Origin of the sequence: Pseudomonas fluorescens (genome assembly GCF_902497995.1) — a bacterium.
Taxonomy (GTDB): Bacteria; Pseudomonadota; Gammaproteobacteria; order Pseudomonadales; family Pseudomonadaceae; genus Aquipseudomonas; species Aquipseudomonas fluorescens_BK.
The window spans coordinates 171,993-229,663 of the sequence record NZ_CABVII010000001.1 but is presented as its reverse complement, the minus strand read 5'-3'; the positions used below and the strand labels follow the sequence as shown (position 1 = coordinate 229,663).

At 59.7% G+C, this 57,671-nt stretch carries 46 protein-coding genes, 1 tRNA gene, 5 pseudogenes and 2 riboswitches (2 of these 54 cut by a window edge); of the genes and pseudogenes, 21 read left to right on the top strand and 31 right to left on the bottom strand.

Annotation, left to right across the window (positions count from 1 at the left end; all coding sequences use genetic code 11):
* On the bottom strand, positions 1–2,143 hold the 5' portion of the coding sequence (gene metH / locus F8N80_RS01010) for a methionine synthase (RefSeq protein WP_150745000.1). 1,568 nt of this gene lie to the left of the window's left edge; only the first 2,143 of its 3,711 coding nucleotides appear in the window; its start codon is at positions 2,141–2,143; its stop codon lies beyond the left edge, outside the window.
* Positions 2,144–2,488: 345 nt separating this feature from the next.
* Between metH and nfuA the strand changes: the two genes are divergently transcribed.
* Positions 2,489–3,073 carry a Fe-S biogenesis protein NfuA gene (nfuA, locus tag F8N80_RS01005; RefSeq protein WP_150744999.1) on the top strand — a complete coding sequence of 195 codons (585 nt, stop codon included), beginning with the start codon at positions 2,489–2,491 and terminating at the stop codon, positions 3,071–3,073.
* Between the two features lie 141 nt (positions 3,074–3,214).
* On the opposite strand, the gene cobM is transcribed toward nfuA, so the two are convergent.
* The 4 genes from cobM to F8N80_RS00985 form a co-directional block, all read right to left on the bottom strand.
* On the bottom strand, positions 3,215–3,961 hold the full coding sequence (gene cobM, locus F8N80_RS01000) for a precorrin-4 C(11)-methyltransferase (protein WP_150782996.1): 747 nt from the start codon (positions 3,959–3,961) through the stop codon (positions 3,215–3,217).
* An 82-nt stretch (positions 3,962–4,043) separates the two neighbouring features.
* On the bottom strand, positions 4,044–4,457 hold the full coding sequence (locus F8N80_RS00995; protein ID WP_150744997.1) for a cobalamin biosynthesis protein: 414 nt from the start codon (positions 4,455–4,457) through the stop codon (positions 4,044–4,046).
* The gene (locus tag F8N80_RS00990; protein WP_150782995.1) at positions 4,454–5,161 is read right to left on the bottom strand and encodes a CbtA family protein; all 708 of its coding nucleotides are present in this window, start codon (positions 5,159–5,161) and stop codon (positions 4,454–4,456) included. Before F8N80_RS00990 ends, F8N80_RS00995 begins: the two co-directional genes overlap by 4 nt.
* An 11-nt stretch (positions 5,162–5,172) precedes the next feature.
* Positions 5,173–5,376, bottom strand: coding sequence for a CbtB domain-containing protein (locus F8N80_RS00985; protein ID WP_150744995.1), 204 nt, complete (start codon positions 5,374–5,376; stop codon positions 5,173–5,175).
* Positions 5,377–5,496: 120 nt separating this feature from the next.
* Positions 5,497–5,724, bottom strand: a riboswitch (cobalamin riboswitch).
* Positions 5,725–5,921: 197 nt separating this feature from the next.
* Positions 5,922–6,135: riboswitch (cobalamin riboswitch) on the top strand.
* 102 nt (positions 6,136–6,237) lie between these two features.
* On the opposite strand from F8N80_RS00985, the gene cobW reads away from it, so the two are divergent.
* The 11 genes and pseudogenes from cobW (at position 6,238) to F8N80_RS00935 (ending at position 18,092) form a co-directional block, all read left to right on the top strand.
* A complete protein-coding gene (gene cobW / locus F8N80_RS00980) occupies positions 6,238–7,299 on the top strand; it encodes a cobalamin biosynthesis protein CobW (protein WP_150744994.1) in 1,062 nt (353 codons plus the stop codon).
* 3 nt (positions 7,300–7,302) lie between these two features.
* Positions 7,303–11,274, top strand: a complete 3,972-nt coding sequence (cobN, locus tag F8N80_RS00975) for a cobaltochelatase subunit CobN (RefSeq protein WP_150782994.1) — start codon at positions 7,303–7,305, stop codon at positions 11,272–11,274.
* Between the two features lie 153 nt (positions 11,275–11,427).
* Complete coding sequence (locus F8N80_RS00970; protein WP_150744992.1) at positions 11,428–12,426, top strand: ATP-binding protein; 999 nt, start codon at positions 11,428–11,430, stop codon at positions 12,424–12,426.
* The gene (locus tag F8N80_RS00965; RefSeq protein ID WP_150744991.1) at positions 12,351–13,091 is read left to right on the top strand and encodes a vWA domain-containing protein; all 741 of its coding nucleotides are present in this window, start codon (positions 12,351–12,353) and stop codon (positions 13,089–13,091) included. The genes F8N80_RS00970 and F8N80_RS00965 overlap by 76 nt, the downstream gene beginning before the upstream one ends.
* Positions 13,092–13,498: 407 nt before the next feature.
* Positions 13,499–15,058 (top strand): TerC family protein, encoded by a 1,560-nt coding sequence (locus F8N80_RS00960; protein WP_150782993.1) that lies wholly within the window; start codon positions 13,499–13,501, stop codon positions 15,056–15,058.
* A gap of 134 nt (positions 15,059–15,192) precedes the next feature.
* Positions 15,193–15,441, top strand: a complete 249-nt coding sequence (locus tag F8N80_RS00955) for a type II toxin-antitoxin system Phd/YefM family antitoxin (RefSeq protein WP_138967231.1) — start codon at positions 15,193–15,195, stop codon at positions 15,439–15,441.
* Entirely contained in the window at positions 15,431–15,712 is a 282-nt protein-coding gene (locus F8N80_RS00950; protein WP_150782992.1) for a type II toxin-antitoxin system RelE family toxin, read from the top strand. Before F8N80_RS00955 ends, F8N80_RS00950 begins: the two co-directional genes overlap by 11 nt.
* A gap of 207 nt (positions 15,713–15,919) precedes the next feature.
* Positions 15,920–16,047 (top strand): annotated as a pseudogene (locus tag F8N80_RS32065) (amino acid ABC transporter ATP-binding protein); the annotation flags it as partial.
* 43 nt (positions 16,048–16,090) lie between these two features.
* Complete coding sequence (locus tag F8N80_RS00945) at positions 16,091–16,480, top strand: RidA family protein (RefSeq protein WP_150782991.1); 390 nt, start codon at positions 16,091–16,093, stop codon at positions 16,478–16,480.
* A gap of 81 nt (positions 16,481–16,561) precedes the next feature.
* Positions 16,562–16,750 (top strand): annotated as a pseudogene (locus tag F8N80_RS00940) (helix-turn-helix domain-containing protein); the annotation flags it as partial.
* Between the two features lie 124 nt (positions 16,751–16,874).
* The gene (locus tag F8N80_RS00935) at positions 16,875–18,092 is read left to right on the top strand and encodes an amino acid deaminase (protein WP_150744987.1); all 1,218 of its coding nucleotides are present in this window, start codon (positions 16,875–16,877) and stop codon (positions 18,090–18,092) included.
* 133 nt (positions 18,093–18,225) lie between these two features.
* Here F8N80_RS00935 and F8N80_RS00930 read toward each other — a convergent pair whose 3' ends face one another.
* Both F8N80_RS00930 and F8N80_RS00925 read right to left on the bottom strand, forming a co-directional pair.
* Entirely contained in the window at positions 18,226–18,501 is a 276-nt protein-coding gene (locus F8N80_RS00930) for a peptidylprolyl isomerase (protein ID WP_028622750.1), read from the bottom strand.
* Positions 18,502–18,575: 74 nt separating this feature from the next.
* The gene (locus F8N80_RS00925) at positions 18,576–21,113 is read right to left on the bottom strand and encodes a PAS domain-containing hybrid sensor histidine kinase/response regulator (protein WP_150782990.1); all 2,538 of its coding nucleotides are present in this window, start codon (positions 21,111–21,113) and stop codon (positions 18,576–18,578) included.
* Between the two features lie 120 nt (positions 21,114–21,233).
* On the opposite strand from F8N80_RS00925, the gene F8N80_RS00920 reads away from it, so the two are divergent.
* On the top strand, positions 21,234–22,343 hold the full coding sequence (locus F8N80_RS00920; protein WP_150744985.1) for a PilT/PilU family type 4a pilus ATPase: 1,110 nt from the start codon (positions 21,234–21,236) through the stop codon (positions 22,341–22,343).
* 137 nt (positions 22,344–22,480) lie between these two features.
* Here F8N80_RS00920 and F8N80_RS00915 read toward each other — a convergent pair whose 3' ends face one another.
* The 11 genes from F8N80_RS00915 to F8N80_RS00865 form a co-directional block, all read right to left on the bottom strand.
* The gene (locus F8N80_RS00915; protein WP_150782989.1) at positions 22,481–24,436 is read right to left on the bottom strand and encodes an acetoacetate--CoA ligase; all 1,956 of its coding nucleotides are present in this window, start codon (positions 24,434–24,436) and stop codon (positions 22,481–22,483) included.
* A 154-nt stretch (positions 24,437–24,590) separates the two neighbouring features.
* Positions 24,591–25,364 carry a 3-hydroxybutyrate dehydrogenase gene (locus tag F8N80_RS00910; RefSeq protein ID WP_150744983.1) on the bottom strand — a complete coding sequence of 258 codons (774 nt, stop codon included), beginning with the start codon at positions 25,362–25,364 and terminating at the stop codon, positions 24,591–24,593.
* An 8-nt stretch (positions 25,365–25,372) separates the two neighbouring features.
* Positions 25,373–26,764 carry a GntP family permease gene (locus F8N80_RS00905; protein ID WP_150744982.1) on the bottom strand — a complete coding sequence of 464 codons (1,392 nt, stop codon included), beginning with the start codon at positions 26,762–26,764 and terminating at the stop codon, positions 25,373–25,375.
* A gap of 302 nt (positions 26,765–27,066) precedes the next feature.
* Entirely contained in the window at positions 27,067–28,473 is a 1,407-nt protein-coding gene (locus F8N80_RS00900) for a sigma-54 interaction domain-containing protein (protein ID WP_150782988.1), read from the bottom strand.
* Between the two features lie 154 nt (positions 28,474–28,627).
* Positions 28,628–30,208, bottom strand: a complete 1,581-nt coding sequence (locus tag F8N80_RS00895; RefSeq protein WP_150744980.1) for an ABC transporter ATP-binding protein — start codon at positions 30,206–30,208, stop codon at positions 28,628–28,630.
* A gap of 12 nt (positions 30,209–30,220) precedes the next feature.
* A complete protein-coding gene (locus F8N80_RS00890; protein WP_150782987.1) occupies positions 30,221–31,243 on the bottom strand; it encodes an ABC transporter permease in 1,023 nt (340 codons plus the stop codon).
* Positions 31,243–32,307, bottom strand: a complete 1,065-nt coding sequence (locus F8N80_RS00885) for a microcin C ABC transporter permease YejB (protein ID WP_150744978.1) — start codon at positions 32,305–32,307, stop codon at positions 31,243–31,245. The genes F8N80_RS00890 and F8N80_RS00885 overlap by 1 nt, the downstream gene beginning before the upstream one ends.
* Entirely contained in the window at positions 32,307–34,175 is a 1,869-nt protein-coding gene (locus F8N80_RS00880; protein ID WP_150782986.1) for an extracellular solute-binding protein, read from the bottom strand. The genes F8N80_RS00885 and F8N80_RS00880 overlap by 1 nt, the downstream gene beginning before the upstream one ends.
* 136 nt (positions 34,176–34,311) lie before the next feature.
* The gene (locus tag F8N80_RS00875) at positions 34,312–34,593 is read right to left on the bottom strand and encodes a peptidylprolyl isomerase (RefSeq protein ID WP_008150918.1); all 282 of its coding nucleotides are present in this window, start codon (positions 34,591–34,593) and stop codon (positions 34,312–34,314) included.
* Between the two features lie 106 nt (positions 34,594–34,699).
* Positions 34,700–35,581 carry a lipase family alpha/beta hydrolase gene (locus tag F8N80_RS00870; protein ID WP_150782985.1) on the bottom strand — a complete coding sequence of 294 codons (882 nt, stop codon included), beginning with the start codon at positions 35,579–35,581 and terminating at the stop codon, positions 34,700–34,702.
* 226 nt (positions 35,582–35,807) lie between these two features.
* On the bottom strand, positions 35,808–36,881 hold the full coding sequence (locus F8N80_RS00865) for a 3-deoxy-7-phosphoheptulonate synthase (RefSeq protein ID WP_150782984.1): 1,074 nt from the start codon (positions 36,879–36,881) through the stop codon (positions 35,808–35,810).
* Positions 36,882–37,598: 717 nt separating this feature from the next.
* On the opposite strand from F8N80_RS00865, the gene F8N80_RS00860 reads away from it, so the two are divergent.
* The 5 genes from F8N80_RS00860 (at position 37,599) to F8N80_RS00840 (ending at position 41,369) form a co-directional block, all read left to right on the top strand.
* Entirely contained in the window at positions 37,599–38,042 is a 444-nt protein-coding gene (locus F8N80_RS00860; RefSeq protein WP_150744974.1) for a GNAT family N-acetyltransferase, read from the top strand.
* Between the two features lie 127 nt (positions 38,043–38,169).
* The gene (gacA, locus tag F8N80_RS00855; protein WP_008015884.1) at positions 38,170–38,811 is read left to right on the top strand and encodes a response regulator transcription factor GacA; all 642 of its coding nucleotides are present in this window, start codon (positions 38,170–38,172) and stop codon (positions 38,809–38,811) included.
* 2 nt (positions 38,812–38,813) lie between these two features.
* Positions 38,814–40,637 (top strand): excinuclease ABC subunit UvrC, encoded by a 1,824-nt coding sequence (gene uvrC, locus F8N80_RS00850; RefSeq protein WP_150782983.1) that lies wholly within the window; start codon positions 38,814–38,816, stop codon positions 40,635–40,637.
* Positions 40,638–40,669: 32 nt separating this feature from the next.
* Positions 40,670–41,230, top strand: coding sequence for a CDP-diacylglycerol--glycerol-3-phosphate 3-phosphatidyltransferase (gene pgsA, locus F8N80_RS00845; RefSeq protein ID WP_128872701.1), 561 nt, complete (start codon positions 40,670–40,672; stop codon positions 41,228–41,230).
* 63 nt (positions 41,231–41,293) lie between these two features.
* Positions 41,294–41,369 (top strand) — tRNA-Gly (locus F8N80_RS00840).
* Positions 41,370–41,495: 126 nt separating this feature from the next.
* Here the strand turns inward: F8N80_RS00840 and F8N80_RS00835 are convergent.
* Together F8N80_RS00835 and F8N80_RS00830 are read right to left on the bottom strand one after the other, a co-directional pair.
* Positions 41,496–42,269: pseudogene (locus F8N80_RS00835) on the bottom strand (SDR family NAD(P)-dependent oxidoreductase); the annotation flags it as partial.
* A 41-nt stretch (positions 42,270–42,310) separates the two neighbouring features.
* Positions 42,311–42,688, bottom strand: a pseudogene (locus F8N80_RS00830) (fumarylacetoacetate hydrolase family protein); the annotation flags it as partial.
* On the opposite strand from F8N80_RS00830, the pseudogene F8N80_RS00825 reads away from it, so the two are divergent.
* Positions 42,682–43,251: pseudogene (locus tag F8N80_RS00825) on the top strand (helix-turn-helix transcriptional regulator); the annotation flags it as partial. The pseudogenes F8N80_RS00830 and F8N80_RS00825 sit on opposite strands and share 7 nt — an antisense overlap.
* Before the next feature lie 86 nt (positions 43,252–43,337).
* On the opposite strand, the gene F8N80_RS00820 reads toward F8N80_RS00825, so the two are convergent.
* The 5 genes from F8N80_RS00820 to F8N80_RS00800 all read right to left on the bottom strand — a co-directional run bounded on the left by F8N80_RS00820 (position 43,338) and on the right by F8N80_RS00800 (position 49,800).
* Positions 43,338–44,600: an OprD family porin gene (locus F8N80_RS00820; protein ID WP_150782982.1), complete on the bottom strand. Its 1,263-nt coding sequence runs from the start codon at positions 44,598–44,600 to the stop codon at positions 43,338–43,340.
* 146 nt (positions 44,601–44,746) lie between these two features.
* Positions 44,747–46,399 (bottom strand): AMP-binding protein, encoded by a 1,653-nt coding sequence (locus F8N80_RS00815; RefSeq protein ID WP_150782981.1) that lies wholly within the window; start codon positions 46,397–46,399, stop codon positions 44,747–44,749.
* Positions 46,396–47,142 (bottom strand): nitroreductase, encoded by a 747-nt coding sequence (locus F8N80_RS00810; RefSeq protein ID WP_191632834.1) that lies wholly within the window; start codon positions 47,140–47,142, stop codon positions 46,396–46,398. The genes F8N80_RS00815 and F8N80_RS00810 overlap by 4 nt, the downstream gene beginning before the upstream one ends.
* Before the next feature lie 53 nt (positions 47,143–47,195).
* Entirely contained in the window at positions 47,196–48,542 is a 1,347-nt protein-coding gene (locus tag F8N80_RS00805) for an MFS transporter (RefSeq protein WP_150744968.1), read from the bottom strand.
* 241 nt (positions 48,543–48,783) lie between these two features.
* On the bottom strand, positions 48,784–49,800 hold the full coding sequence (locus tag F8N80_RS00800; RefSeq protein ID WP_150782980.1) for an AraC family transcriptional regulator: 1,017 nt from the start codon (positions 49,798–49,800) through the stop codon (positions 48,784–48,786).
* On the opposite strand from F8N80_RS00800, the gene F8N80_RS31060 reads away from it, so the two are divergent.
* Positions 49,799–49,972 carry a hypothetical protein gene (locus F8N80_RS31060; RefSeq protein WP_191632833.1) on the top strand — a complete coding sequence of 58 codons (174 nt, stop codon included), beginning with the start codon at positions 49,799–49,801 and terminating at the stop codon, positions 49,970–49,972. The two genes, F8N80_RS00800 and F8N80_RS31060, sit on opposite strands and share 2 nt — an antisense overlap.
* Here F8N80_RS31060 and F8N80_RS00795 read toward each other — a convergent pair.
* The 6 genes from F8N80_RS00795 to F8N80_RS00770 all read right to left on the bottom strand — a co-directional run bounded on the left by F8N80_RS00795 (position 49,958) and on the right by F8N80_RS00770 (position 56,890).
* A complete protein-coding gene (locus F8N80_RS00795) occupies positions 49,958–51,109 on the bottom strand; it encodes an MFS transporter (protein ID WP_150744966.1) in 1,152 nt (383 codons plus the stop codon). The genes F8N80_RS31060 and F8N80_RS00795 overlap by 15 nt on opposite strands.
* Before the next feature lie 98 nt (positions 51,110–51,207).
* Positions 51,208–52,242, bottom strand: coding sequence for a GlxA family transcriptional regulator (locus F8N80_RS00790; protein ID WP_150782979.1), 1,035 nt, complete (start codon positions 52,240–52,242; stop codon positions 51,208–51,210).
* A 48-nt stretch (positions 52,243–52,290) separates the two neighbouring features.
* A complete protein-coding gene (locus F8N80_RS00785) occupies positions 52,291–53,640 on the bottom strand; it encodes an MmgE/PrpD family protein (RefSeq protein ID WP_150782978.1) in 1,350 nt (449 codons plus the stop codon).
* Between the two features lie 86 nt (positions 53,641–53,726).
* On the bottom strand, positions 53,727–54,770 hold the full coding sequence (proX, locus tag F8N80_RS00780) for a glycine betaine/L-proline ABC transporter substrate-binding protein ProX (RefSeq protein ID WP_150782977.1): 1,044 nt from the start codon (positions 54,768–54,770) through the stop codon (positions 53,727–53,729).
* 68 nt (positions 54,771–54,838) lie between these two features.
* The gene (gene proW, locus F8N80_RS00775) at positions 54,839–55,804 is read right to left on the bottom strand and encodes a glycine betaine/L-proline ABC transporter permease ProW (protein WP_150744962.1); all 966 of its coding nucleotides are present in this window, start codon (positions 55,802–55,804) and stop codon (positions 54,839–54,841) included.
* A gap of 48 nt (positions 55,805–55,852) precedes the next feature.
* Positions 55,853–56,890: a quaternary amine ABC transporter ATP-binding protein gene (locus F8N80_RS00770; protein WP_046056305.1), complete on the bottom strand. Its 1,038-nt coding sequence runs from the start codon at positions 56,888–56,890 to the stop codon at positions 55,853–55,855.
* A gap of 448 nt (positions 56,891–57,338) precedes the next feature.
* Here F8N80_RS00770 and F8N80_RS00765 point away from each other — a divergent pair, with 448 nt between their 5' ends.
* Positions 57,339–57,671 carry the 5' end (the start) of a LysR family transcriptional regulator gene (locus tag F8N80_RS00765; protein WP_191632832.1) on the top strand. The gene runs 621 nt beyond the window's last position, so the window shows 333 of its 954 coding nt (coding positions 1–333); its start codon is at positions 57,339–57,341; its stop codon lies beyond the right edge, outside the window.

Genomic DNA, 57,671 nt, shown 5'->3' with positions numbered 1-57,671 from the left:
ACATTTTGCCAGCGCCGAACAGGTCGCCGACGATATTCATGCCGGACATCAGCGGGCCTTCGATCACTTCGATCGGTCGGGCGAACGACTGGCGCGATTCTTCGGTGTCTTCGACGATGTGGGTGGTGATGCCCTTGACCAGCGCATGCTCCAGGCGCTTGTTGACGTCCCAGCCACGCCACTCTTCGGTCTCGGCTTCCTTGACGCTGCCGTCGCCCTTGTACTTGTCGGCAATGGCGAGGAGGGCGTCAGTGCCTTCCGGGGTGCGGTTGAGCACTACGTCTTCAACGGCGTCACGCAGTTCGGCCGGGATCTGGTCGTAGATCTCCAGCTGACCGGCGTTGACGATACCCATGGTCAGGCCGTTGCGGATCGCATACAGCAGGAACACCGAGTGAATCGCCTCGCGCACCGGGTTGTTGCCGCGGAAGGAGAACGACACGTTGGACACGCCCCCCGAGGTCAGGGCATACGGCAGTTCGTCGCGGATGTAGGCGCAGGCATTGATGAAGTCCACAGCGTAGTTGTTGTGCTCTTCGATGCCGGTGGCCACGGCGAAGATGTTCGGGTCGAAGATGATGTCTTCCGGCGGGAAGCCGACTTCGTTGACCAGGATGTCGTAGGAGCGTTTGCAGATTTCTTTCTTGCGCGCTTCGGTGTCGGCCTGGCCGGCTTCGTCGAACGCCATTACGACCACTGCGGCGCCGTAGCGCTTACACAGTTTGGCGTGATGAATGAACTGCTCGACGCCTTCCTTCATGCTGATCGAGTTGACAATGCCCTTGCCCTGGATGCATTTGAGGCCGGCTTCGATCACTTCCCACTTGGAGGAGTCGATCATGATCGGCACGCGGGAGATATCCGGCTCGCCGGCAATCAGATTGAGGAAGGTCACCATGGCCTTCTTCGAATCGAGCATCCCCTCGTCCATGTTGATGTCGATCACCTGGGCGCCGGCTTCGACCTGCTGCAGGGCGACTTCCAGGGCTTCGGTGTAGTTGTCGTCACGAATCAGCCGGGCGAACTTGGCGGAACCGGTGATGTTGGTGCGTTCGCCGACGTTGACGAACAGCGAGCTGCGATCGATGGTGAAGGGTTCCAGGCCCGAGAGGCGGCAGGCCTTGGGAATCTCCGGAATTTCCCGCGGCGCGTAACCGGCCACGGCCTTGGCGATGGCTTCGATATGGCCTGGCGTGGTGCCGCAGCAGCCGCCGACAATGTTGAGAAAGCCGCTTTGGGCGAATTCTTCGATGACTTTGGCGGTTTCCGACGGCAGTTCGTCGTACTCGCCGAATTCGTTCGGCAGGCCGGCGTTCGGGTGCGCGGAGACGTAGGTGCCGGCCTTGTTCGACAGCTCTTCCAGGTACGGGCGCAATTCGCTGGCACCGAGGGCGCAGTTCAGGCCGACCGAAATCGGCTTGGCGTGGGCCACGGAGTTCCAGAAGGCTTCGGTGGTCTGCCCGGACAGGGTGCGACCGGAGGCGTCGGTGATGGTGCCGGAAATCATGATTGGCAACTCGACGCCCAGCTCTTCGTAAACCCCTTGCACGGCGAAGATCGCGGCCTTGGCGTTCAGGGTGTCGAAGATGGTTTCGATCAGGATCAGGTCGGCGCCGCCTTCGATCAGGCCCTTGGTGGCCTCGGTGTAGTTTTCCACCAGTTCATCGAAGGTCACGTTGCGATAGCCGGGGTTGTTCACGTCCGGGGACAGCGAGCAGGTACGGCTGGTAGGCCCGAGCACGCCGGCGACGAAGCGCGGCCGGTCCGGGGTTTCCAGGGTCTTGGCGTCCGCCACCTTGCGTGCCAGGCGGGCGCCTTCTACGTTTAGCTCGTACGCCAGGTCCTGCATGCCGTAGTCGGCCTGGGACACCTGGGTGGCGTTGAAGGTGTTGGTTTCCAGAATGTCGGCGCCGGCATCCAGGTAGGCCTTTTCGATCGAGCCGATCACGTCCGGGCGCGTCAGCACCAGCAGGTCGTTGTTACCCTTGACGTCGCTCGGCCAGTCGGCAAAGCGTTTGCCGCGGTAATCCTGCTCCTCGAGCTTGTAGCTCTGGATCATCGTGCCCATGCCGCCATCGAGTATCAGGATGCGCTCTTTGAGGGCGTGCTTGAGAGCTTGAAGGCGAACACTGCGATCGGACATTGGGACTACTCGGAAAGACCATGACGAAGGGCCGGGATGATAGCAAACCTGTGCGGTTTTAGAGCATGTTGCGGTTTTGCATGAATCTGGCTCATGTTGACACGCCACCAACCCGCAGTACTGTAGGAGCGAGGCTTGCCCGCGAAGAACGATAACGCGGTATGGCAGATACACCGCGGCGCCTGGTTCGCCGGCAAGCCTGGCTCCTACGGGCGGTTCGTGCAGTGCTGCGGGTTGGGGCGTTTGGAGGTCATTGCCACGCCTTCACTTTCCCGACAAAAATACTGGGACTTTGTCCGGCGCGTTGATTGGCGTAAACTGCGCCCAAGCCTGCGAGGAGTTTCCATGACCGCTATTACCATTACCGACGCCGCCCACGACTATCTGGCCGATCTGCTTTCCAAGCAGAACACGCCGGGTATCGGCATCCGCGTCTTTATCACCCAGCCCGGCACCCAGTACGCCGAAACCTGCATTGCCTACTGCAAGCCGGGCGAAGAAAAAGCTGAAGACACGGCGCTGGGGTTGAAAAGCTTCACCGCCTACATCGATTCGTTCAGCGAAGCTTTCCTGGACGACGCGGTAGTCGACTACGCCACCGACCGCATGGGCGGCCAGCTGACCATCAAGGCGCCAAACGCCAAAGTACCGATGGTCAACGCCGACAGCCCGATCAACGAGCGTATCAACTATTATCTGCAGACCGAGATCAACCCGGGGCTCGCAAGCCACGGCGGTCAGGTCAGCCTGATCGATGTGGTCGACGACGGCATCGCCGTGCTGAAGTTCGGCGGCGGCTGCCAGGGCTGCGGCCAGGCAGATGTCACCCTGCGCGAAGGCATCGAGCGTACTCTGCTTGAGCGAGTTCCCGAGCTCAAGGGCGTTCGCGACGTGACTGACCACACGCAGAAAGAAAACGCCTATTACTAAGGTGTTCGCTGCGAAATGAAAAACGGCGCCCCGTGAGCGCCGTTTTTTTATGGGTGAAGTTCACTGGCGCCTTCGCGAGCAAGCCCGCTCCCACATTGGAATGCGATCAACTGTGGGAGCGGGCTTGCTCGCGAAGGCGCCCTATGGCCGATACAAATGCGCATGCCCGGCGCGATACAGCGATGACTCACTGAACTGATCGCTCCCCAACACCCGGCCCACCAGAATCAACGCCGTGCGCCGAAACCCCTTCGCTTCAACCTTCCCGGCAATATCCGCCAACGTACCCACCACCCAATCCTGATCCGGCCAGGTCGCCCGGTGAATCACCGCGATCGGGCAGTCCGCGCCGTAATGCGGCAGCAATTCGACCAGGATCTTCTCTAGATGATTGACCCCCAGATGGATCGCCATGGTCGCCCCATGCTGCGCCAGGCTGCCGAGTTCTTCGCCGGCTGGCATGACTGTCTTGTCGGCGTAGCGGGTCAGAATCACGCTCTGCGACACGTCCGGCAAGGTCAACTCCGCACCCAGAAGCGCCGCGCAAGCCGCCGTCGCGGTCACGCCGGGAATGATTTCAAAGGCAATGTCGAGTTCACGCAGGTAGCGAATCTGCTCGCCGATGGCCCCATACAGGCTCGGATCGCCGGAATGCACCCGCGCCACATCCTGGCCCTTGGCATGGGCTGTCTTGATCAAATCGATGATCTGTTCCAGGTGCAGTTCGGCGCTGTTAACCAGCTGTTCGGCCTGATGGCCTTCGAGCACCGCGGCGGGCACCAGGGAGCCGGCATAGATGATCACCGGGCAACTGCGAATCAGCCGCTGGCCTTTGACGGTGATCAGTTCCGGGTCGCCGGGACCTGCGCCAATGAAGTAGACAGTCATCGTCGATTCCTGTGAAAAAAGGGCCTGGGCAAGGCTTCAGATGAAGATTGCTCATGATCGAAAGGGGGGATTATCGGGGATTTTATGCAGCGCCAGCCAATGCGAGAGTGGCCTGGGCATATTTCTGTCGCGAAATCAGCAGTTTTGCCGGCGCCTGGGCCAGTTGTTCGGCAAGGGCCAGGGCGGCACTTTCCGCGACACCGTAACAGCCGGTGCGTTCGAATGCGATGTCCGAGCGGTGGCTGAGTTGCGGCTGATAACCGGCCAATTGTTCGCTGCTGAAATACATCAGCGGCAGCGCAAGCTGTGCGGCCAGTTCGATGAGGCCAGGTTCTTCGCGTTTCAGGTCGATGCTGGCCAGGGCCTTGATCTCGCGCAGTTCGATTCGATGAGCCTGTAACGCCTGGTCGAGCAATGCCCGCAACGTGCTGACGGGGCAGCCGCGCTGGCAGCCCAGGCCGACCACCAGGGTCGGCACGGTGCTGATATCCGTCATGCGTCGTATTGGCCATCGCTTTTGCGGCGGAACAACCAGGCGCTGATCAGGCCCAGGGCCAGCCAGAACGCGACGTTGGTCAGCTGCGAAGCGATTTTGAACTGCGATTCGAGGGCTTGCGGAGCGAGCATCGAATGCACTTCCGGTTGTGGCGCGCCAATCACGTGCGGAACGGCAAGGATCGCGACACCGAGGATCTTCATCAGCCAGTGACGGCTGAACACGATCAGGGCGATGCCGGTCGCGGTGGAGGCAGCGGTGCCGATCCACCAGATCTGCCGTTGCGCCAGATCGGCCGCGGCAGTCCCAGGCAGTTCAGGCGGCAGGCCGAGGGTCGGCGCGAGCACGAAGGTCGCATAGCCGGCCAGGCCCCAGAGCAGGCCTTGAGAGGTTTTGGTCGGGGCGCGCAAGGTATAGAGACCGGCGAGCATCAGGGCGAAACCGACCGCTACCACCAGGTTGCCGCCGGTGGTCGACAGCACGCGCTGCCAGCCGTCTTCCGGCTCCCACGCTTGCGCATCATGGGTGTGAGCGGCGACAGCGCCCGCGGCGTGCTCATGAACTTCAACAGTCGCCGGCTCGGATTTTTCGTAGGTCTCGGCCTGCAGAATCAGCGGCGAAACCCAGAAACTTTGCAGCAGGGTCAGCAGCAGGGCGGCCAGCAGCCCGGTGAAGCCTGCGGTTTGCGCGATACGCTTGATCATGTCGACAGGTCTCAATGGCACGGGAACGCGGAGCTGTGACGGGTATCGTGCGCGGCATTGTGCACCGCTTCGATGTGCGAGAAGCCGGCGAAATACACCAGGCTTGCGCCAAGGATCGACGCACACGCGGCGGCGGTCAGGCGTTGGGTCAGGGTCGTGGTGCTGCTGGCGGTGCTCTTGTCTGTATTGCTGCCGGTGCTGCTGATGATCGACATGGCGCTTCCCTCTGGTCTGTCAGCGGGTGAATAGAGCGCATGGAAGATCCCTGCGCATCAGGCGCGCAGAGGCTCGAACAGCGCCCGCCCACCGCGGGTTTGTTATTCAGTGATCACAATGGTCACTTTGTGTTGCGGGCCGGTCTCCGGGCTCACGAGGGGCTTTGGCTTTCGCCGTGACCTGCAAGCATCACCTTCCCATGCCGAACTGCTGGCACAGTGGATCTGACGCTTCGCTCGCTTACCGTTGCGGGGGCAGCACCGGACTGACATGGCTTTGAGTAAAGCACATGATTCACCGGTTTCCCGTTTCACCCTGTGAAGGGCACCCGTAACAAGGCGTGTAGGAGAGCATGGGTGGGGGTTGGGCGTCAATTGGCAGGGGGGCTCGGGATCGCGGTGAATTCTTCGCGGGCAAGCCTCGCTCCTACAGGATCGCGGTGCTCTTGTAGGAGCGAGCGGTGCGGCGATCCGACTTGCCCGCGAAGGCGTCCTGTCTGTCTCACAGATATCTGCGCGGACATTGACCCGCCCCCACACCATGCGTAGCCTTGCGCATTCGAGGTTCTTCGGCGTCTGCCGAAGCTAAGAAGGGAACGCGGTCGATGCCGCGGCTGCCCCCGCAACTGTGAACGGTGATGTTTCGCTGCCACGCCACTGCAAACCCTGTGCAACGGGTTCGCGGGAAGGCGCAGCGAACGCCAGTCCAACGACTGGCACACCGTCAGCCAGGAGACCTGCCTCGACACAGATTCTCACTTTCAACCGGGCGGGGTGATCCGGTGGCGAACTCTTCAGGCACGCGCGTCCGCGTTGCCGGTTGTCGTCCCGTATGCCCGCCACCTTGCCAAAGGGCATCCGATGAAAACACTGGCCAAACTCCCCGTCACCATCGTTACCGGCTTCCTCGGCTCGGGCAAGACCACCTTGCTGCGGCACATGCTCGACAACGCCCAGGGCCGTCGCATCGCGGTGATCGTCAACGAGTTTGGCGAGCTGGGCATCGACGGTGAAATCCTCAAGCAGTGCTCCATCGGCTGTACGGAGGAAGAAGCCAATGGCCGCGTCTACGAACTGGCCAATGGCTGCCTGTGCTGCACCGTCCAGGAAGAATTCTTCCCGGTGATGCGCGAACTGGTGGCCCGTCGTGGCGACCTCGATCACATCCTGATCGAAACCTCGGGCCTGGCCCTGCCCAAACCGTTGGTGCAAGCCTTCCAGTGGCCGGAAATCCGCAGCGCCTGCACCGTCGATGCGGTGATCACCGTGGTCGACAGCCCGGCCGTCGCCGCCGGCACCTTCGCCGCCTTCCCGGACCAGGTCGACGCCCAGCGCAAACTCGACCCGAACCTGGACCACGAATCGCCGCTGCACGAACTGTTCGCCGACCAACTGGCCAGCGCCGACCTGGTGATCCTCAACAAGGCCGACCTGATCAGCCCTGAAGACCTGGCCCGGGTGCGCCTGGAAGTCGCCGAAGAACTGCCGCCAGCGGTGAAAGTCATCGAAGCCAGCAGCGGTCGTCTGCCACTGGACGTACTGATCGGCCTCGGCGCCGGTTCCGAAGAGCATATCGACAGCCGTCACAGCCACCACGACCATCATCATGAAGGCGAGGACGACCACGACCACGACGCCTTCGATTCGATCTCCATCGAACTGCCGCAAGCTGACGAAAGCCTGCTGCTGGATGCCTTGACCCAACTGGTGGTCCAGCACGGCATCCTGCGCGTCAAAGGTTTCGCCGCGATCCCGAACAAGCCGATGCGCCTGCTGATCCAGGGCGTGGGCACGCGCTTCGACAAGCATTTCGACCGTCAGTGGAGTGCCGATGAAACGCGCACCACGCGCCTGGTGTTGATTGGCCAGGCACTGGATGCCGCGCTGCTCGAAGCGCAATTGCGCGCCGCGCTCAGCGTTTAAGCCATGCACCTGCTCAGGACCCAGCCCGGCGGTTTCGTGTCGGATGACAATATCGCCGACCTTGGACAGACCCCCGCCGAGCTGGTGATCCTGTGCAGCGGCGACTCCAGCCTGGCGCTGCTCGCCGAAGCGGCGCAGCAGTTGCCCGACGATTACCCGAGCGTGCGCCTGGCCAACCCGATGCAGGTGCAGAATCACGCCTCGGTCGACCTGTATGTCGACGAAGTGTTGCGTCACGCCAAGGTCATTTTGATTTCGTTGCACGGCGGTATCGCCTATTGGCGCTACGGCGTCGAGCGGCTGGTGGAGTTGTCCGGGCGCGGTGTGCAGCTGATTCTGGTGCCGGGCGATGATCGTCCGGACCCGGAACTCAGCGACCTGAGCACTGTGATTGCGCAAGACCGCGACCGACTCTGGCATTACCTGCGTCAAGGTGGAATGGCCAATGCACTCGACCTGTTTCGCTGTCTCGCCAGTCGATGGCTGGGTCGTGACTACGGGTGGGCCGAGCCGCAAACCTTGCCGCGCACGGCGATTCATCATCCGCAAAAAAGCCCCGCCGCACTGCAGGATTGGCAAGCCGACTGGCAGATCGATCAACCGGTAGCGGCCGTGTTGTTTTACCGCTCGCATCTGCAGGCGGCGAACACCGCTTTCATCGATGTTTTCTGTCAGCGTTTGCAGGCGGCGGGGCTCAACCCGCTGCCGATTGCCGTGGCCAGTTTGAAAGAACCCGGTTGCCTGGCAGTGGTCGAGGACTGGCTGGATGAAGTGGGCGCCAGCGTGATTCTCAATACCACCGGTTTCGCCCAGTCCAGCCCCGAAGCGCCGCATCTGCGACCGTTTCGCCGCAACATCGTGGTGATCCAGGCGATCTGTGCCCAGGACAACCAACCCGGTTGGCGCGCCAGCGAGCAGGGCCTCGGTCCGCGGGACCTGGCGATGCACATCGCACTGCCGGAACTGGACGGGCGAATCATCAGCCGGCCGATCAGTTTCAAGGACCTGGCCTGGCACAGTGAGCGCAGTCAGTCCGATGTGGTCTGCTATCGACCTGCTCCAGAACGCATGGATTTCGTCGCCGAACTGGCCCGGCGCTGGATTGATCTGGCGCGGGTGCCGAATGCTGAGAAACGCATCGCCCTGATCCTCGCCAACTACCCGACCCGTGACGGGCGTATCGGCAACGGTGTCGGCCTCGACACACCCGCCGCCGCGCTGAACATCCTGCGGGCGCTGCATAAAGAAGGTTATCCGCTACCGTCCCGATTGCCCGACAGCGGCACCGGGTTGATCCAGCAATTGCTCGGCGGCGTCAGCAACGATCTCGACAGCCTCGACCAGCGTCCGTGCCAGCAGAGCCTGGCGCTGGACGACTATTGGCTGATGTTCAACGCGTTACCCGAAGACAACCGCCGGGCCGTGCTGGAACGCTGGGGCAGCCCCGAAAACGATCCGATGTGCCGTGGCGGACGGATGATGATTGCCGGGCTGCGTTTGGGCCTGACCTTTGTCGGCATCCAGCCGGCCCGGGGTTATCAGGTCGATCCGAGCGCGGTCTACCATGACCCGGACCTGGTACCCCCGCACGGCTATCTGGCGTTCTATTTCTGGCTGCGCAACACCTACGGCGCCCACGGCGTGATTCATGTCGGCAAGCACGGCAACCTGGAATGGCTGCCGGGCAAGGGCGTCGGTCTGTCGGAAAATTGCTGGCCGGATGCACTGCTCGGGCCGCTGCCGAACATTTATCCGTTTATCGTCAACGACCCGGGCGAGGGCGCCCAGGCCAAACGCCGTACTCAGGCGGTGATCATCGATCACCTGATGCCGCCGCTGACCCGCGCCGAAACGTACGGGCCGCTGCGCAACCTCGAGTCGCTGGCCGACGAATATTACGAAGCGCAATTGCTCGATCCGCGCCGCGCCCGGGAATTGCAGCGCGACATCCTGCAACTGGTGCGCGACACCCATATCGACCGCGAACTGCAGCTGGATGAAAAACTCGACAGCGATGCCGACGCGGCGATCTGGCTGCCACGTCTGGACACCTACTTGTGCGACTTGAAAGAGTCACAGATCCGCGATGGCCTGCATGTGTTTGGCGAGTCGCCGACCGGGCGTTTGCGCATTGACACCCTGCTGGCCCTGCTGCGGATTCCCCGTGGCGACGGGCGAGGGGCGCAATCGAGTTTGCTGCGAGCGTTGGCCAAGGCCTTCGAGCTGGGTTTCGATCCGCTGGATTGTGCGCTGGCCGAGCCTTGGGCCGGGCCACGTCCGGATCAATTGCAAGCGCTGAGCGATGATGCCTGGCGCACGGTCGGCGATACCCGCGAACGCCTGGAACTGTTCGCCGCTCAACTGATCTCGCAGGCTGTGGGTGCTGAGGTCGAACCACCAAACCCTCCTCCAGCCAACCCCGTACCCTGTGGGAGCGGGCTTGCTCGCGAAAGCGGAGTGTCAGTCGACATTGATTTGCCTGACACACCGCTTTCGCGAGCAAGCCCGCTCCCACAGGAGGCAGGCTCAATCCCACAGGAGGCAGGCTCAATCCCACAGGAGGCCGGCTCAATCCCACAGGAAGCAGGCTCACTCCCACAGGAGGCAGGCTGGTCCGAGGTACAAGCCATCATCGACCACCTGCGCGAAGTCGTCGCGCCGCGCCTGGATGCCTGCGGCCCCGCGGAGATGCGCGGCCTTCTCGATGCCTTGAGCGGCCGTTTCGTCCCGGCCGGCCCCAGCGGTGCACCCAGCCGCGGGCGTCTGGACGTACTGCCCACCGGGCGCAACTTCTATTCGGTGGACGTGCGCAACCTGCCGACCACCACCGCGTGGCGCATTGGTTTCCAGTCGGCGAACCTGATTCTTGAGCGACACCTGCAGGATCACGGCGATCACCTGCGCCAGCTCGGCCTGTCGGTCTGGGGCACCGCGACCATGCGCACCGGCGGTGACGACATCGCCCAGGCCATGGCGCTGATGGGCGTGCGCCCGGTCTGGGCTACCGGCAGTCAGCGGGTCGATGATTTCGAGATTCTGCCGCTGAGCTTGCTCGACCGTCCGCGGGTCGACGTGACCCTGCGCGTGTCCGGCTTCTTCCGCGATGCCTTTGCCAACCTGATCCGCCTGTTCGACGCGGCCGTGCAAGCGGTCGCCGCCCTCGACGAGCCGGATGACCTCAACCCGTTGGCAGCCAAGGTTCGCGCCGAGCGTGAAACGCTGCTGCAATCGGGTCTCGATGAAGAGGCGGCCCGCCGCCAGGCCGGTTGGCGCATTTTTGGTGCCAAACCCGGTGCTTACGGTGCGGGCGTGCAGGGCGCGATTGACGGACGACTGTGGCAAAGCCGGCAGGACCTGGCCGAGGTTTACCTGAACTGGGGCGGTTACGCCTACGGCGGTTCTGACGAAGGCACCGCCGCCCGTGAACAGTTCGCCCAGCGCTTGAGTCAAGTGCAAGCGGTGCTGCAAAACCAGGATAATCGTGAGCACGACCTGCTCGATTCCAACGACTATTACCAATTCCAGGGCGGTATGCTCGCCGCCGTGGAAAGCCTCAGCGGCGAAGCGGCGGCCAGTTACCATGGCGATCACAGTCAGCCGGACCTGCCGAAGATCCGCACCCTCAAGGAAGAGCTGAACCGGGTGATCCGGTCCAGGGCGGCCAACCCGAAGTGGATCGACGGCGTGAAGCGCCACGGCTATAAAGGCGCGTTCGAACTGGCTGCCACCGTCGACAACCTGTTTGCCTTCGACGCAACGACGCAGTTGATTGACGATCACCAGTACGCACTGCTGGCGGACGCTTATCTGCTGGACCCGGCGACCCGGGATTTTGTTCGCGAGCACAATCCTCATGCACTGCGCGACATGACCGAACGCCTGCTGGAAGCGCAGCAGCGGGGGATGTGGCAAGAGCCGGGTGAGTACCGCGAGGCGCTGGAAAATTTGTTGCTGGACATAGAAGAAGATAGCTGATGCGCCGCAGAACCCTGTGGGAGCGAGCTTGCTCGCGATAGCGGCGGATCATTCAATATTAATTTTGGCTGACACGCCGCCATCGCGAGCAAGCTCGCTCCCACAGGGATTAAGGTGCTGCTGATGGATCACCGACCATGACCGAGATTTGATATGACCGACACCCCCCATTTCCCCCTCTCCGCCGTGGTCGGCGCCGACGATTTGAAACTCGCCCTCTACCTCACCGCCATCGACCCGAAAATCGGCGGTGTGCTGATCGAAGGCCCGCGCGGCATGGCCAAATCAACCCTGGCCAGAGGCCTGGCGGACCTGCTCGCCAGCGGTCAATTCGTCACCTTGCCCCTGGGTGCTACCGAAGAACGCCTGGTCGGCACCCTCGATCTCGACGCCGCGCTGAGCGAAGGTCGCGCGCAATTCTCCCCTGGCGTGCTGGCCAAGGCGGACGGCGGCGTGCTCTACGTCGACGAGGTCAACCTGTTACCCGATCACCTGGTGGACCTGTTGCTCGACGTGGCCGCCAGCGGCACCAACCTGATCGAACGCGATGGCATTTCCCATCGGCATTCGGCGAAGTTCGTGCTGATCGGCACCATGAACCCGGAGGAGGGCGAACTGCGTCCGCAATTGCTCGACCGCTTTGGTTTGAACGTCGCCCTCAGCGGTCACACACTGCCGGCGGAACGTGGTCAGATCATTCGCCGGCGACTGGATTTCGACAACGATCCCCAAAATTTCTGCACCGAGTGGGAAAACCGGCAGCAGTCACTGCGTGAGCGTTGCCAGAAAGCGCGCAGCACACTGGCGAGCATCCCCCTCGACGATCAGGCACTGGCGCAGATTACCGAGCGCTGTTTTGCCGCGGGTGTCGATGGCTTGCGCGCCGATCTGGTGTGGTTGCGCGCGGCCCGTGCCCACGCTGCCTGGCGTGGTGCGAGCGCCATTGCCGAGGAAGATATCGATGCGGTGGCCGAGTTCGCCTTGCGTCATCGTCGGCGCGAACAGGCGCCGCCTGCACCGCAGCAAGCCCGGCAGTCCTCTGCACAACATTCCAATCCAGGCGAAGGCCAGGGCCAATGGGGCGAAATGCCCGCCCAGGCACTGCCGGTCGGCGCCCGACGAGAAGTGCCGAGCTGGCCAAAAAAGCCTTAGGCATTCGCCCTCGATCTGACGCGGGGGCGAATGCCAGACCCCGCGCCGGACGGCTTGATCACGGCAAGCAAGGCCGGTGTCATGCCGCGCGCGACGGCTCGATCAATTGGCCCGGCACCTTGCTGGGTGGCCGCCCGCGTCAGCGCGACGATGTACTGTTCCACCTGCGTACCCGTTCCCCCCATGAACTGTGGCTGGTGATCGTCGACGCCTCGGCCTCGACTCGCCGCCATCAGGCATTGAGCGATGCCAAGGGCCTGCTGGCGCAACTGTTCGAGGACGCCTACCGCCAGCGTGCGCGCCTGGCTTTGCTGACCGCCAGCGGTCAGGTACCGCAATGGCAAGTGCAAGGGTTGAAGGCGTCCGCCGGTTTGCGCCACTGGCTCGATGAGCTTGGCGCAGGCGGTGGCACGCCGTTACTGGCAGCGCTGGATGAGGCGGGACGCTGGCTGGCTGCCCGTCAGAAGCGTTTTCCGGCGGAGCGACAGCGACTGTTGCTGGTGACCGATGGCCGATTGAAAGACTTCACGATGTTGCCGACCCTTGATTGTCCGGGGCTGTTGATTGACATTGAGCGAGGGCCGATTCGGCTTGGGCGGGCGAAGGTGTTGGCGACCGGGTTGGGTGCCGATTATCGGCATATCGACGAGCTGGTTCCAGGCTGAGTTCGTTGGTGCCTGAGCTGGCCTCTTCGCGAGCAAGCCCGCTCCCACATTTGATCCCCGTTGCTTGATAGAACGCGGACTAATGTGGGAGCGGGCTTGCTCGCGAAGGCGGCCGTTGGAACCACGAAAATCCAGAGGTTTACAGATTTTGAAATGATTTCCTACTGTAGGAAAAGTCCCATTCACCTGTACGCTCCAAGTCCTTTTCCCTTTCAGGACTTGCATGAACACCCTCTTGGAGCCTCCCGGTTATCCTTTCTCCTCGCGCTATCGCGCGGTCTTGATGCTCGCGAAACACCCGGTCTTCCGACTCCCGAACGTCCTTGCCTTTTCAACTCCAGGGCCTGCGCGACGCGCTTTGCCATGCCCGGCATTCTGAAAATCACTGAAGAGATCGAGACGTTTTCATGGAATGGATAGCTGACCCCACCGCCTGGCTGGGCTTGTTGACCCTGATCGTGCTGGAGCTGGTGCTGGGCATCGACAACCTGGTGTTTATCGCCATCCTCGCCGACAAACTGCCGCCCGAGCAGCGCGACCGTGCGCGAATCATTGGTCTGTCCCTGGCTTTGTTGATGCGTCTGGGCCTGCTGGCGAGCATTTCCTGGCTGGTCACCCTGACTCAGCCGCTGTTCGAAGTATTCGACAAGAGCTTCTCCGGCCGCGACCTGATCATGCTGTTCGGTGGTGTGTTCCTGTTGTTCAAGGCCACCATGGAATTGCATGAACGACTTGAAGGCCATGTCGGCCAGCGCTCGTCCAACGGGGCTTACGCCATGTTCTGGCCGATCGTGGCGCAGATTGTGGTCCTCGATGCCGTGTTCTCCCTGGACGCGGTGATTACCGCCGTGGGCATGGTCGATGAATTGGCGGTGATGATGATCGCGGTGATCATTTCCATAGGCCTGATGATCGTTGCCAGCAAACCGCTGACCCGTTTCGTCAACGCGCACCCGACGGTGATCATGCTCTGTCTGGGCTTCCTGATGATGATCGGCTTCGCCCTGACCGCCGAAGGCCTGGGCTTCCACATTCCCAAGGGCTACCTGTACGCGGCCATCGGCTTCTCGATCCTGATCGAAATCTTCAACCAGATCGCCCGGGCCCGGCGCAAGCGGTCCATGCAGGGCCTGCGGCCAATGCGTGAACGCACGGCCCATGCGGTGATGCGTTTGCTCGGTGGGCGCAAGCTGGCGGTAGAGGAAGTCGGCGAGGAAATCGCCGACATGCTGGACAACGGTGAAATGCCAAGCGGGGAACTGTTCGACCGCCGTGAACGGGTGATGATCAGTGGCGTGTTGCAACTGGCCGAGCGGCCGATCCGTACCCTGATGACCGTGCGCGCCGACGTCGATCACATCGACCTGGCCGACGATGCCGACACCATTCGCACGCGGCTGATGCATTCGTCCTACTCGCGCCTGCCGCTGATTCGCGACGGGGCGGTGGATGAGCCGTTGGGCTTCGTGCATAAAAAGGAATTGCTCAAGGAGTACCTGGCCGGTAACCAACCGAGCCTTGAGGATCTGGCGCGCCAGACCATCAACTTGCTGGACAGCTACTCGATCCTCAATGCCCTGGAACAGATGCGCAAGGCTTCGACCCACATTGCCTTCGTGGTCAATGAATTCGGCGACTTCGTCGGCGTGCTGACCATGACCGACATTCTCGAATCGATCGCCGGCGAACTGCCCGATGCCAGCGAAATCGAAGGCCCGGATGTGGTCGAGGAGAGAGGCGGGTTCATGGTCAGCGGCGCGTTGAACCTGGCCCGGGTGCGCCAGCGCACCGGCTTTGCGGCAGAGCCGACCGACGATTACCAGACCCTCGCGGGACTGATGGTGAGCGTGCTGGATCGACTGCCGATGATCGGTGACAGCCATGAGTGGGAAGGCTGGCGGTTGACGGTGATGGCGGTTGAAGAGCGGCGGGTGACGCGGGTGTTGCTGGCCCCTGTCGGCGGGTAGTAATGTCAGCCCCCACCTACACATCAAGGTATGCACGGAGGTGGATTTGCCGTGGCGTTATGAAAAAAGGCGGGGTTAGGTTCGACTTGAAGTGCTATTTTGAACACCATTAAAAGCACTCCAGGAAAAAAATCATGACGCATATTGTGCTTTCGCAAGTCGTCGCCAGCATTTCTGAGCTCAAGAAAAACCCAATGGGAACTGTCGCCGCCGGTGGTGGCTTGTCTGTCGCGATTCTTAACCGCAACGAGCCGGCTTTCTACTGCGTCCCCGCTAAAGAATATGAAGCGATGATGGATCGACTGGAAGACTTGGAGTTGATAGCTCTCTGCCGGGAACGAGAAAATGATCCAACGATCAAGGTTTCTCTCGATGACCTATGAGTTGGAGTTTTCCGATAACGCCTGGAAAGAATGGCAAAAGCTTGGCGTAACATTGAGGGAGCAGTTCAAGAAGAAGTTGCAGGAGCGACTCTCAAATCCCCATGTTCCGGCTGACCGGCTGAACGGGCTGGGGAATGCATACAGGATCAAGCTCCGTAATACCGGGTATCGGCTGGTTTATAGCGTCTTCGATGAAGTATTGGTAGTGACGGTGATAGCGGTGGGGAAGCGGGAGCGCGGAGAAGTTTATAAGGACGCAGAAAAGCGCTAGGTTTCCGGCATCTGAATTCCTGCAATTGCAACTTGCTCGCCGGGTTCTGGCAGCCACCGCACTACTCACCAAGGCATTCTGATAGCCGGGTCAAGGCAAACAAGGATGCTCCATGATCAGCGTCCATCCATCAAATGTGGTGCAAATACTCGCGCCGTGTAGCCAACGGTAGCGCAGCCGCATCTGTATACGTTGTCGCCCGTTTGTGTGTCGGACAAGATCGTGTTCATGAATCAGGGGCGGATCGAGGAGCAGGGGCCGCCCAAGGCACTGTTCGAGCGCCCGCAATCGCCCCGACTGGCCTGGCGGAATATCTCAAGAACACGCGGTTCTGACGGTTACCCAAGAATTTTCATCTTTCAATCAGGAGAAACACTCATGAGCATTACTCGTTACGGCACCGGCAGCACCGCCGGTGGCGGCCAGCCCCGTCCTTTTGCCCGCGCTGTCGAAGCCGATGGCTGGCTGCACGTGTCCGGCCAGGTGCCGGCGGTGGATGGCGAGATCATTGCGGGCGGCATCGTCGAGCAGACCCACCAGACCATGAGAAACCTGATCGCGATTCTCGAAGAGGCCGGTTATGGCCTGGAAGACGTGGTGCGCACCGGTGTGTGGCTGGAAGACCCGCGGGATTTCTGGAGTTTCAACAAGGTGTTTTCCGAGTACTTCAAAAGCGAGCACGCTCCGGCGCGGGCCTGTGTGCAGGCGAGCATGATGGTGGACTGCAAGGTTGAGATCGATTGCGTCGCTTACAAGAAAAAGGCCTGAGATTTGTGGTGAATTCTTCGCCCTGACAGTCACCACTACACTCTGGTTAAACTCCCGGCACTTTGTATGGGAACCACTGATATGACCGAAGACACCATCAAGCGCCGGGCTCGCGGTCTGGACCGGGCGTTCGATATCCTCGATTTCCTCAAGGAGATCGGCCAGCCCCTGCGCCCGAATGAAATCGCCAGCGGCATCGGCAGCCCGAAATCCACGGTCTACGAGCTGGTCGCCTCACTGCTCGAACGGCGCATACTCAAGCCCGTGGGGGGGCGATGCCAGGAACAACTACCATGACTATCGCCGGGTGCTGATCGACAGCGCCAACAGCCTGGCCCGTCGCATCAACGAGTAACCGTGGCTGCTCGCGGCCGCGAATGTGAGGAGTTCAACCATGTATTCTGCCAAAAATACTGCCGCCGTGGAAAAGGGCTTTGCCCACACGGGCGCCAACCTGGTGCGCGACGTCAGCCTGCCGGCGCTGGTGCTGCATCGCGAGGCGCTGGAACACAACATTCGCTGGATGCAGGCGTTTGTCAGCAACAGCGGCGCAGAACTGGCGCCCCACGGTAAAACCAGCATGACTCCGGCGCTGTTCCGCCGCCAACTCGACGCCGGTGCCTGGGGCATCACCCTGGCCAGCGCCACCCAGACCCGTGCGGCTTACGCCCATGGTGTGCACCGGGTGTTGATGGCCAACCAGTTGGTCGGCACGCCGAACATGGTGCTGATCGCCGATCTGCTGGCGGACCCGGCCTTCGACTTTTATTGCATGGTCGATCACCCGGACAACGTCGCTGATCTCGGGGCGTATTTCACCTCCCGCGGCGTGCGACTGAATGTGATGATCGAGTACGGCGTGGTCGGCGGTCGTTGCGGGTGCCGCACGGAACAGCAAGTGCTCGACCTGGCCAAGGCCATCGCGGCGCAACCGGCCCTGGCGCTGACCGGTATCGAAGGTTACGAAGGGGTGATTCACGGTGATCATGCGGTGACCGGCATCCGCGAATTCGCCGCCTCCCTGGTGCGTCTGGCGGTGCAGTTGCAGGACAGCGGTGCGTTCGCCATCGCCAAGCCAATCATCACTGCATCGGGGTCGGCCTGGTACGACCTGATCGCCGAATCCTTCGAAGCCCAGAACGCCGGCGGACGCTTCCTCAGCGTATTGCGTCCCGGCAGCTATGTGGCTCACGACCACGGTATCTATAAAGAAGCGCAATGCTGCGTGCTCGACCGTCGCAGCGACCTGCACGAAGGCCTGCGTCCGGCGCTGGAAGTCTGGGCGCATGTGCAGTCGTTGCCGGAGCCGGGGTTTGCGGTGATCGCCCTGGGCAAGCGTGACGTGGCCTACGACGCCGGTTTGCCGGTGCCGTTGCTGCGTTACAAGGCCGGCGTGGTGCCGGCGACGGGTGAAGACGTCAGTGCCTGCAAGGTGACGGCGGTGATGGACCAGCATGCGTTCATGACGGTGGCGCCGGGGGTCGAGTTGCGAGTGGGGGACATCATTGCCTTTGGTACTTCCCATCCGTGCCTGACGTTCGACAAGTGGCGTATCGGGTGTCTGGTGGATGAGCAGATGAATGTCATCGAGATCATGGAAACCTGTTTTTAAGGCCATGGACCGAGGCGCGACCTTCGCGGGCAAGCCCGCTCCCACAGGATTTATGTGTTAATCACTAATATCATGTACGACACAAACCTTGTGGGAGCGGGCTTGCTCGCGAAGGGGCCCTCAAGCCAACTGATCAATCCCGATAAAACACCTGCACCAGGTGATACCCGAACTTGCTCTTGACCGGCCCATGCACCACCCGCAGCGGTTTTTTGAAGATCACCGCATCGATCACCCCAACCATCTGCCCGGGCCGCACTTCACCCAAGTCGCCGCCGCGCTTGCCGGACGGGCAGGTGGAATACTTCTTGGCCAGCACATCGAACGCTTCACCCTTGGCGATGCGTTGTTTGAGCTGCTCGGCTTCTTCCGAGGTTTTCACCAGAATATGGCGGGCTTGAGCTTTCATTGGGACAGGTACCTTGCAACGGTGGTGGCTATGTTGGTGCCAGCGGGGGGCGGGACGCGCGATTATGCCTCAACTCACTCGGGTTGACCGATCATCGTGCGAATCTTGTTGGCCAACAGGTCGATGGAAAAGGGCTTGGCCACCATGTCCATGCCTTCTTCGAGGAAACCCTGGCGCTCGGCGGCTTTCTCCGCATAACCGGTCATGAACAGCACTTTGAGGTCGGGCCGGTGCTGGCGGGCGATTTCCGCCAGTTGCCGACCGTTCATTCCCGGTAGCCCGACATCGGTCACCAACAGATCGACCCGCAGTTCGGATTCGAGCAAGGGCAGGGCGGCCTTCGCGTCTTCAGCCTCATGGGCGTGATAACCCAGCTCGTTGAGCAGGTCGAGCACCAGCATGCGCACCGCCGGATCGTCTTCCACCAGTACCACGGTTTCGCCGGCAATCGCCGCTGGCGCCTCACTGGGGACCGGCAACATTGCGGGGTCAGGCACTGCGACGTACAGCCGCGGCAAGTACAGGCGAACACTGGTGCCCTGGCCCGGCAGGCTGAACAGGCTGACATGACCACCCGACTGCTGGGCGAAACCGTAGATCATCGACAACCCGAGACCGGTGCCCTGGCCAATGGGCTTGGTGGTGAAAAACGGATCGAAGGCCTTGGCCAGTACCGACGGCGTCATGCCGGTCCCGTTGTCGCTGACGGCGATCATCAGGTAATCCCCGGCCTTGACCGGCTCCAGGGTGGTGATGTCGCTGCCGTCGAGGTACACGTTGGCGGTTTCGATCAGCAACTGGCCGCCATCGGGCATCGCGTCCCGGGCGTTGATCACCAGGTTGAGCAGGGCGTTTTCCAACTGACTGACGTCGGTGCTGACCGGCCAGATTTCATCGGCCAGTTGCAGCTTGAGCTCGATATGGTCGCCTTTGGTGCGGCTGAGCAGGTCTTCCAGGGAATGGATCAACTCATTGGCGTCGAGCGGTTTGCGATCCAGTGACTGGCGCCGGGAGAACGCCAGCAGCCGATGGGTCAGGGCAGCGGCACGGTGGGCCGAGGACACCGCCGCCTCGGTGAAGCGGCCGATTTCCGCGGCCCGCCCTTCGGCGATGTAACGCTGCATCAGGTCGAGGCTGCCGATGATCCCGGTCAGCATGTTGTTGAAGTCATGGGCGATGCCGCCGGTGAGCTGGCCGACCGCTTCCATTTTTTGCGCATGGCGCAACGCTTCTTCGGCGCGTTCGCGTTCGAACATCTCCTTGAGCAGTTTCTCATTGGCTTCGGCCAGTTGCCGGGTGCGGGCGCTGACGCGTTCTTCGAGGGTTTCGTTGAGATTGCGCAGGGCTTCTTCGGTCTGTTTGCGCTCGGTTTCGTCGATCACGAAGATGTAGAAACCATTCACCGCGCCATCCGGTCCGTGACGCGGCAGATAATTCATCAACGCCTGACGGAGGCTGCCATCACGATGCGCGGCGCTGATGCTGAAGCAACAGGCTTTACCCGACAGTGCTTCGGCGATGTATTCGGCGCGCAGATTGTAGGCCTCTTCGCCCAGGACGTCGCGAATCGTGCGGCCGTAGAGTTCCTGGGGCGTCAGGCCGTACCAGTCGAGGTAAGCGGCGTTGTTCAGGCGAAAACGCTCGCCGCTGTCGACGTAACTGATCAGGATCGGCATGGCGTTGATGATCAATTGCAGCTCGGTCTGGCTCTGGCGCAAAGCCTGCTCGGTGAGTTTGCGTTCGGTCAGGTCCAGGGCGGCACCCAGGAAACGGATGGGCCGGCCATGGTGGTCCTTGTAGCAACGACCCCGGGCAAACACCCAGCGCAACTGACCGTCGGGCTGCAGCAGGCGATATTCCTCGGCGTATTCGGTGCCGTGGGTAATGGAGTGCTTGATGCTGCGGGTGACCATGGCGCGGTCTTCCGGGTGCACTGCATGGAGATAATCACTGATGGGCAACTGGCTGGCGAGCAGTGGGTCGACGCCATGCAGTTGGGCGAAATGGGTGTCGGCAATGAAACGGTCTTCGCTGATGTCCCAGTCCCAGGTGCCGACGGCATCCGTGGCGGCCAGGGCCAGTTGCAGGCGCTCCTCGGTTTCATGCTGGGCCTTGAGGCTGGCTGCCGAGCGCTGCTCGAGTTCCAGGGCAATGCGTCGGCGCTCGTTGGTTTCGATAGCGGTGACCAGAATACCGGCGACCCGGGCGCTTTCATCGCGAATGGGACTGTAGGTCAGGTCCAGCCAGAAATCGGTATCATGACCATCGCGCTGCAAGGTGAAGCGCTGTTCACTGTAAGTCCGCACTTGTCCTTGCAGGACGGCTCTGTAAATCGGGTCGGTAAAGTCTTTGAGTTCCGGCCAGGTCTGGTGAGTGGGTTGTCCGAACGCGTGGGGATGTTTGCTGCCGGCCAGCAGGGCGAAGCCATCGTTGTAGATCTGCGTGAGTTGCGGCCCCCACAGCAACAGCATGGGCATCGGCGAATGAATCACGATGTCCACGGCGGTGCGCAAGCTCTGCGGCCAGGTGATGGCAGTGCCCAGCGGAGTGCGTGTCCAGTCCAGTCTGGCGATCAAGGCCTGGGCATCGCTGCCGGTCGGTGTCGGGTTCATCAAATTGTCCTGCACTTAAGTCGGTATGGCGACGTCTACTATCCTTGCAGGGCGGTAGACGCGGGATGACCTGTTTTGGGTCATTTTTATTCATTGAATGCTTCGCGGGTGCTTTTTGCCATGGAAATCGCTGCATTGTTGAAAGTCCTGGCCAACCAGGATGGCTCCGACCTCTATCTGTCCACGGGCGCGCCACCCAGTGCGCGGTTCGATGGCCTGCTCAAACCCCTGGCCGATCAGCCGTTCAAACCTGGGGAAATCGCCGCCATTGCCGCGTCCATCATGGACGCCGAACAGCGTCTGGAGTTCGATCGGGAACTGGAGATGAACCTGGCGATCTCGTTGGCGGGTGTCGGGCGCTTTCGGGTCAATATTTTCAAGCAGCGCAACGACGTGTCGATTGTGGTGCGCAACGTCAAACTCGACATTCCGCGCTTTGAAGACCTCAAGTTACCGTCGGTGTTGCTCGAAACGGTGATGCTCAAACAGGGCCTGATGCTGTTCGTCGGTGCAACCGCCTCGGGCAAGTCAACCTCGCTGGCGGCATTGATCGACTATCGCAACCGCCACAGTAGCGGCCATATCATCACCATTGAAGACCCGGTCGAGTACATCCATCGGCACAAGAAGTCGATCATCAACCAGCGCGAGGTCGGCGTCGATACCCGCAGTTTTCATGCCGCGCTGAAGAATACCCTGCGTCAGGCCCCGGACGTGGTGCTGATCGGCGAAATCCGGGACCGCGAAACCATGGAGCATGCGCTGGCGTTTGCCGATACCGGCCATCTGGTGATCTCGACGCTGCATGCGCACAACGCCAATCAGGCACTGGACCGGATCATCAACTTCTTCCCCGAAGAACGTCGCGCGCAACTGCTCAATGACCTGGGGAATAACCTCAAGGCCTTCGTTTCCCAGCGCCTGGTGCCCACCCGTGACGGTCACCGCCGGGCAGCGGTGGAGGTGATGCTGGGCTCGCCGACGATCGGCGATCTGATCCGGCGCAACGAGTTTTCCGAGCTCAAGGGGATTATGGAGAAGTCGCAGGAATCGGGGATGCAGACGTTCGACGGTGCGCTTTATGCGTTGGTCGTCGAGGGGGCGATCGATGAGGAAGAGGCGTTGAAGCATGCCGATTCGGTGAATAATTTGCGACTGCGCTTGAAGTTGCACGCCGAAGCGTCACCGGGGACCCATGCACCGCCCGGCGAATGGGGGTTAATGGATTGACCCGTGCCCTGTAGGAGCCAGGCTTGCCGGCGAAGGCGTCCTTATGGGCGATGCAAGACTCTAGGGCCCCTTCGCCGGCAAGCCTGGCTCCTACAAGGCCCCTTCGCCGGCAAACCTGGCTCCTACAGGGACGGGGTTCAGTCTTTGAGTTCAGGGCGGTTGCGGAATTGCTCCAGCGCCTCGGGATTGGCCAGGGCATCGGTGTTTTTCACCGGTTGCCCATGCACCACATTGCGCACGGCCAGTTCTACCACCTTGCCGCTGATCGTCCGTGGAATGTCCGTCACCGCCACGATCTTCGCCGGTATGTGCCGTGGCGTGGTGTTGGCGCGGATGACCTGGCGAATCTGCTGTTGCAGTGCATCGTCCAGTTCGACGTCGTCGCGCAAACGCACGAACAGCACCACCCGCACATCATCCTGCCACTGTTGGCCGATGGCCACGCTGTCGAGCACCTGCGGGACCTTTTCCACCTGACGATAGATTTCCGCCGTGCCAATGCGCACGCCGCCCGGATTGAGCACCGCGTCCGAGCGCCCGTGGATCAGCATCCCGCCGTGGACCAGCTGTTCAGCGTAATCGCCCTGGGCCCAGACCCCGGGGAACAGGCTGAAGTACGACGCGCGCAGCTTTTCCCCGGTGGGGTCGTTCCACAAACCGATGGGCATTGCCGGGAAGTGTCGGGTGCAAACCAGCTCGCCTTTTTCGCCAATGACGGCAATCCCCGCATCGTTCCAGACCTCGACGGCCATGCCCAGGCTCTTGCCCTGGATTTCCCCGCGCCGGACCGGCAGCAGCGGATTGCCGTTGACAAAGCACGAGACGATGTCGGTACCACCGGACATCGACGCCAGGCACAGGTCGCGCTTGAAGTCGCGATAAACGTAGTCGTAGCTCTGGGGCGACAGCGCGGAGCCGGTGCACAGCAGGGTTTTCAGGCTGCCCAGATCATGGCTTTGCCGCGGTGTCACGCCACTGCTTTCCAGGGTCGCCAGGTACTTGGGGCTGGTGCCGAACACGCTGATGCGCTCGTCGTCGATCAGATCGACCAGGCGCTCGGGCCCGGGATGAAAGGGTGAACCGTCATACAGCACCACGGCGCTGTCCACGGCCAGGGCCGAGACCAGCCAGTTCCACATCATCCAGCCGCAGGTGGTGTAGTAGAACAACCGGTCGCCGGGACCGAGATCGCAATGCAGCCCATGCTCCTTGACGTGTTGCAGCAGTACGCCGCCGGTGCTGTGGATGATGCATTTGGGGATGCCGGTGGTGCCGCTGGAATAGAGGATGTACAGCGGATGAGCGAAGGGCACGGGCACGAAATCCGGCTCGCCCCCAGGCTCGTAGAAATCATCCCAGAGCGTGACGTTGGCCTGGGTGCGGAAATCTTCGATGCGCGCCTTTGGCCGTGCGTAAGGGACGACGACCAGCTGCTGCAGGGACGGCAGTTGAGCGAGTATTTCGTTGATCTTGTCAGTCTGGTCAATCTGCTTGCCGGCGTAGCGGTAGCCGGCGCAGGTGATCAGCACTTTCGGCTCGATCTGGCCGAAGCGATCGACCACCCCCTGGGTGCCGAAGTCCGGCGATGAACAGGACCAGATTGCACCCAGGCTGGTGGTGGCGAGCATGGCCACCAGGGTTTGCCAGGTGTTCGGCATGCACGCGGCCACGCGGTCGCCGAGGCCGACACCGCAGGCGATCAAACCGTTCTGAAATCCGGCGACATGCTCCGCCAGTTCGGCCCATGTCAACTGTTCACGCTGACCGTTTTCACCAATGGCTACTACCGCTATGGCATCGTCGCGACGCCGTAGCAAGTGCTCTGCGAAGTTCAGGGTGGCGCCGGGAAACCACTGGGCGCTTGGCATCTTCGCGCCTTCGACCAGCACGGCGTCGGGTTGGTCGTGAAAGCGGATGTCGAAGAAATCGACGATGGCCTGCCAGAAGGCGACCCGCTGCTCGATGGACCATTGATGCAGGGCGGGGTAGTCGGCGACATCGAGGTGGTGTCGCTGATTGATGAAGCGCCGGAAGGCGTCCATGCGGGTCTTGCCGATGCGCTCGGCGCAGGGTTGCCAAAGGATGTCGGACATGGGTTGCCTCTTCTTCTATCTTCAGATCCATTCGCGGGCAAGTCGGGTCGCCGCATCGCTCGCTCCTACAGGTCATGCATGGATCATAAAGACACCGATAACCTGTGGGAGCGTGGCTTGCTCGCGAAGAACGATAACGCGGTCTAATGGCCGATTACTGCGCCAACCACCCACCATCGATATTCCACGCCGCGCCCCTGACCTGGCTACCGGCTTCGCTGCACAAGAACAGCACCAGCTCACCCAGCTGCGGCGGTGTCACGAATTCCACGGAGGGTTGCTTCTCGGCCAGCAAATCATGCTGCGCCTTTTGCGGCTCGACTCCGGTGGCGATGCGATCATCGATCTGCTTTTGCACCAGCGGCGTCAGGACCCAGCCCGGGCAGATCGCGTTACAGGTGACGTTCGTCTTGGCCGTTTCCAGCCCGACCACTTTGGTCAAGCCGATCACCCCATGCTTGGCTGCCACATACGCCGCCTTGCCCGTCGACCCGACCAGCCCGTGCACCGAGGCGATGTTGATGATCCGCCCCCAGCCCTTGGCGCGCATGCCCGGCAGGCTCAAACGGGTACCGTGGAACACCGACGACAAATTGATCGCAATGATCGAATCCCAGCGCTCTACGGGAAAGTCTTCCACCGCAGCCACGTGCTGGATGCCAGCGTTGTTGACCAGAATGTCCACGCCGCCGAATTCACGCTCGGCGTAGGCAATCATCTCGGCAATCTGCGCCGGGTCGCTGACATCGGCCGGATGATGGCCGACCTTGCCGCCGAATTGCTCGACTTCGGCAATCACCTTGGACGCATCGCCGAAACCGTTGAGGATCAGGTTGGCGCCGGCCTTGGCCAGGCTCAGGGCGATGCCCAGGCCGATGCCGCTGGTGGAACCGGTGACCAGTGCAGTCTTGCCCGAAAGAGTTGTCATGAAATACCTCACACAATGCCAGTGGCGTAGAAAGTACCGATCACTACAAAGACCGCCAGGGTCTTGATCAGCGTAATACAGAAAATGTCTTTGTAAGCTTCGCGGTGGGTCAGGCCGGTGACCGCCAGCAAGGTAATCACCGCGCCATTGTGCGGCAGGGTGTCCATCCCGCCGCTGGCCATCGCGGCGACCCGGTGCAGCACTTCCAGCGGAATGTTGGCCGCATGGGCCGCCGCGATGAAGTCATTGGCCATGGCTGCCAGGGCAATGCTCATGCCGCCCGAGGCAGAACCGGTGATGCCGGCCAGCAGGGTCACAGTGATCGCTTCATTGACCAGCGGGTTGGGAATGCTCTTGAGCCAGTCGGCCAGCACCAGGAAGCCCGGCAAGGAGGCGATCACCGCGCCGAAGCCGTACTCCGACGCGGTGTTCATCGCCGCCAGCAGCGAACCGCCGACCGCACTTCGACTGCCTTCGGCCAACTTGCCGCGAATCGCCTGGAAGCCGAACACCAACACCATGATGATGCCGACCAGCAAGGCTGCCTGAACCGCCCAGATCGCGGTGAGCTTGGCGATTTCAGTGGTTACCGGCGCGGCCATGCCCGGCAGCGCGAGGCTGTGGGTCTTGCCATACCATTGTGGAATCCACTGCGTAAACAGCAGGTTCATGATGCCGACAGCCAGCAACGGCGACAGGGCGATCCATGGATTTGGCAGCTTGATATCGGCAGCGGTTTCCGGCTCGTTGCGCAGCTCGGTGCCATAGCCTTCACCTGCAACCTGAGCCTTGTTGCGCTGGCGCTGCAGAAACAGCATGCCGGCGCAGACCACGAAGATCGAGCCAATCAGGCCCAGCCAGGGCGCGGCCCAGGCGGTGGTGTTGAAGAAGGTACTGGGGATGATGTTCTGGATCTGCGGGGTGCCGGGCAGGGCGTCCATGGTGAACGAGAACGCGCCGAGGGCGATGGTTGCCGGGATCAGGCGTTTGGGAATATTGCTCTGGCGGAACATTTCAGCGGCAAACGGATAGACCGCAAACACCACCACGAACAGCGACACGCCGCCGTAAGTGAGCAACGCGCAGACCAGCACGATCACCAGCATCGCCTGGCGAGTGCCGAGCAGACGAATCGCTGCCGCAACGATGGAGCGCGAGAAACCCGACAGTTCGATCAGCTTGCCGAACACCGCGCCAAGCAGGAATACCGGGAAGTACAGTTTGATGAATCCGACCATTTTTTCCATGAATACCCCGGTGAAGGCTGGGGCGACGGCGGAAGGGTCGGTGAGCAGAACAGCGCCGAGGGCGGCAATCGGGGCAAAGAGGATAACGCTGTAGCCACGGTAGGCCGCGAGCATCAGCAGCGCGAGGGCTGCCAAGGCAATGATCACACTCATGGTGTGTCTCCTGGATTGTTATTTTTTTAGGGTGAAGCTGTGGGGCAGGGCTATAGCGAGATTCGTGCCATGAGTGCAACATGTTGAAATATAAGGATATTTATTTGTTTTGGTAATGTTGATGGGTTTTTTGTCTCTGTTTTGAGAATTTTTCTGATCGTGCGAACGCCTTCGCGGGCAAGCCTCGCTCCTACAGGAGTGTGGGCCAGCCGCAACATTGGACAAACCTCGACCTGTAGGAGCGAGGCTTGCCCGCGAAGAGGCCACATCTATAAATAGAGACCTATGTCTCTTTACAGAGACTAGACAATCCCCAACGCCACCATCTTTTTGTATAACGTCGACCGCCCCAACCCCAGCCGCGCCGCCGCTTCAATCACCTTCCCCCCGCATTGCGCAAGGGCGCGTTCTATCAACTGCCGGTCAAACCGTTCCCGGGCCTGGCTGAACGTCTCTTGGGCAACGGCTTCAACGCTCAAAGGCGCCGTGCGCTCCACCGGCATGACCGTACCGATCGCCGCGCGGATATCGGCGACATTCAGCATCAGGTCATCACTGAGCAAGGCCGCCCGCTCCAGCACATTGCGCAGTTCACGAATGTTTCCCGGCCAGGCGTGTTGACCCAATAACTCGAGCGCCTCGCGGTTCAGTTCATGCTGACTGCGCAGTTCTTCCAGGATCGCTTCGCTGAGCGCCGGCAGATCGTCGAGGCGATCGCGCAAGGGCGGGACCTGAATCGGCAGCACGTTGAGGCGGTAATACAGATCGGCGCGAAATTCGCCGCGTTTGATCGCCGCTTCCAGATCAGTCGAAGTGGCGGCGATCACCCGCACATCGCTCTGGATCACTTCGTTGGAGCCCACCGGCTCGAATTCCTTTTCCTGCAACACCCGCAGCAGCTTGCTTTGCAGGGGCAGCGGCATGTCGCCGATTTCATCGAGGAACAGCGTGCCGCCCTGGGCGATCTGCAATTTGCCGGCGCGCCCCTTGCGCTCGGCGCCGGTAAACGCGCCGGGCGCGGTGCCGAAGAATTCGGCCTCCAGCAGCGACTCGGGAATCGCCGCGCTGTTGATGCTGACGAAGGCTTTGTGCGCGCGGGGCGAAGCACCGTGAATCGCCTGGGCCAGCAATTCCTTGCCGGTGCCGGTTTCGCCGAGCAGCAGCACCGGCGAGTCGGCGCTGGCGCTGCGCCGGGCGCGACGTTTGACTTCCAGGCTGGCGGCGCTGGTGCCGATGAAGTGGGCGAAGTTGTATTTGGTCTGCCGCGCCCGCAACAGTGAGCGCGTGGAAGCAAGCTCTTCCTGCATGCTCATGTAGCGCTTGAGCATCGGCGACAGGCTGCGCAATTCGTCGAACAGGGCAAAGCCGATGGCGCCGATCACCACGCCCGTATCGTCGTGAATCGGCAGGCGCATCACCACCAGCGGTTCCTTGGAGGTGTCCTGCATGTCGAGCAAAATCGGCCGGCCGCTGCGTACCACCTCACGCAGCAGGCTGCCGGGGATCACGCTTTCGCAGGCTTTGCCGATTGCCACTTGCGCCGACTCCAGGCCAAAGCGCCGGGCGTAGCGCTCGTTCATCCAGACGATATTGGCGTCGCGATCGACGATTACCGTGCCTTCGCTCGACTGCTCGATGATTTCGAACAATGAACGGATTGCCAGCAGGCGCACCTGTTGGTAGTCCTTTAGGCTTTCGGTGGTGTTCATGGGTGCTGATCCTGATTATTTATTGCCTGTGCTGGCCCCTTCGCGGGCAAGCCTCGCTCCTACAGGTCATGCATCGATCATAAAGACACCGATAACCTGTAGGAGCGAGGCTTGCCCGCGAAGGCCGCGACGCGGTCCAAAGGCATGACGCCGATTATGCCCACCCCGGATGCGCCGCCGCCAACAGCTCTTTGGTGTAGGGATGCTGCGGCGACTCGAACACCTCGTGGCTGGCACCGCTTTCCACCACTTTGCCGTCCTTGATCACGATCATGTCGTGGGCCAGGGCGCGCACCACCGCCAGGTCGTGACTGATGAACAGGTACGTCAGTCCGTGTTTTTCCTGAAGTTGACGGAGCAGGGCGACCACTTGTTTTTGCACGGTGCGATCCAGCGCCGACGTCGGTTCGTCCAGCAGGATCAGCGCCGGTTTCAACACCAATGCGCGGGCGATGGCGATACGCTGGCGTTGCCCGCCGGAAAATTCATGAGGATAACGATGGCGGCTTTGCGGGTCGAGGCCGACTTCTTCCAGCGCCCGAATCACTTCGGCCTTGCATTCATCCGCGGTCAACTGGCTATGCACTTCAAGGCCTTCACTGATGATCTGCGCCACGGACATCCGCGGGCTGAGGCTGCCGAAGGGGTCCTGGAACACCACCTGCATTTTCTTGCGCCACGGCCGCAGTTGCTTTTGCGACAAGCCATCCAGCGCCTCGCCCTGGAAGCGAATGCTGCCGTCGGAATCGAGCAGGCGCAGGATCGCCTGACCCAGGGTCGACTTGCCGGAGCCGGATTCGCCGACGATGCCCAGGGTCTTGCCGCGCTGCACATTCAGGCTGATGCCGTTCACCGCGTGCAAATACGTCTTGCGCTGAAACAGTCCGCCGCCGAGGGCGAACCGCACGCACAGATTATCCACTTCCAACACGTTCTCCCGCTCGTCCCGGGGCAGGGCTTCACCTTCCGGTTCGGCGTTCAGCAGTACGCAGCTGTAAGGATGTTTCGGCTCGGTGAACAGCGTCTCGCAGGGCGCTTGCTCGACGATTTCCCCGGACTTCATCACGCACACGCGCTGGGCGATGCTGCGCACCAGATTGAGGTCGTGACTGATCAACAGCAGCGACATGCCGAGCCGCTGTTGCAAGGATTTGAGCAGCAGCAGGATCTTGCGCTGCACCGTCACATCCAGCGCGGTAGTGGGTTCGTCGGCGATCAGCAACTCCGGCTCGCAGGCCAGGGCCATGGCGATCATCACCCGTTGTCGCTGGCCGCCGGACAATTGATGGGGATAAGCCTTGAGCCGTTCCTCGGGTTTCTGGATGCCCACCAGTTGCAGCAACTCGAGAATCCGCGCCTGCGCCGCCTTGCCGATCAGCCCCTTGTGCAACAGCAGGGTTTCACCGATCTGTTTTTCGACGCTGTGCAGCGGGTTGAGCGACGACATCGGTTCCTGGAAGATCATCGCGATCCGGTTGCCGCGCAACTCCCGCAGTACCGTGGAGGAAGCGCCGAGCAGTTCCTTGCCGCGATAGCGAATGCTGCCGCAGGTTTCGGTGCCGGTCTCGGGGAGCAGTTGCAGGATCGAGTGCGCGGTCACCGACTTGCCGCAGCCCGACTCACCTACCAGGGCCAGGCACTCGCCAGGGCGGATGTCCAGGCACAGGTTGCGCACCACGGTCTGACCGCTGAACGCCACGCAGAGGTCACGGATTTCGATCAGGTTATTACTCATATCAACCCCGCATCATGACCTGGGATCAAAGGCGTCGCGCAACGCCTCGCCAATGAACACCAGTAAAGAAAGAATCAACGCCAAGGTGAAAAACGCCGTCAGCCCCAACCAGGGTGCTTGCAGATTCTGTTTGCCCTGGCCGATCAACTCGCCCAGTGACGCACTGCCGGCCGGCATGCCGAAACCGAGAAAATCCAGGGCCGTGAGGGTCGAGATCGCCCCGGTCAAAATGAATGGCAGATAACTCAGGGTGGCATTCATCGCGTTAGGCAGGATGTGCCGCACGATGACCTTGCGGTCGCTCAGGCCCAGGGCCCGGGCGGCCTTGACGTATTCCAGGTTGCGCCCGCGCAGGAATTCGGCGCGCACCACGTCGACCAGGGCCAGCCAGGAAAACAGCGCCATGATCCCCAGCAACCACCAGAAATTCGGCTCGACGAACCCGGAGAGAATGATCAGCAGATACAGCACCGGCAACCCGGACCAGACCTCCAGCAGCCGCTGACCCAAGAGGTCGACCCAGCCGCCGTAATAGCCTTGCAGTGCGCCGGCCGCGATACCGACCAGGGCACTGACCAGGGTGAGCATCAAGGCGAACAGGATCGACACCCGTGCGCCGAAAATCACCCGGGCCATCACGTCCCGGGCCTGGTCGTCGGTGCCCAGCCAGTTGACCTTCGACGGCGGGCTCGGTGCCGGTTGGTCCAGATCATAGTTGGGCGTGTCGTCACTGAACGGGATCGGCGCAAACAGCAGCCAGCCTCCGTCCTTCTTGATCAGATTCTGCACGTAGTCGCTGCGGTAATCCGCCTGGAACGGCAGTTGTCCGCCGAATTCCTGCTCGGTGTGGCGTTTGAAGGCAGGGAAGTACAGCGAACCCTTGTAACCGACCACCAGCGGTTTGTCGTTGGCGATCAGTTCGCCGCCGAGGGTCAGCAGGAACAGGCCGATAAACAACCACAGCGACCACCAGCCACGGCGGTTTTTCTTGAACCGTTCGAAGCGGCGACGGCCCAGCGGCGAGAGCTTGAACATCAGGCGTTCCTCGCGGCGAAGTCAATACGCGGGTCGACCAGGGTGTAGCACAGATCACCGACGAGTTTTATCAGCAGACCGAACAGGGTGAAGATGAACAGCGAGCCGAACACCACCGGATAGTCCCGAGACACCGCGGCTTCGTAACTCATGCGGCCCAGGCCATCGAGGGAGAAGATCACTTCGATCAGCAGGGAGCCGGCAAAAAACACGCTGATAAAGGCCTGGGGTATCCCCGACACCACCAGCAACATGGCGTTGCGAAACACATGGCCGTACAGCACCCGCCGCTCGCTCATGCCCTTGGCGCGGGCGGTGACCACGTATTGGCGGGTGATTTCATTGAGGAAGGAGTTCTTGGTCAGGATGGTCAGGGTGGCGAAGCCGCCGATTACCAGTGACGTGACCGGCAACACCAGGTGCCAGAAGTAGTCGGCGATCTTGCCCAGGGTCGACAGCGACTCGAAGTTGTCCGAGACCAGGCCGCGTACCGGAAACCAGTTCAACGAAGTGCCCCCGGCGAACACCACGATCAGGAACATGGCGAACAGGAACGCCGGCATGGCGTAGCCGATGATGATGGCGGTGCTGCTCCAGATATCGAAGTGGCTGCCGTGATGCACGGCCTTGCGAATCCCCAGCGGGATCGACACCAGGTAGGTGATCAGCGTGGCCCAGAGTCCGAGGGATATGGTCACCGGCATTTTTTCCAGGATCAGGTCGGTGACGGTGGCGCCGCGAAAGAAGCTCTTGCCAAAGTCCAGTCGCGCATAGCTCTTGAGCATCAGCCACAGACGTTCCGGGGCCGGCTTGTCGAAGCCGTACTGTTTTTCGATTTCCTTGATCAGCTGCGGGTCGAGGCCTCGGCTGGCCCGGGAACCGCCATGGCTGATGGCGTCGCCGGACCCACCGCCGACACTCGCGCTACCGATGCCTTGCAACTTCGCGATCGCCTGCTCCACCGGACCGCCCGGCGCGGCCTGGACGATGACGAAGTTGACCAGGAGAATGATCACCAGCGTCGGAATGATCAGCAGCAGGCGCCGCAGGATATAAGCCCACATCAGTGCGGCCCTCCGGGTCTGCCGCGCTTGATGAGCTCGGCGGTCATCTGCTGGTTGGTCAGGGGCGTGGAGCTCACTTCCCACCAACTCTCGATGGCTTCGTCATTGCTGGCTTGCACACTGGGAATGCCGAAGCGGTTCCACCAGACGGTCGAACTGCCTGGCGGGTAATAGTTGGGGATCCAGTAATAGTTCCATTGCAGCACCCGGTCCAGGGCATGGGCATGGCGCAACATGTCGGCCTGGGTGTTGGCGCGGACCAGGCCGCCGAGCAGCGTATCGACCGCCGGGTTCTTCAGCACCATATAGTTGTTGGAGCCCGGATCGTTGGCCGCCACCGAACCAAAGTAGTTGTACAACTCATTGCCCGGCGAGGTGGTGACCGGGTAGCCGGTCACTATCATGTCGTAGTCCCGGGACATCAGGCGATTGACGTATTGCGAGGAGTCGATGCGGCGGATGTTGAGGTCGATGCCGATCTGTTTCAGCGTGCGCTTGTAGGGCAGGAGTAAGCGGTCCATGCCGTTCTGGCTGACCAGGAAGGTAAAGCTCAGCGGCTTGCCTTCGGCGTTCACCAGTTGATCGCCATCAGGTTTCCAGCCTGCCGCTTCCAGCAGCGCCAGGGCCTGCAACTGTTTGTCGCGAATCACGCCGCTGCCGTCGGTTTTCGGTGCTTCGAAGACCTGGGTGAACACCTCATCGGGGATCTGCCCGCGCAGGGGCTCGAGAATCGCCAGCTCGGCGGCATCGGGCAGGTGGCGCGCGGCGAGGTCGGTGTTGGAGAAGAAGCTCTGCTGACGGATATACAGGTCGCGCATCATCTGCCGGTTGCTCCACTCGAAATCCCAGAGCATGGCCAGGGCCTGGCGGACGCGACGGTCCTGGAACATTGGATTTTGCAGATTGAACACGAAGCCTTGCGCCGTTTGCGGGGCGTTTTGCGCCAGGTGGGCCTTTTGCAGGCGCCCGTCACTCAGCGCCGGGCTGTCGTAGCCGATCGAGTAGGCGGTGGCGGAAAATTCACGGTTGTAGTCGAAAGCACCGCCGCGCAGCACCTGGCGCGCCACGTCGGTGTCGCCAAAGTACTCGATGCTGAAATGGTCGAAATTGTACAGGCCGCGGCTGACCGGCAGATCCTTGCCCCACCAGTCGGGGTTGCGCTTGAAGGTGATGCTGCGCCCGGAGTCGACCTTGCCGACCTCGTACGGGCCGCTGCCCAGCGGCGGCTCGTAACCGCCGCCACCGGCGAAGTCGCGGGTCTTCCACCAGTGCTCGGGAAACACCGGCAAGGTCGCGATGTCCAGGGGCAGGGTGCGGTTTTCGTTGTTCTTGAAGTCGAAACGCACGGTGCGTGGCGACTCCACTTCGACGCCCTTGACGTCGGCGAATTGCGTGCGATAACGCAGGCTGCCCTGGGTCATCAGCAGCTCGAAGGTGTAGCGCACGTCTTCGGCGGTGATCGGCTGGCCATCGGCAAACCGGGCCTTGGGGTTGAGGTTGAAGCGCAGGGACAGGCCGTCATCGGCGCGCTCCATTGTCTGTGCCACCAGGCCGTATACGGTGTAGGGCTCGTCCAGCGAACGCTGGGCCAGGGGCGAATAAATCAAACCGTCGATCTGCGTGACGCCGATGCCCTTGTCAATGTACGGCAGGACATGGTCGAAATGACCGATTTCGATCGCCGAACGACGCATCGTGCCACCCTTGGGTGCTTGCAGATTGGTGTAGTCAAAATGACTGAAGTCGGCTGGATATTTTGCCGGTTCGCCATACACGGTCAGCGCATGTTGCGGTGTTGCATTCACGCCAGCAGCAGCCAGCAACAGGGCCATGGCAGTGAACAACAAAGTAGGGAAAGCCAATCGCATTGTCAGCCTTTGAGCCGGGTGGTCGATAACCGCAATTTGTACGCTAGCGGCGCGTCCCTCGCCAGCCGTATCACGCAACCGAAACACAACGGCCCACCAAAAGGCGGGCCGTCATGTGGGGAACTGCGTGGATCGATCAGTCCTGACGACTGGTCACTTCCAGCAAGTGGTAACCGAACTGGGTCTTTACCGGGCCTTGCACCACGTTGATCGGTGCGCTGAAGACTACGGTATCGAATTCCTTGACCATCTGGCCCGGACCGAACGAGCCCAGGTCACCGCCCTGACGGCTGGACGGGCAAGTGGAGTTGGCTTTGGCGACTTCGGCGAAATCAGCGCCACCCTCGATTTGGGCTTTGAGTTCGTTGCACTTGGCTTCGCTGGCAACCAGGATGTGACGTGCAGTGGCTTTAGCCATGGGAAAATACTCCTTTCAACGTTCAGAAAAGTGGTGAGCCTACCGGATTCAGTGGTCTATTTCTTCTCAAAGTTCCTTCCATGCGCCACCCGGCGGCCGGTATTGCTCACAGGCCAGCCTTTTTCAAGCGTTCGGCATGCTCTACATAAAGATCGACCGGGTCGATGCCTTTGCGGATCAGACCGGCCATCTGACTGATGCTGTCAAAGTGATCCAGCGGATAGTCGGAGCGGATCACGGTGCCCAGATGCGAGCTGTAGCGCCCGACCATGCCGTCGTTCTGCTTGGCTTCGGTGGTGAAATAACGGGAGAAGGCCCGGCAAAATCCGTGCAGCGGATCGAGTGCATTGAGCCCTTGATCGAGGAGGCTCCCTTGCAGCGTGCCGCTCCAGGAGTAGTAGCGAACACCGTTGACCAGTTCGCGGCCCTTGCCACCCCATGTTTGCGGCAGCCCTTGAGGGTATTTGTCATTGAATGCGCCCACGCCTTCGGTGGTCAGCGCATTCAGCGCGGCAATGGCGTTTTTCGGCAGCTGGCGGTTGCCACTGAGTAACGATAGAAAGTCTGTGAACAAGGTGGCGACTGTCTCGGCGACCTGCTCTGACAGGCGTCCGGGTGTCAGGGCCTTGCGCAGGACGTCGGCCAGCTCCGAACCGTGGTTCGGTCCGCTGACGGAGGTCACCGACGCGACGGCCTTTGGTGCAATCGCCGCCGCATAACGCGCAGCCAGCGCGCCCTGGCTGTGACCGATGAGGTTGACCTTGTTCGCACCGGTACCTTGCAGCACCCGCTCGATCTGCACCAGAAGCTGGTCACCGCGTACTTCGTTGCTATGGGTGGCCGACAGGTGTGGGACAAACACTCGGACGCCGGCGTTTCTGAGGGCTTGCTTGATGTCATGGAAGAGCTCGAACCGGCCGATGCGATCGAAACCGAAGAGCCCAGGGACCAGCAGAATCGGGTAGAGAGTCGTTGCATTCCGTTGCATTGTTCATACCTTTTTCACAGGAGATGTGGGGTGCCTGCGCCTCACTCTAAAGCACTCCAGCGCGAGTGCGATGTATGAAAAAGCCGCGGTAGCCTGATGAAAACGGAATAGGAAAAGTACGAAAGCTCGAAGGGGTATGAGGCCTTTGTCGGAATATCTGGACAGCATTTCGCCGGAGGCAGTGCACAGGTTGGCAATGGCCTACCTCCGGAATGTCATTTGTCTGCTAGTCGCGTTGAGCCCGCAACCGGATCGCCGCCTGGCGCAACACGTCTTGCGTCGCGGTCCAGCCAAGGCAGCCGTCGGTGACCGACACCCCGTACCGCAGCGACGGGCTCAACGCTTGGCAGCCTTCGAACAAATGGCTCTCGAGCATCATGCCGATCAGCGATCGATCACCCTGCAGGCGTTGCTCAAGCACGTCGTTGAACACCGCCGGCTGCCGCAACGGGTCTTTGCCACTGTTGGCATGGCTGCAGTCGACCATGATCCGCGCCGGAATTTTCAGCCTGGTCAAATCGCTGTGCACCTGGGCGACGCTCTCGCGATCGTAGTTCGGACCGCGATGGCCGCCGCGCAGAACCAGGTGAGTGTCCTGATTGCCAGGGGTCTGAATGATTGCAGGGTGCCCCTGACTGTCGACGCCGAAATGCCGATGGGGATGGGCGGCCGACCGCATGGCGTCGCTGGCAACGGCCACACCGCCATCGGTGCCGTTCTTGAAACCGACCGGCATGCCCAGGCCGCTGGCCATTTCCCGGTGGATCTGCGATTCGGTGGTGCGGGCGCCGATCGCTACCCAGCTCAGCAGGTCGTCGAAGTAACCGGCGGCCATCGGTTGCAGCAGTTCGGTGGCAATCGGCAAGCCCAGTTGGAGCATGTCGCGCATCAACTCGCGAGACAGGGTCAGGCCGCCCGCCATGTCGTCGCTGCCATCCAGGTGCGGATCGTACGCCAGGCCTTTCCAGCCGATGGTGGTACGAGGTTTTTCGACATAGGCGCGCATCACCAGGAGCATGTCATCGCTGACTTCGGTGGCCAGGCGAGCAAGGTTAGTGGCGTATTCGAGGGCAGACCGGGGATCGTGAATCGAACAAGGGCCGACGATGACCAGCAGGCGGGAGTCTTCGCCATTGAGGATCGCACGAACCGCCTGGCGGTGGGCAGCGACTTGTTGGGTCAGGGCGGTGGTGAGCGGTAATTGCTGCTTGAGTTGCAGTGAGCTGGGCAGGCGCAGGGTCAGCGCTTCATTGGCAGGGCTCAGGGTGGACAGCGGCAGAGCGGAGACGGACGAGTTCATGTTCAGGCTTCCTGGGCGGGTGGCGGGTTCGGTCCCGCGCACTCGGCCCTACTGGGGTGTTCGACAATTGGCCGGATTGGCTGCGTGTGTGTGCTTGCCACCTGTGGGTGACCGATCGGAGGCGGCAGGCTGTCCCGAGCGGAGGCTGCTAAATCGCCAGGCGGTAAAACTGTCGTAACGGTAATAAGTGGCGTAGTTCATTGTCGAAATCCTCGAGTTGTCAGGTGTGTCGCTAAAAAGTACAGGGCTGAAAAAACAAAACCCCCGGTCGGGAAGCCGACCGGGGGTTGAGAATTCTCTGGTGGCGACCCGTTCAAAGTGGGCGCCGTGTGGGTATCAGGCGCGCCAGTGGCTAAACCAATACCCAAAATAAAAGCTGACCGGAGCACAGACGTCATTCACCCGGGCAGCCGCGACCGAGCGCAGGGCGCTGGCGGTCTGAAGCGGTGAGGGGGCGTTGAACATGGTCTGTCTCCGATGAATGCACCGAGCTTACTAGAGGCCGGTAGGCAGATTCAATCAGAAAATGCTATCGGCCGACGATGGCGTTGTCTATCGCTTGAGTGCGTCGAAGGTTGTGACACACTTGGTATCTGGACAAACCCCTCGTCATGGAGTCGGCAGGACGCCGTGCAATCCTGGCGTCGGACCCACGGTCATTGCCCCGTGCAATGCCAATGGCCGCAAGCGCAAAACAGTGGCGGTCGCGGAGGCTTGATGGCATTGGAATTACGCCCGGCGACGCTCCGGGACCTCGAATTCGCTCGAACCTTGACCTGTGACAACATGCTGCACTACTACGTCCAGCATAATTTGCCGTGGCTGGACGAAGGTTTCGATGTGGGCTGGGCCGGGCGCGAGAACTGGTTGATCGTGGAAGACGAGAACGTGCTCGGTTATGTGAGTCTGAGTCGGGACGCCAGGGACCTGTACATCCGCGAATTGCATGTCGTCGAAGCGTTTCGGGGGCAGGGCGTCGGCTCCTGGGTGATCGACCGGGTAGTGGCCATGGCGTGCAGGGAACGACGCCGGTCGTTGCGGTTGACGGTTTTTCAAGACAACCCGGCGCGAGCCTTATATGAGAGAAAGGGGCTGACAGTCGTTGACACGGACGGGTGTTTCCTGGAAATGCAGCGCGAGATCGATGGGTTGCCTCGCTAAGACACGTATACGGCAAGCCTTTCAAGAACTATTGATACTTTTTATATAGCGCTTGCCGCTAGGTCTGCCAGTCGCTTTTTGCTAAGGTGTCGAGCAACCCAATAAGACCATATCGCGAGGTGTCTGCTTGATTAGGGTGCTAGTAGTCGATGACCATGATCTCGTTCGTACAGGCATTACACGAATGCTGGCTGACATCGATGGCCTGCAAGTGGTCGGCCAGGCTGAATCAGGTGAAGAATCCCTGCTCAAGGCGCGTGAGTTGAAACCCGATGTGGTACTGATGGACGTCAAGATGCCGGGAATCGGCGGTCTTGAAGCCACGCGCAAATTATTGCGCAGTCATCCGGACATCAAAGTCGTCGCGGTCACCGTGTGCGAAGAGGATCCGTTTCCTACCAGGTTATTACAGGCCGGTGCCGCGGGTTACCTGACCAAGGGTGCCGGGTTGCCGGAAATGGTCCAGGCGATCCGCCTGGTGTTTGCCGGGCAACGCTACATCAGCCCGCAGATTGCCCAGCAACTGGCGATCAAGTCTTTCCAGCCAACCAACGATTCGCCGTTCGATGCCCTGTCGGAGCGGGAAATCCAGATCGCGTTGATGATTGTCGGCTGCCAGAAAGTCCAGATCATTTCCGACAAGCTATGCCTGTCGCCAAAAACCGTGAATACCTACCGTTACCGCATTTTCGAAAAGCTTTCGATCAGCAGTGATGTCGAGTTGACGCTGTTGGCGGTTCGTCACGGCATGGTCGATGCCAGCCTCTGAAAATGACTGAAGCCTTTGATCCGGGTGCCTTTCTGTCGACGGTCAGTGGGCGCCCCGGTGTGTATCGCATGTTCGACAGCGATGCGCGCCTGCTCTACGTCGGCAAGGCCAAGAACCTCAAGAGTCGCCTGTCGAGCTACTTCCGCAAATCCGGCCTCGCCCCCAAGACCGCGGCCCTGGTGGCGCGTATCGCCCAGGTCGAAACGACGATCACGGCCAATGAAACCGAAGCCCTGTTGCTTGAGCAGACGCTGATCAAGGAGTGGCGTCCGCCCTACAACATTCTGCTGCGCGACGACAAATCCTACCCCTACGTCTTTCTCTCGGATGGCCCGTTCCCGCGCCTGAGCATCCATCGCGGGGCGAAGAAGGCCAAGGGTAAATACTTCGGACCTTATCCCAGCGCCGGGGCGATTCGCGAAAGCCTGAGCCTGCTGCAGAAGACCTTTTTCGTGCGTCAGTGCGAGGACAGCTATTACAAGAACCGCACGCGACCGTGCCTGCAATACCAGATCAAACGCTGCAAGGCACCTTGCGTCGGCCTGGTGGAACCCGAGGTATACGCCGAAGACGTACGGCACTCGATCATGTTTCTCGAGGGGCGCAGCAATGCGCTGACGGACGAACTGTCGGTCGCCATGGAGGAGGCCGCGATCAACCTCGAATTCGAGCGGGCAGCCGAGTTGCGCGACCAGATCTCGTTGCTGCGCCGGGTCCAGGATCAGCAGAGCATGGAAGGCGGCACGGGCGATGTCGACGTGATCGCGGCGTTCGTCAATCCGGGCGGTGCCTGCGTGCACTTGATCAGCGTGCGGGGTGGGCGGGTGCTGGGCAGCAAGAACTTCTTCCCGCAGGTGGGCATTGAAGAAGACGTTTCTGAAGTCATGGCAGCGTTTCTCGGCCAATACTACGTCAGCAGTCCCGAACGCGACTTGCCGAGCGAACTGATCGTCAACGTGGTTCACGAAGACTTCCCGACCCTGATCGCGGCCATCGACAAGCTGCGCGGTCGCGAACTGACCATCAGTCACAGGGTTCGCGGCACCCGAGCACGCTGGCAGCAACTGGCGGTCACCAACGCCGAGCAGGCCCTGGGCGCAAGGCTGGCCAACCGGCAACATGTTGCAGCACGGTTCGATGCCCTGGCAGAAGTGCTGAACCTGGACGAGCCACCGCAGCGTCTGGAGTGTTACGACATCAGTCACTCCAGCGGCGAAGCGACCGTGGCCTCCTGCGTGGTGTTCGGCCCGGAAGGCCCGATCAAGTCCGACTACCGACGCTACAACATCGAAGGCGTCACCCCCGGCGACGACTACGCCGCAATGCATCAGGCCCTGACCCGGCGCTTCAGCAAACTGAAGGACGGGGAGGGCAAGCTGCCGGACATTCTGTTGGTGGACGGCGGCAAGGGCCAGCTGTCCATGGCCCGGGATGTGCTCAATGAACTGGCGGTACCCGACCTGATCCTGCTGGGCGTGGCCAAGGGCGCAACGCGCAAGGCCGGTTTCGAAACGTTGTACCTGAATGATGCCGCCCATGAATTCACCTTGCGCGGCGATTCCCCCGCGCTGCATTTGATCCAGCAGATACGCGACGAAGCCCACCGTTTCGCGATTACCGGGCACCGTGCCCGTCGCGGAAAAACCCGCCGTACGTCTACACTTGAGGGTGTCGCGGGCGTCGGTCCGACACGTCGGCGCGATTTGTTGAAACATTTTGGTGGATTGCAGGAGCTGTCTCGTGCCAGCATCGAAGAGATCGCCAAAGCACCCGGGATCAGTAAAAAGCTCGCAGAGTTGATTTATGCAAATCTGCACAGCGAGTAGAATGCCACCTCACCTCGTAGCCAGTTGTGCCGATGAATATCCCTAATCTGATTACCGTTCTACGCGTCCTGCTTATTCCGATCTTTATTTTGCTGTTTTACCTGCCTTACCACTGGAGCTACCTGGCGTCCGCCTCGGTCTTCGCCTTTGCTGCCGCCACAGACTGGCTGGACGGGTACTTGGCCCGCCGTCTGGAACAAAGCACGCCATTCGGGGCGTTCCTCGATCCGGTGGCCGACAAGCTGATGGTCGCCGTGGCCTTGGTATTGCTGGTGCAGGAACACGGCAACCTGTGGCTGACGCTGCCGGCCGCCGTCATCATCGGTCGCGAGATCGTGGTCTCGGCGCTGCGGGAGTGGATGGCCGAACTCGGCGCCCGTGCCCACGTCGCGGTATCGAACCTGGGCAAATGGAAAACCGCCGCGCAGATGCTGGCGCTGGTGATCCTGCTGGCCAACCCGTCGGACTTCACGTTCTGGGTCCTGTTCGGTTACGCCTTGCTGCTGGTCTCCGCCGGCCTGACGTTGTGGTCGATGATCCAGTACCTGCGGGCTGCCTGGCCGCATCTGAAGACCGATGCTGAAAAGAAATAAAACTTTTTTGAATCAAAGGCTTGACGGCGCTTCTGAATTCTATAGAATGCGCCACACCAAGACGCGGGAATAGCTCAGTTGGTAGAGCACGACCTTGCCAAGGTCGGGGTCGCGAGTTCGAGTCTCGTTTCCCGCTCCAAGCATTAAAAAATGGATCTCTGAAAAGAGGTCCATTTTTTTCGTCCAAAGAAAAGTCTTTCTTTGATTTTTGCCGCGCCCACCCTGGAAACACTCAGATCCAGCCGCCGATGGGTACGCATGTGACTTCATCGACAAACACATCCAGTGCCGCACCCGCGATCTCACCAGCGGCAAGCGCCGCCACCAGATCGACCTCGTTTACCAGCTTGCCGCGCGCCACGTTGATCAGATACCCGTCCTTACCCAGCGCCTGCAGCACCTCGGCATTGATGATGGCTTCAGCCTTGTCGGCAGCGGCCGCGAGAATCAGCGCATCACTGGTGCACAAACCCCGGCACACGGCAATCAACAATCCGATGGCCAGGTCGGCGACGTCTTCGGTCAGCGCTCCGATGGTCGCGGTCACACGAATTCCGCGATCCCGGGCATACGCCAGATCCACCGCATCGGTACCCACGCCGTTGACCGCCACCACTTCCAGTTTCGGTAGCTGCGCCATCAGCGCCTGGCTGATCCCGGTATGCCCGCCGGTGATCACCCCGCGAATGTTCGCGCCGTGTTCCTGCAAATAAGCCTGCTTGTCGGCCTGTTGGAAGTAGCCGAGCGGCACGGCAGGGGCGTTGACCCCGGCGTTGTTGAACACCACGTCCAGGCGCCCGTACACCTCGGCGATGGTGGCAAACAGCGCATCGACACTGGCCGGGTCGCGCACATCAGTGGGCACCGCCAGCGCTTCGTGTCCTTCGCCGGCAGCCAATTCGACCAAGGCCTGCAACGGCAACGGCCGGCGCCCGGCCAATACCAGGGTGAATCCATCGGCCATCAGAGCCAGGGCCACGGCGCGGCCGATGCCGCTGCCGGCGCCGGTGACCAAGGCCACTTTCAAAGGACTGGACATGTTGTTATTTCCTTTTTCAATTCAGAGGCTGTGTGCCGTATTCAAGGTCGTTGACCGACACGCATTTCCAGTTGGCCGATGCCGTCGATCCCGGCGTTAACGATGTCGCCTGGTTGCAGCACATCGACGCCTGCCGGGCTGCCGGTCATGATCAAGTCACCGGCCCGGAGCGCTACCGATTGCGAGATGCGGCTGATGATTTCACTGACCGACCAGATCTGGCTGTCGAGGCTGTCGCGCTGGCGCTCTTCGCCGTTGACGTTCAGCCACAAATCGCCGTCCGGGTGTCCGGCGCGAGTGACTGGCATGATGGCGGTCATCGGCGCGGCGCCGTCGAACACCTTGGCACCTTCCCACGGCAAACCATTGCTTTTGGCCGCGCGCTGGAGATCACGACGGGTCAGGTCAAGACCGACGGCAGGAACATCTGGATTTCATTCTGGGCGATGAGGACTTCCGCAAAGTCTGTGCCTTGATCGAACAGATGCGAGTCCTGGATGAGAACCGTCAGTTCGGCACTCGCGAGATGCTCAAGGGGTTGTTGCTGCAACTGGTGGGGAGTGTGTGTGCCTTGTATGCCGAGCCGCTCAAACGGTTAGCCGAAGAGAATGCCGCCGAAGTCAGCCGACGCGATGCGCTGAGCAGGATGTCCGAATACTTGCGCAAGAATATTGCCGACCCCGATCTCAACCTGATCAAGGTGGCTGCTGCGACTTACCTGTCACCAACGTATCTGACGCACTGGTTGCGCAAGGAAATCGGCAAGACCTTCACTGAGCTGGTGCTCGAGCGCAGGATGCACGCGGCACGCAATTATTTGCTTAATGGGACACGACCGGTGGGGGAGGTGGCGAGATCGTGCGGTTTCGCTGACGAGGCTTATTTCTCCCGACGCTTTCGCCAGATACATGGCCAGCCACCCGGTCAATTCAGACGTCAGCAACTCAATCCCGATACTCCGCAATCACCGTCCAATACGTGATTGAAAGCTGTGGGTGATGTGGCTGCCAGGTTCACGCCCATAGCCGCACGCAGTATCTGAGTGCGGCCATCGATCAGAGATGTCTCTCAGAACTTGAAGGTGTATCGAAAGATCAGGCGATTTTCGTTGGCGCTGTCGGCGTAGGTGGAGCGATTCGTGGAGTTGCGCCACTGTGCCGATACGTTCTTGAGCGGGCCACTTTGTACGGTGTAAGTGATGTCAGTGACGCGCTCCCACTCTTTGCCATCCTGCCCTTGAGATCGAAGGTTGGCAGCCTGGGATGTTCCCAAACGTGCAGGGTCTACTTCGTCGCCTTTTACATACTTCAGGCCCAGGGTCAGGCCGGGTAAACCGGCGGCTGCGAAATCAAAATCGTAACGTGCGATCCAGACGCGCTCGTCCGGTGCTGTAAAGGTACTGACCAACGACTCGCCGAACAGATAGGTATCAGCGCCATTCACCATGGCGAACGACGTTTCGCCCCAGGCTTTCTGGAAGCCGACGCCAAACGTATGGCCACTCTGACGGTAGGAGAACATGGTACTGAGCGTACGGTTGTCCACTTCACCCAGGCTTTCATCCCCGGTTTCGCTGGCAGCAAAGTAGCGAATGTCAGAGATCACCGATCCGCTTCCCAGCGCTCGTTCGTACTTCAAGCCGAAAAAATTCGAGCGGTAGAGGTCTTCCAGCTCGGCCACATGATACTGGAGCGAAAGTTGCGGCATCACTTTGTAGTCAAAGGCCAGATAGGTGTAGTGATCGGCCTGTACCGGCTTGTAGCCGAACGTGGTCAGGGATTCAAAGTCCGTCGAGTTACGCTGCTTCACGGCATTAACGCGTAAAGCACTGAAGGTCAAAGGCTCGAGGTCCTTGGAGATCAGCATTCCACCGCGGAACACCTGCGGGAGCAGGCGGCTGTTGTTGCTGGATAACAGGGGCATCACCGGATTGAGACCGCCGATGCGCAATTCGCTGCGCCCCAGGCGAGCCTTGGCGGTTGGAATGAGCTTGCTGTACTCGTCATTCACATTGCGTTGCGAATCAAAGGCCAGCAGGCCGGAACCAGTCCGGTCGGGACTGGAATCCAGTTTGACCCCGAGCAAGCCGAGCGCATCGACGCCAAAGCCCAGCGTGCCCTCGGTGAAGCCCGACTGCACGTTCAAGATGAAACCTTGTGCCCATTCATCGCGTTTGGATTGGCTGGCGCCGTCGTTGCGAAAGTCACGGTTGTAATAGAAGTTGCGTAATTCAAGGCTTGTTTGCGTGTCGCCGATGAAGTCTGCAAAAGCGTTGGGGGCCGCGCAGGTGAACACGATTGTCGAGAACGACGTCATGCGTTTTTTTGACATGTCTAATGCACCATTTGTTGTTGTTTTTGGTGTCGGCAGCGCGCACCTCTCCCTGAGAGAGCGACGCGGCTGCGCTCCGCACGTTGATGAATGTGTGGGTGTCAGTTGTGCAGGATCAGCATGATTCGAGCGAGATCACGCAGGTGTCAGCCACTTGAAGCCAGCCGTACGATCGCTTCCTGACTGCCCGCCTGTTGGCGAAGAATGAACTTCTGGATTTTCCCGGTGGCCGTTTTCGGAAGCTCCATGAAGATCACCCGGTTTGGGCACTTGTAGCGGGCCAGGCGTGCCTGGCAGTACGCGATGATTTCCGCTTCTGTAGAGGAGAGGGCTTCGCTTTTCAGTTCGATAAAAGCGCAGGGTACTTCGCCCCATTTATCGTCCGGCTGCGCGACCACGGCGGCATGAAGTACCGCCGTATGACTATGGAGGATGTCTTCGATTTCAACGGAAGAGATGTTTTCACCACCTGAAATGATGACGTCCTTGCAGCGGTCGGTGATCTGCATGTAGCCATCGGCATGAACCACCGTGACGTCACCGGTATGAAACCAGCCGCCCTCGAATGCCTTTTGCGTGGCGGTCTGGTTTTTCAGGTAGCCCATCATCACGGTATTGCCTCGCAGCAGCAGTTCGCCGGTGGTCTGGCCATCATGGGGGACGGGTTGTAGCGTTTGCGGGTCCGCGACCATCAAGCCTTCAAACGCTGCAGCACGTGCGCCTTGTCGAACACGCATTTTCGCTTTTTCTCGATCGGGGAGCTCATCCCATCCGTCCTGCCACACGCAGCTGATCGGCGTGCCCGCCACTTCAGTGATGCCATACACATGGTCAACCTGGAAACCCATGGAGACCACCGTGTCCAGCACCGTTGCCGGAGGCGGGGAGCCTGCGGTCAATACGCGAACCGGGTGGGGCAGAGCAGGGGGAAGGGGGGCGTTGGCGATCATGGCCATCACCGTGGGCGCTGCGCAGAAATGATCAACCCGGTGTTTGGCAATCGCGTCGAACACCGTTTCTGCCGATACCTTGCGCAGGCACACATGGGTGCCGGCCGCTGCCGTGATCGCCCATGTGAAGCACCAGCCGTTGGCGTGGAACATGGGTAACGTCCACAGGTATCGAGGCGCTTGCGGGAGCGACCAATTGGTCATCTGTAACAGGCTCATCAAGTAGGTGCCACGGTGGCTGACGACAACGCCTTTCGGGTCTCCCGTGGTGCCCGAGGTGTAATTGAGGGCGATAGGTTGCCACTCGGTATTCGGCCATAGCCCTTCGAAATTCTCGTCGCCCTCGGCGAGCAGTGTTTCGTAGTCGGGCACCTGCGAGTCGACGCACACGGCGGCCAGGTGATCGCGAATGTTGATCACTGCCGGGCGGCATTCGAGTCGCTCAAGTGCCGCGCCGGCAACGGCCATGTACTCACAATCGACCAGCAGCAACTTGCATTCGCTGTGGCGCAAAATAAACGCAATGCCTTCGGCGTCCAGGCGATGGTTAATCGTGTTGAGGATGGCGCCCGATAACGGAATCCCGAAATGCGCTTCGACCATCGCCGGCGTGTTGGGCGAGATGATGGACACCGTATCGCCTGGGAGGACCCCTCTGCCCACCAGCGCCGATGCAAGCCGGTAGCAGCGCTCGCGGGTTTGCGCCCAAGTCCTCTGCAGCTCGCCATGGACAATGGCGACGCGTTCGGGGTGAACCAGTGCGGCTCTATCCAAAAAGCCGAGGGGTGTCAGCGGGACATGGTTCGCCGGACTCTGATCGAGTCCGTGAGCGTAGGCACCAGTAATCATGGACAGGTCTCCTTATTATTATGAAAAACGGCGAAAGCGCTGACCGGCTCACGGGCCGTGACCAGCGTGTTTTCAATGGACGCGGGATCGGCGTAGCCAAGGCTCATGCCGCACACCAGCATTTGCCCGGATGGAATGCCCAGAACCTCTGAAATGACTTTGTGATATTTGAGAAAGGCGGCTTGCGGGCACGTGTGCAAGCCTCGACCGCGGGCGGCCACCATCACGCTTTGCAGGAACATGCCGTAATCCAGGAGGCTGCCCTGCTCAAGCACTTTGTCCAGCGTAAACAGCAGGCCTACCGGTGCATCGAAGAACCGGTAGTTGCGTCCGTGCTGTTGGTGCATGCGTTGTTTGTCACCCTTGGCGATCCCCAGCAGCCCGTAGAGATCCCAACCCACTTTGCGCCTGCGATCGACGTAGGGTGTGACCCATTCACGCGGGTAGTACTCGTAGGGATCTTGCATATTGCTACTGAGCTGCGGATCGTTGTCGATGGCTTCGATCGCCACCGACAGACGTTCCTTTACGTCGCCGGTGACGACGTGAACGCGCCACGGTTGCATGTTGACCCCCGAGGCACTGAAGCGCGCGATGTCCAGAATCGCTTCGATTTCTTCACGCGGCACGGCCGTCGGCAGGAAGGCTCTGACACTGCGGCGTGAGGCGATTGCCCAGTCGACGGTGCGCTTTAATTCTTGCGCTGACAGCGGCGGTAGTGACAAGCGATTCAAGGGACACATCCTTCAACTGATTAGAGTCAGACGACAACGAGATCTGGACTGCAGACGGTCGGTCAGCGAGACAACGCTGGCGCTTTGCTGACCTGTGTGGAGTCCGCCCGTGCCTGGTTTACAAACGTGACCGCCAAGGCGCCAATCAGGCCTGCGAGTGCGATCACCATGAAGTTCTGCTCGAGTGGCAAGGCCAGCGAGACGAGCCAGCCGATCAGCACTGGCGCAATGATTGCGCCGATGCGGCCGACACCGGACGCGAAGCCCACGCCCGTGGAACGGATTGAGGTCGGGTAGAAATCGCCCGCATAGGCGTAGGCAATTAATTGAGTGCCGAGGGTGGAGGCGCCGACAATGAACACGACCACAAACAACAACTCAGTCGAGCGTGTAAAGCCCATCACGGTCAGCGCCACCGCGCCCACTACGTAGAATGAAACCAGCACATATTTGATGTTGAACTTGTCGCTGAGCCATCCGCCTCCGAGCGCACCGACAATCGCACCTACGTTGAAAACGATGACGAAATTGAGCGCCGAGCCCAGGCTGTGGCCTGACATAGCCATCAGTTTGGTCAACCATGAATTGAGCGCGTAGACCATGAACAGTCCAGTCATGAACGCTGCCCAGATCATCACCGTGCTGAAGCCGCGGCCTTCGCTGAACAGCCCTTTGATCGGGGTGTTGAGCGAGGCTTCGCTCTCGGCAGGATTACCCGCCAGCACCGTCTGGCTGTCCAATGGATAAGTGGGACTGATCCTTTTGATGAGGGCTCGCAGTTCCTGCTGGCGGCCCTGTTTGAGCAGGAAGGCCATGGACTCCGGCATGGTCTTCAAGATAAACGGGATCAACAGCACGGGAAGGCCGGCGACGTAAAAAACCGACTGCCAACCATGACTTTCGATCAGTTGCTTGCCGGTGAGTGCGACCAGAATGCCGCCCACGGAGTAGCCTGCAAACACCAAGGTCACCAACCGGGTACGAAGTTTCGCTGGCGAGAACTCGCCCATTTGCGCGGTCACGATCGGCAGAACGCCACCGATCCCCAGCCCGGCGATGAAGCGGGCGATGCTGAAGCTGATCGGGTCGCTGGTAAGCCCCGCAGCCGCTGTGAACAGGCTGAACAATGCTACGCAGATGGCGATCATTTTTGGTCGACCGATACGGTCGGCCAGCGTCCCCAGAAAGATCGCGCCAAGCATCGTTCCCAACAGCGCCGAGCCGGCCATGATGCCTGCGCTGGTCGGGTCAATTCCCATGTCCTGCATGATGGCGGGCAATGCAGCACCCACAACGGCAAGGTCGTAGCCGTCGATGACCAATATCAGCACGCACCAGAAAAGAATCAGCCGATGGAAGCTGTTGAACTTTGATTCGCCTGCGAGCGTATAGACGTTCACTGGTTGCATATCGTGTCTCCTTCGATTTTATTTTTGTTGGTGAAGTGCACTTGCCTGCATACATCGAGATAGCCGCGGTTTCCTGGCCATTCTAGGTAGGCGGTTTTGGGCAGCCCATGCCTGGGCGCGCCAACTTGTGTGAGCTGTTTGGGCATGTTTGAAGAGCGCGCGCGGTTGCCAGGAAAGCAGTTCCTGGCAGGCGTCTATGGAGCGGGGAAGGAGGGCGGTGCGTCGTTTCGGTAAAGCGGCACTAGTCGTCGCAATGGTTGCGCCGATAGGCGCCAGGGTTGACACCCGTCCACTTTTTGAACGCGCGGTGGAAAGCGCTGGTTTCCTGGAAACCGGTTTGTGCCGCGACTTCGGTCACCGTCAGGTCTCCACGCGAGAGCAGGTCGATGGCCATGTCGCGACGTAAATCATCCTTGAGGTTTTGATAATGAGTACCTTCTGCTTGCAGCCGACGCTGCAGGGTAGAGTTGGACATGCAGAGCACCAGCGCCAGCTCGTCCCTTTCTGGCCACTTGTCCGGGCTCAACCCTCGCAAGCGTCGTCTTATCTGCGCACTGATACTGTCGTCGTTACGGTATTTGACCAAAAGGCTGGCGGGGGATTCTTTCAGAAACGCGCTGAGACTGGCGGGCGTCTGCGCAATTTTCATGTCCAGGAACTTCTTGTCGAAGATGACCTGGGTTATTCGCGCGTCGTATTGAATCGCTTCACAAAAACGCATTCGGTAGTCGCTTTCATCGGCAGGCCTTGGGGCGCGGAAACTGAGCGCCAGCAATGGAATACGCTGGTTGACCAGCCAGCACGCCAAGCCATGGACCAGGATAAACCAGGTGCCATAAGCGAACAGACGCCGCAAGCTCCCATGATCCTGCAGGATGATCAAGGCGTGATCTTCCTTGGTGTGCAATTCACCATGGAGGTCATCGAGTACCAGCCGCAGGAACGAAAGCATTCTCTGTAGAGCCTGGCCCAACGTGTCGCAATCAAGAAGGGCATGGCACATCAGTTTGAAGGTGCCACGTCGCATTGGATGACTGTCAATACCGAAGAATTCGTCATCCAGCAGGTCCGCCAACTCGACCCACAGACGAGCGAATGAACTGGCAGAAACCCTTGCTCGCGGGGCGTCCAGCAGTTGAGGATCGATGTCGGCTTTCTCTAATGCAAATGCCACATCGATGTCTCGTTGCCTGGCGCTGTGGAGGGCTTCATGCACCAGTGCGATTGACGTGGTTCCTTTGTCCTGGGATGTCGCCATGAGTGCTCCTTGGATGGACGGCGGATTTCCGATCAACTCCACGGTGATCATCCGCCTCGGCAAGTTACTTGCGGGGGTGGGGATTTCAGCTCAGTGGCTGGAATCGTTCTTTGAAGGACGTGCCTGGTGGGTTGAAAGCGCGCCTGAAAAGATTCGATTAATTGCGAAGTAATCGAGCTGTCGCACTGACAAAAACCAGCAGGACACTCACACAGCCAAGAGCGAATGACAAGGTGCTCAGATGGGCGACCGCCCCGATAAATACGGGACCTATCAGAATCCCCGCGTAGCCCATCGAGATGACAGCCGGGATGGCTACCGCCTGTGGCATACGTTGCTGGCGGCCTACAGCAGTAAAGAGCACAGGGACAATGTTTGAGCATCCAGCACCGACCAGAGCGTAGCCAATCAAGGACGCGACCCAGCCATCGATTCCAAGCGACACGATCATGCCTGCGGCTGCGCAGAGTCCGCCAAGCGCAACGACGCGCACGCCGCCTAGTTTGCTGACGATGGCATCTCCTGTCAGGCGGCCCACCGTCATCGCAGCAGCGAAGGATGCGTAGCCCAAACCGGCGATGCTCGGCTCTAACCCTCTGCTCGAGACAAGGAAAACCGCGCTCCAGTCGAGGATTGCGCCTTCAGTGAGGAAGACGATGAAACAGAGCGCCCCTAAAAACAGCACGATACCTCTGGGCACCGCGAACATGGGTCCACCCCGTTCAGTGCCATAAGTCAGCAAAGCCGGCGCTGCCTTGTAAAGCGATCCCAAAACGGCGGCAACGATACAAAGCGCCGCAATCAATGGATCCAGCCCGAAGGTCAGCAGAGCGGTCATCGCCCCGGCGCCCAATATGCCTCCGACGCTGTAAAGGCCATGGAAGCCGGACTGAAGTGCCTGCCCGCTGTTTTTCTCGACGATGACAGACTGTATGTTCATGGCGCAATCAAGCATGCCCATGCTGGCGCCGAAGATAATGACAGCGATCACCAGGCCAGGCAGCCACACCACGGTGCTCAATAGCGGAAGAACGGCACACAAGACAATCGTCGCCCAGATGACGACCGGTCGGCATCCATAGTGTGCAGTGAGATATCCGGCGAAGGGCATGGCCACGATAGATCCACCGCCAAGGCCAAGCAGCAGCAACCCCAGGCCACCATCGTCCAATCCCGCGCGGGCTTTAACCAATGGGACCAGAGGCGCCCATGCGGACATGAGTAAGCCAGCGATAAGGAAGGCGATGCGTGTAGACATCCGCTCGCTGTGGTTAGCGGTGGGTATCAACACCGGCGATGGAGCATTCATAATTCTCGGTAGTCCCTATCGAAGATGCTAGCCATCATTTGCTCGGCTTAGACAGTGCGGGTTTTTTGTATTTTTTACGTGCCAGGGTTTCGGAAAACTTAGCGCCTGCGCTCATACGTCGCTCTATAACTACTCGGCGCTACGCCAAAGAAGTCACGAAAGCGCATATGGAAGTTGGCGAAACTACAGAAGCCGGTCGCAATCGCGATATCGGTGATCGGCCGATTGCTCTGCAGAATAAGCTGTCGCGCTCGAGTCAAGCGCAGCTCAAGGTAGTAACGCGTGGGCGTGGCGCCCACGAAACGGCAGAAGCGACGCTCCAATTGTCGTCGGGAAATGTTCACACATTCTGCCAGCTCGTCGATCGATAGCGGCTCTTCGATGTTCTTTTGCATCAGTTCTAAAGCGAGCTTCAGGGTTTGTGGCAAGGTGGGGTCAGAGTCAACGATGACAGTCGATATCCCAGAGACTTCAGTCGTTTGATCACAACTAAGTATTTCTTCGACAGCATGGGTCAGCGACACGCCTTGTTTGGCGGTGATGAGTTCCAGCATCATGCGTAACGAGCTGCTGGCGCCGGCGCACGTGATGCGGTTTCTGTCTATTACGTGCGTTCGACAAGAGACCAGCACCTTGGGAAAAACATCCTCCATCATCGCTCGCCCATCTGGATGGAAGGCACACTCGACACCGTCCATTAGCTGAGCTTCCGCCAGAAAAAATGCGCCGTTCCACAACCCGCCCATGGTCGCGCCAAGAGAGGCGACGTTACGTAGCTTGCGCCGTAGTAGTGGGTCGCTGATCAGCTTCACTCGTAAACCACCGGCGACGATCAGAACGTGAATACGATCCGGTAGTTGTGATAGCTCCAGGTCTGCTGAAATCGCAATTCCCAGATCGCTCATTACCAAACGGCTCTTGACGCCGACAGTCAACACCTCAAATGCCGGTGTCTCGCTAATCAGGTTGGCGGTCACCAGCGCATCGATAGCGCCGGTGAACGACATCATCGAGAAATTGTTCAAAAGCACGAAAGCTACACGAGTCACCGCCTGCGGCTTTATTGGTTTCTCCGCCGTGTAGGAGTACCCCATGTTCTTGTCTTTGAGCACGCTCTCGAATACAAATGGCATAAATCCTCTTTGACACCTGAACGAATAACTAAGAACCCGTCGCGCAATCTAGACAGCGGTTTTTGGAGCGGATAGCAACAAATCAAAGAATGATTGGCAGTCATCACTACCAGGCAATGTTTCAACACTGTTCTTGATGGCATTGCTGAGTGAGGTTCCCAAGCTGTCATCAGCCAGTAAATGGTATTTAGCAGTGAGTTCGTCACTCGACATAGGGTTGCCGGGGTCGCCCTTGGCCGTCGCGGTGGGGCTCGTAAGACGCGTGCCGTCTTTCAGGGTCACCGTGACGCGGGACAGAATTTCCTCCGGAAACCTGGCGGACAGGTCAGATGCTTCATGAAGGGTTATTTTCTCGCTGATACTCAAAATGTCTGGCGCATGAATGGAATCCCCGGTGACCTCTTTAGGGCCCAGCTTCCCGCGAACGATCAAGGCAGCCAGCGGGAACGCTAGAGCATATTGGGCCTCGTCCGCATTCTTCGGAAAATGCCCCTGCAAGCACACAGACTCATGGAATGTTTCGACATCTATGGTCTCGATCAACTCTGCTGTAATGACTGGATGCATTCGCATCAAATCGGTCATGGCCGTGAGTGCCGGTTGTGCCCAGCGACATACAGGCCAAGGTTTGAAATATTGCTCGTCGATCTCCCAGCGGGTTCCGATGTCCTGCCAGAAAGTGGAAATCTCCAAAGGTTCAACGGTGGCGGCTGGAGCGCCAGTGACTCCGAGCTGTGCCATCAGTAGTGCGTTCAGTCCGGCATACGCCCCGGCACCGTGGGCATCACGCAACATCGTCGGAAAGCTCACCAGGCGCATCATCGGGCACCTCGGGCCAAAGTATTCCGCGATACCCAGCGCATGTCGAAACGTCGTTTCATCAAGCTTCAGCAGGCGGGCGCCAGCGCAAACGACCCCGATCCCGGAAAAGGCACCTGACGCATGATATTCAGGGGCGGTGGCCATCAATGCCTGGCCCGCTCGCAAGGCGGTCTCGTAACCGATGCACAGTGCGCTGAGGAATTCTTCGCCGCTGATGTCTTTGCCCTGACTGCGATAGGCGTCTACCAATGCAACGATGGCCGGGACAACGGTGGCACCCGCATGCCCCTTGGAGGTGAAGTGACCTTCATGTGCATCCAGGCTATCAACGCAGAAACCGCCTGCATACGCGGCGCCCAATGGATGTACGGCTCTGCCGTCGAACCAAAGGCGGCTGGACAGCTTATTGGCAGCGTAGTGGGTGTCGGCATAAGTTTTGAGCATCACGCTGGTTTGATTGTCGCGAGCACCGGCGGCCACACCAATGATGTCGAGCAGGCAAGTTTTAACCAACTCGCGTGTATGCAGGGGTGCGTCCTTGAAACTGAAATTCTGGACGAATGAATACAACTGCATTTCATGATTCCTGAATGATGAAGCCGAAACGGATGAAAAAGTTGCCCGGGGAAGGGCAACCTTTTATGCAGATTTAAATGAAGGGACTAATTTTTTGCGGTGGCGGTATTAGCCGCGGCTCGTGCGTCTGCCAGCCAGCTGTCGTATTCCGCGCGATGGGCCGCGATCCATTCTTTGGCGTGACGAGTAATGTCCGCTGCACTTTTTTCACCATTGTGCATTTTGAGATTTTGAGCGCTTTCATCGTCGGTAGTGATATGCATTTCAGACAGGAACTTCACGGCAGCCGGATTTTTCTCGGCGAACTCTTTGTTGATTACCGCTTTGACACTGTCTACCGCGAAACCAAGGTTTTTACCATTGAAGGTAGTGTTGGTATCGTTTTTGCCACCTGGGAGATCCGTACGCGGCACGGTTAACCAAACAACATCTTTACCTTCGACCAGTACACCGGAGATCCACTGAGGCACCCAGGTGTAATAGAGAACCGGCTTGCCTTGTTTGTAACGGGCGATGGTGTCGGCCATCAAGGCAAAATAGGAGCCCTGGTTATTTGTGACGGTTTTTTCCAGGCCATAGGCTTTCATATGGTGGGCAATGATCAGCTCACAGCCCCAGCCGGGGTTGCAACCTGTCAGGTCGGCTTTACCGTCGCCATTACTATCGAACAGCTTGGCAATCTCTGGCTTTTTCAAATCGTCGATAGAGGTGATGTGATACTCATCAGCCGTTTTCTTATCGATCATGTAGCCCTGTAGTACGCCCGGCATGATATCGCCGGTTTTCACCATAGTCTCATCGCCGCCGGCCTTCTGGTAGAAAGATTTGTGTAGTTCCTCCCACAGATGAACCGAGAAATCAGCGTCACCATTGGAAATCGCAACCATCATGGTGGAGTACTCGGTTTCCTTTGGGGTTTCAACGTCGTAGCCCAACTCCTTAAGACCCGCCATAGCAATCTCGCCGCGGAATCGCTCTTCGGCGATTGACGGGAAAATCGGGATGATTGATACACCTTTTCCGGGTTCCTGCGCCGTCGCGGCCGATGCGAAAACAGGTGACACCGCTAGTACTAGAAGCGCGACAGAATGAATAAATTTCTGTTTTATTCCGAAGGCTGTGAAGTTCATTATCGTTTACCTTGGCTGGATTAAGAAGTTGGCATTTTTTTTGGTTCACGACGCGCCGCTAAGCGGAATTAGCTTTCTTTGGGACTGACTTCTATTTTCGTAACAGTGTTTTTTCTCTTCAGGCGATAAATGACACCCGCCGGGCCTGTCTGGTACCAGTGCTCACCTTTGGTTGCCCTGTTACTGCGTTCGCCCATTGCCTGGGTCAGGCGGTCGAGGAAAATTGCCAGCAATACCAGGCCCAAGCCACCGACGGTTGCCAAGCCCATATCAAGGCGGCCAATCCCGCGAAGTACCATCATCCCCAACCCGCCAACCGAAATCATTGATGCGATCACCACCATGGAAAGTGACAACATTAATGCCTGATTCAGACCCGCCATGATCGTCGGTGCCGCTAAAGGAAGTTGAACCCGCCTCAGCATCTGGCGTGGGGTACATCCGAAAGCCCGGGCGGCCTCAACCTTGTCTTCCGGTACCTGGCGAATTCCCAGATTGGTGAGCCTGACCAGTGGTGCTACCGAAAAGATGATCGTGACCAGTACTCCCGGTACGTTGCCGATACCAAACAGCATCACCACGGGTACCAGATAAACAAATGCAGGCAGTGTTTGCATTGCATCGAGCACCGGCCGCAGAAGCATCTCCAGTCGGTCACTCCGGGCACACAGGACGCCCAGCGGTATGCCAATAACTGCACAGAAAAACAGTGAAGTGAGTACCAGGGCGAGGGTGATCATGGCGTCATTCCATACGCCGATTACTCCTAAGAGGGTGAGGGTGACGAAACAAAGGATTCCAATCTTTCTCCCTCCTACCTGCCAGCCGAAGAGCGTCGCGAGAATAATGAATATTGACGGAGGAATAGCCAGTAATCCGTACTGAATACCATTAAGTACCTGGTCGATTGGCCATCTTATCGAGCGAAATATCTCGCGGAAATTATGGACCATATAATTCAGGGCAACTTCTACCCATTGGCCCAAAGGGACGTTGATGGATTGAAACGGGTCTAGAAAACTGAATTCGTTCATGCTAATCACCTGAATGTCCGAGCCTGGCAAGCCAGCGAGTAGAGACTATTAGTGACGGCTCATTGTCTGGAGCAGTAGGCTCTTGGAGATCGTGCCTTTGAAAACACCTTGGCGATCCAGCACAGCAACTGGATTAACTGCGTCAGCAACGATGTGAAAGACGTCCTGCAGGAGTACATCGTCGCGCAGCGTGGGAGTGGATTGATCCATGGCGTACGGATGCTCTGCGCAAATTTTGGCAACATCACCAGCCTTGAGGATCTTCGAGGCATCGAAACCTTTGAAGAAAGCTCTGACGTAATCGTTCGCGGGGTTGCAAAGCAGCTCTTGCGGGGTACCGATCTGTACTACCCGGCCACCCTCCATGATCGCAATGCGATGGCCGATGCGAATCGCCTCGTCAATGTCATGGGAGATGAAAATGATGGTGCGATGCTGTTCTGCCTGCAGGCGGATCAGTTCGCCCTGCATTTCGTGGCGAATCAACGGGTCGAGTGCCGAGAAGGCTTCATCCATCAGCAGGATGGCTGGGTCATTGGCCAGCGCTCGGGCCAGGCCTACCCGCTGTTGCATACCGCCGGACAGTTGGTGCGGATAGCTGTAGGCGTGGCCATCGAGCCCCACCTGTTTGAGTGCCTCGAGTGCACGTTTATGCCGTTCACTTTCCTCGACACCCGAAATTTCCAGACCGAAAGCAACGTTGTCGATCACGCTCATGTGGGGCATCAGGGCAAACGACTGGAACACCATGCTCATGTCTTTGCGACGAACGCTGAGGAGATCAGCATCCGACAGGCCGGTGATTTCCTGGCCGTTAAGATGGATGGTTCCGGAGGTTGGCTCGATCAGTCGATTGAACAACCGGACCATCGTCGACTTCCCGGAACCGGAAAGCCCCATGATGACGAAAATCTCTCCACGTTTTACGGAGAAACTGGCATCAAAAACGCCAACGACTTGACCGGTTTTGCTGAAAATTTCATTTTTATCAGCACCGCGAGCCAGCATCTCCATCGCGAGCTTTGGCTGAGCACCAAAGACTTTGTAAATGTTTTTTACCGAGAGTATCTCGTCACCAAGACTCATAACCCCTCCTGCTGCAATTACGATGTAAGATCAAGAATTCAGGTGTACGTGTCTTGATCAGCTAAGGCGGTGCTTGTGGGGGCAGTCAAGCTGGGAAAAAGGTTGGGAATTAGTCATTTTGACCATCCTCTTTATTATGTGATGTTTATTATTTTTGTTTTATCGGCGCTGAATTCAGCAGTACCTTGAGAACCAAGTTATTACCTAATAGAGTCAGCGTCTAACAACATTTCTTCCAGCCAATCAATAACGTCATGTTATCAATCGTTGAGTTGTGTCAATTTGCGACTGCGGCAGTGCCGATTGCGAAGACGACTACCGCTGGCCCTGTCTTAGACCCATCGTTTCAGCTACGCTCCAGCGTAGGCTCTAGGTGAAACCCTCTTGCCAATCTCGACCCTAACGGCCCTCCAAGGGGCCCCGAACCGGATATTCAATACTCTAGGTTATGGTTAAGCACATCGATCCAGACATGACGCTGCTGAAAATGCCGTCTCTGAAAGCCGTGAAGTCATTCGTAGCAGCCGCCAAATATCAGAGCTTTACGCGTGCGGCAGAAGCACTGTGCGTTACTCAAGCGGCAATCAGCCGTCAGATTCGGGAGCTTGAGGCGTACCTTGGGGTAGATCTCTTCAAAAGGGTGGGTCGAGCGGTCGAGTTAACGGAAGCCGGATCCATATTTTTTGATGCGGCACAGATATCTTTCGTCAACATTTCCCAGGCTGCGGAACGCATTCGCACCAACAATGCAGGCAAGCGTACTTTGACGCTTTGTTGTTCT

Coding starts and splice junctions, on each gene's coding strand:
- nfuA (WP_150744999.1), top strand. CDS start 2,489: ATGACCGCTATTACCATTACCGACGCCGCCCACGACTATCTGGCCGAT.
- cobM (WP_150782996.1), bottom strand. CDS start 3,961: ATGACTGTCTACTTCATTGGCGCAGGTCCCGGCGACCCGGAACTGATC.
- F8N80_RS00995 (WP_150744997.1), bottom strand. CDS start 4,457: ATGACGGATATCAGCACCGTGCCGACCCTGGTGGTCGGCCTGGGCTGC.
- F8N80_RS00990 (WP_150782995.1), bottom strand. CDS start 5,161: ATGATCAAGCGTATCGCGCAAACCGCAGGCTTCACCGGGCTGCTGGCC.
- F8N80_RS00985 (WP_150744995.1), bottom strand. CDS start 5,376: ATGTCGATCATCAGCAGCACCGGCAGCAATACAGACAAGAGCACCGCC.
- cobW (WP_150744994.1), top strand. CDS start 6,238: ATGAAAACACTGGCCAAACTCCCCGTCACCATCGTTACCGGCTTCCTC.
- cobN (WP_150782994.1), top strand. CDS start 7,303: ATGCACCTGCTCAGGACCCAGCCCGGCGGTTTCGTGTCGGATGACAAT.
- F8N80_RS00970 (WP_150744992.1), top strand. CDS start 11,428: ATGACCGACACCCCCCATTTCCCCCTCTCCGCCGTGGTCGGCGCCGAC.
- F8N80_RS00965 (WP_150744991.1), top strand. CDS start 12,351: ATGGGGCGAAATGCCCGCCCAGGCACTGCCGGTCGGCGCCCGACGAGA.
- F8N80_RS00960 (WP_150782993.1), top strand. CDS start 13,499: ATGGAATGGATAGCTGACCCCACCGCCTGGCTGGGCTTGTTGACCCTG.
- F8N80_RS00955 (WP_138967231.1), top strand. CDS start 15,193: ATGACGCATATTGTGCTTTCGCAAGTCGTCGCCAGCATTTCTGAGCTC.
- F8N80_RS00950 (WP_150782992.1), top strand. CDS start 15,431: ATGACCTATGAGTTGGAGTTTTCCGATAACGCCTGGAAAGAATGGCAA.
- F8N80_RS00945 (WP_150782991.1), top strand. CDS start 16,091: ATGAGCATTACTCGTTACGGCACCGGCAGCACCGCCGGTGGCGGCCAG.
- F8N80_RS00935 (WP_150744987.1), top strand. CDS start 16,875: ATGTATTCTGCCAAAAATACTGCCGCCGTGGAAAAGGGCTTTGCCCAC.
- F8N80_RS00930 (WP_028622750.1), bottom strand. CDS start 18,501: ATGAAAGCTCAAGCCCGCCATATTCTGGTGAAAACCTCGGAAGAAGCC.
- F8N80_RS00925 (WP_150782990.1), bottom strand. CDS start 21,113: ATGAACCCGACACCGACCGGCAGCGATGCCCAGGCCTTGATCGCCAGA.
- F8N80_RS00920 (WP_150744985.1), top strand. CDS start 21,234: ATGGAAATCGCTGCATTGTTGAAAGTCCTGGCCAACCAGGATGGCTCC.
- F8N80_RS00915 (WP_150782989.1), bottom strand. CDS start 24,436: ATGTCCGACATCCTTTGGCAACCCTGCGCCGAGCGCATCGGCAAGACC.
- F8N80_RS00910 (WP_150744983.1), bottom strand. CDS start 25,364: ATGACAACTCTTTCGGGCAAGACTGCACTGGTCACCGGTTCCACCAGC.
- F8N80_RS00905 (WP_150744982.1), bottom strand. CDS start 26,764: ATGAGTGTGATCATTGCCTTGGCAGCCCTCGCGCTGCTGATGCTCGCG.
- F8N80_RS00900 (WP_150782988.1), bottom strand. CDS start 28,473: ATGAACACCACCGAAAGCCTAAAGGACTACCAACAGGTGCGCCTGCTG.
- F8N80_RS00895 (WP_150744980.1), bottom strand. CDS start 30,208: ATGAGTAATAACCTGATCGAAATCCGTGACCTCTGCGTGGCGTTCAGC.
- F8N80_RS00890 (WP_150782987.1), bottom strand. CDS start 31,243: ATGTTCAAGCTCTCGCCGCTGGGCCGTCGCCGCTTCGAACGGTTCAAG.
- F8N80_RS00885 (WP_150744978.1), bottom strand. CDS start 32,307: ATGTGGGCTTATATCCTGCGGCGCCTGCTGCTGATCATTCCGACGCTG.
- F8N80_RS00880 (WP_150782986.1), bottom strand. CDS start 34,175: ATGCGATTGGCTTTCCCTACTTTGTTGTTCACTGCCATGGCCCTGTTG.
- F8N80_RS00875 (WP_008150918.1), bottom strand. CDS start 34,593: ATGGCTAAAGCCACTGCACGTCACATCCTGGTTGCCAGCGAAGCCAAG.
- F8N80_RS00870 (WP_150782985.1), bottom strand. CDS start 35,581: ATGCAACGGAATGCAACGACTCTCTACCCGATTCTGCTGGTCCCTGGG.
- F8N80_RS00865 (WP_150782984.1), bottom strand. CDS start 36,881: ATGAACTCGTCCGTCTCCGCTCTGCCGCTGTCCACCCTGAGCCCTGCC.
- F8N80_RS00860 (WP_150744974.1), top strand. CDS start 37,599: ATGGCATTGGAATTACGCCCGGCGACGCTCCGGGACCTCGAATTCGCT.
- uvrC (WP_150782983.1), top strand. CDS start 38,814: ATGACTGAAGCCTTTGATCCGGGTGCCTTTCTGTCGACGGTCAGTGGG.
- pgsA (WP_128872701.1), top strand. CDS start 40,670: ATGAATATCCCTAATCTGATTACCGTTCTACGCGTCCTGCTTATTCCG.
- F8N80_RS00820 (WP_150782982.1), bottom strand. CDS start 44,600: ATGTCAAAAAAACGCATGACGTCGTTCTCGACAATCGTGTTCACCTGC.
- F8N80_RS00815 (WP_150782981.1), bottom strand. CDS start 46,399: ATGATTACTGGTGCCTACGCTCACGGACTCGATCAGAGTCCGGCGAAC.
- F8N80_RS00810 (WP_191632834.1), bottom strand. CDS start 47,142: ATGTGTCCCTTGAATCGCTTGTCACTACCGCCGCTGTCAGCGCAAGAA.
- F8N80_RS00805 (WP_150744968.1), bottom strand. CDS start 48,542: ATGCAACCAGTGAACGTCTATACGCTCGCAGGCGAATCAAAGTTCAAC.
- F8N80_RS31060 (WP_191632833.1), top strand. CDS start 49,799: ATGAGTGCTCCTTGGATGGACGGCGGATTTCCGATCAACTCCACGGTG.
- F8N80_RS00800 (WP_150782980.1), bottom strand. CDS start 49,800: ATGGCGACATCCCAGGACAAAGGAACCACGTCAATCGCACTGGTGCAT.
- F8N80_RS00795 (WP_150744966.1), bottom strand. CDS start 51,109: ATGAATGCTCCATCGCCGGTGTTGATACCCACCGCTAACCACAGCGAG.
- F8N80_RS00790 (WP_150782979.1), bottom strand. CDS start 52,242: ATGCCATTTGTATTCGAGAGCGTGCTCAAAGACAAGAACATGGGGTAC.
- F8N80_RS00785 (WP_150782978.1), bottom strand. CDS start 53,640: ATGCAGTTGTATTCATTCGTCCAGAATTTCAGTTTCAAGGACGCACCC.
- proX (WP_150782977.1), bottom strand. CDS start 54,770: ATGAACTTCACAGCCTTCGGAATAAAACAGAAATTTATTCATTCTGTC.
- proW (WP_150744962.1), bottom strand. CDS start 55,804: ATGAACGAATTCAGTTTTCTAGACCCGTTTCAATCCATCAACGTCCCT.
- F8N80_RS00770 (WP_046056305.1), bottom strand. CDS start 56,890: ATGAGTCTTGGTGACGAGATACTCTCGGTAAAAAACATTTACAAAGTC.